Source organism: Neisseria viridiae (assembly GCF_962747995.1).
GTDB classification, from domain to species: domain Bacteria; phylum Pseudomonadota; class Gammaproteobacteria; order Burkholderiales; family Neisseriaceae; genus Neisseria; species Neisseria viridiae.
The window spans coordinates 57,672-103,005 of the sequence record NZ_CAUJAJ010000006.1; the positions used below are offsets into that span (position 1 = coordinate 57,672).

The following is a 45,334-nucleotide window of genomic DNA, read 5'->3' on the forward strand; positions in this document are numbered from 1 at the left end:
TCAACCTCGACATGACCTTTATGCCCGATCATGATGATTTCGCAGTCCAGGGCATCGAGGCGGGCAACTTCCTTATGCACTTTCGTAACCAGCGGGCAAGTCGCATCAAATACCCGGAAACCACGTTCCGCCGCTTCTTGCTGCACTGCCTTCGATACGCCGTGTGCCGAATAAATCAGCGTCGCGCCCTGAGGCACTTCCGCCAAATCGTCGACAAATACCGCACCTTTTTCGCGCAGGTTATCGACGACGAACTTGTTATGGACGACTTCATGACGCACATAAATCGGTGCGCCGAACTCTTCCAAAGCACGTTCGACAATACTGATTGCCCGATCCACACCGGCGCAGAAGCCGCGCGGATTGGCAAGGATGATGGTTTTCTCGTTCATAAGCCCAGTATTCCGTTTTCAGACGGCATTCACGTTTTTTTGCCATCTTTGCGATGGACGATATTGTCAAGCACAGCCAACACCGCACCGACGCAGATAAAGCTGTCGGCAATATTAAAGGCGGGATAAAACCAATTTTGCCAATAAAACAATAAGAAATCGACCACATGACCGTGTATCAGGCGGTCGATGACATTGCCCGACGCACCGCCGATAATCATTGCCGCCCCGATTTTGCCGAGGGCTGCAAACTCGTCGCGCAAGATGGCGCGTACCAAATACGCGCTCACCGCCACCGCCAGCACCAAAAAAAAGTATTTCTGCCAGCCGCCCTGATCGGCAAGGAAGCTGAATGCCGCGCCCGGGTTGTACACCAAGGTCAAATCGAAAAACGAAGGAATGACGTTGACGCGTTCCCGATACTGAAACGACGACAGCACCGCCCACTTCGACCACTGGTCCAGCACGATGGCGGCAAGTGCCAATACCCAATAGCGCGTTTTACTTGAAACAGATGAAGACATATTTTTCAACAACCGGATAAAAGAGTGCCATTTTACCCGAAAACCCCCTGCCTGTACCCGAAACGGCAAATGCCGTCTGAAACGCTTAATGCGCCCAAAAAATCGGGCAAAACCGCCAGTCGATTAAGAGACGGATTTTTACCGGCCGATACAAACCGGTCTTCGGACAATAAGTGATTGAGAATAACGAAATGAAAAATATGAAATTTATTGGAAATGACGAGATTTTAGACTGCGAGAACTCATCAACAAACAACCCCTCCGCCGTCATTCCCACGAAAGTGGAAATCTAGAAATAAAAAGCAGCAGGAATTTATCGGAAATAACTGAAACCGAGCGGACCGGATTCCCGCCTGCGCGGGAATGACAATTCATAAGTTTCCCGAAATTCCAACATAACCAAAACCTGACAGTAACCGTAGCAACTGAACCGTCATTCCCACAAAAGTGGGAATCTAGAAATAAAAAGCAGCAGAAATTTATCGGAAATAACTGAAACCGAACGGACCGGATTCCCGCCTGCGCGGGAATGACAATTCATAAGTTTCCCGAAATTCCAACATAACCGAAACCTGACAGTAACCACAGGGTGGGCTTCAGCCCGCCGTTTCCATCAATCCCACATTTCTACCGTTTTCATCGAATCCATCGAATCCTCACCTTTCGGCAATCCGACCCTATGCAACTGAACCGTCATTCCCGCGCAGGCGGGAATCCAGACCCTTTGGCACGGAAACTTATCGGATAAAATGGTTTCTTAGATTCCACGTTCTAGATTCCCGCCTGCGCGGGAATGACGGGGTTTCAGGTTGCTGTTTCAGGTTGCTGTTTCGGGTTTCTGTTTTTGGGTTTCTGTTTTTGGGTTTCTGTTTTTAAGTTGCTGTTTCGGGTTGCTATTTTATAGAAATGACGAAATTTTAGATTGCAAGAACTTATCCCCTCCGCCGTCATTCCCACGGAAGTGGGAATCTAGAAATAAAAAGCAGCAGGAATTTATCGGAAATAACTGAAACCGAACAGACTAGATTCCCGCCTGCGCGGGAATAACAATTCATAAGTTTCCCGAAATTCCAACATAACCGAAACCTGACAGTAACCACAGGGGGCTTCAGCCCGCCGTTTCCATCAATCCCACATTTCTACCGTTTTCATCGAATCCATCGAATCCTCCCCTTTCGGCAATCCGACCCTATGCAACTGAACCGTCATTCCCGCGCAGGCGGGAATCCAGACCCTTTGGCACGGAAACTTATCGGATAAAATGGTTTCTTAGATTCCACGTTCTAGATTCCCGCCTGCGCGGGAATGACGGGGTTTCAGGTTGCTGTTTCAGGTTGCTGTTTCGGGTTTCTGTTTTTGGGTTTCTGTTTTTAAGTTGCTGTTTCGGATTGCTATTTTATAGAAATGACGAAATTTTAGATTGCAAGAACTTATCCCCTCCGCCGTCATTCCCACGAAAGTGGGAATCTAGAAATAAAAAGCAGCAGAAATTTACCGGAAATAACTGAAACCGAACAGACCGGATTCCCGTCTGCACGGGAATGACGATTCATAAGTTTCCCGAAATTCCAACATAACCGAAACCTGACAGTAACCGCAGGGGGCTTCAGCCCGCCCTGCGGCTCGCTGTTTTACTGACAAGTTTCTGTGCCGAGAGGGATAGATTCCCGCAGCCGAACGCGCCAAACGCATAAAGCGCGCATCAGGCGCGGTCCTATGTGTTGAAACATCGCCCCAAACCCGATACAATCCGCCTTTGAACCATCAGTAAAAATCGTTCTCTTTTAATCAGTTAAACCGAATACGGAGCCGAAAATGAATCCAGCCCCCAAAAAAACCCTTCTCTTCTCTTCTCTTCTCTTCTCTTCTCTTCTCTTCTCTTCTCTTCTCTTCTCTTCCGCAGCGCAGGCGGCAGGTGAAGACAATGGCCGCGGCCCGTATGTGCAGGCAGATTTAACCTACGCCTACGAACACATTACCCACGATTACCCTAGCGACAACGCCAAAGTCTTCGACGACTACCGCAACATCAAAACCCATTCCACCCACCCCCGCCTTTCCGTCGGCTACGATTTCGGCAACTGGCGCATCGCCCTCGATTACGCCCGTTATAATACTTGGAGACATGGCAAAAGTATTCACGCAGAAAACAGCAAAAAAATCAACAACCTTGATGTAAAAACAGAAATAGACCACACCGACAAAGGCACGTTCAAAGCCGAATCCAACTACGGCATCTCCGCCATCTACGATTTCGATACCGGCACCCGCTTCAAACCCTATGTCGGTGCACGGGTTGGTTTAGGCAAAATCAAACACAGCATTGCTGTAGAAGACCAATTAACTCTTACCATCGCCAATATCAAAAAAGGACCGACCAATGCCCACGATCCCATCCACCAAAGCCACAGCATCCGCCGCGTGGGCTTCGGCGCGGTAGCAGGCGTAGGCATCGACATCACACCCAACCTGACCTTGGACACCGGATACCGCTACCACTACTGGGGACACTTGGAAAACACCCGCTTCAAAACCCACGAAGCCTCATTGGGCGTGCGCTACCGCTTCTGATTCCCCGATACCGATGCCGTCTGAACCTTCAAGACGGCATTTTTGATGCACTCGCCGTTTACAGGCGCGGGGCGGGCGTGGAAATACCCGAACCGTCATTCCCGATAACACCGTAATCTTGAAATCCGTCATTCCCGCGCAGGCGGGAATCCAGACCCCCGACGCGGCGGGAATCTATCGGAAATGACTGAAACCCCGAGATTCTAGATTCCCACTTTCGTGGGAATGACAGTTCAGTTGCATAGGGCTGGGTTGTCGAAAGGGGCGGATTCGGTGTATTCGGTGGAAATGTGGGATTGATGGAAATGGTGGGCTGAAGCCCACCCTACAGCCCGCTGATTCCCGACACCGATGCCGTCTGAACCTTCAGACGGCATTTTTAATCGCTTGCCGTTTACAGGCGCGGGGCGGGCGCAGGGAAATACCCGAACCGTCATTCCCGACAACACCGTAATCTTGAAACCCCTCCGCCATTATGAAGACAAATCGCGGCACAAAAAATGCCGTCTGAAATGCTGTTTGGCGGTTTCAGACGGCATTTGCTCAAACTTTATCAGGCGTAATGGCGCGTTTCGCCTTCTCCGCCGACATTCTCCGCACAGCGTTTGCAGACGGTTTCATGGCCTGCAACCGCGCCCACATCGTGGGTGTAGTGCCAGCAACGTTCGCATTTTTCGCCGTCGCTGGCTTTGGCGGCAACGGCAAGTTCGCTACCTACTTTCACTTCTGCTTTAGACACCAGCAAAGCAAAGCGCAATTCTTCGCCCAGGGCGTTCAGGTAGCCGGCCATTTCTTCCGGCGCGGTGATTTCAGCTTCCGCCTGCAAGGACGAACCGACGGTTTTGTCGGCGCGCAAAGGCTCGATGGCGGCGGTTACCGCTTCGCGGGCTTCGCGGATTGCCGTCCATTTTTTCACCAGTTCGGCTTCGGCTTTTTCGTTGATGGTCGGGAACTCGTGCCAAGTGTGGAAAAGCACGCTGTCTTCTTCGCCGCCGCCGATGATGTCCCATGCTTCTTCGCCGGTGAAGCACAAAATCGGTGCAATCAAGAGAACCAGGCTGCGTGTGATGTGGTACAGGGCGGTTTGCGCGCTGCGGCGGGCGTGGCTGTCGGCTTTGGTGGTATAGAGGCGGTCTTTCAAGATGTCGAGGTAGAACGCGCCCAAGTCTTCCGAGCAGAAAGAAACAATGTCTTTTACAGCAAAGTGGAAGGCGTAGCGCGGATAGTAATCGCCTGCCAGACGCTCTTGCAGCTGACGTGCCAACACCAAGGCATAGCGGTCGATTTCCACCATGTCTGCCTGTTGCACGGCATCTTCAATCGGATTGAAGTCGCTCAAGTTGGCAAACAGGAAGCTCAAGGTATTGCGGATACGGCGGTAGCTTTCGGTTACGCGTTTGAGGATTTCTTTGGAAATCGCCAATTCGCCGCTGTAATCGGTGGATGCCGCCCACAGGCGCAAAATGTCCGCGCCGAACTCGTTGTACACTTCTTGCGGCGCGACGACGTTGCCGATGGATTTCGACATTTTGCGGCCGTTTTGGTCAACCACGAAACCGTGGGTCAGAAGCTGTTTGTAAGGCGCGCGGCCCATGGATGAGGCGCAGCCGGTCAGCATGGAGGATTGGAACCAGCCGCGGTGTTGGTCGCTGCCTTCGAGGTAGAGGTCGGCGGGCCAGTCCAATTCTTTGCGCTGCTTCAAGACGGAATAATGGGTCGAACCGGAGTCGAACCATACGTCCATCGTGTCGGAAAGTTTGTCGTAGTTTTCGCAATCTTCCGCGCTCAACAATTCGCTTTTATCGAGGGAGAACCATGCTTCGATGCCTTTTTCTTCGATTTTCAGGGCGATTTTTTCCAAAAGCTCGGCGGAGTTCGGATGCAGTTCGCCCGTTTCTTTGTGGACGAAGAAGGTCATCGGTGTGCCCCAATAGCGTTGGCGTGAAACCACCCAGTCAGGACGGCCTTCAATCATGGCTTCCAAACGCGCACGACCCCATGATGGGAAGAATTCGGTGTCATCAACGGCTTTGATGGCTTTATCGCGCAAGGTTTTACCATCGGCACCTGCTTTGTCCATACCGACAAACCATTGGCCGGTCGCACGGTAAATCAACGGCGTTTTGTGGCGCCAGCAGTGTGCGTAGCTGTGTTCGATTTTGCTGCTTGCCAAAAGGTTGCCGGTTTCTTCCAACCATTGCAGGATGACGGGATTAGCTTCCCAAACGCTCATGCCTGCCACGCGCGGCGTTTCGCTGATGTATTTGCCTTCGGCGTTTACAGGGTTGTAAAGCTCGATGCCGTATTTATTGCAGACGGCGTAGTCTTCCAGACCATGAGCAGGCGCAGTATGAACCAAGCCGGTACCGGCATCGGTGGTAACGTGGTCGCCGTTGAGCATGGGAATATCGCGTTCGAGGAACGGATGATTCATGTGCAGGTTTTCCAGCTTGTCGCCGGTGGTTTCGGCAAGAATAGCAATGCCGTCTGAAAAACCGTAGCGTTTGAGCGCGTCTTCCGCCAAATCTTTCGCCAGCACCAATTTGCCTTTGGGCGTATCGATTAATTGATACACCACGTCCGCACCCGCAGACACGGCTTGGCTCGCAGGCAGCGTCCAAGGCGTGGTCGTCCAGATAACGGCAAACGCTTTGCCTTCGATACCTGCCAAACCGAATGCGGTGGCAAGCGCGGCGGTGTCTTTAAACGGATAGGCAACGTCAATCGCAGGTGATACTTTGTCTTTGTATTCCACTTCCGCTTCCGCCAGCGAAGAACCGCAGTCCAAGCAGAACTGAACTGGTTTCGCGCCGCGGTAGAGATAGCCCGATTTGTAGATTTCGCCGAGCATACGCACGGTATCCGCCTCGGTTTTGAAATCCATGGTCAGGTAGGGATTGTCCCAATCGCCCAACACGCCCAGACGGATGAAGTCTTTTTTCTGGCGGGCAACCTGTTCGGCGGCGTATTCGCGGCACAATTCGCGGAAACGCGCTTTGGGCATGTCTTTGCCGTGCAGCTTTTCCACCATCACTTCGATGGGCAGGCCGTGGCAGTCCCAGCCCGGCACATAAGGCGCGTCGAAACCGGCTTGGGTTTTGCTGCGGATAATGATGTCTTTGAGGATTTTGTTGACGGCATGACCGATGTGGATGTCGCCGTTGGCATACGGCGGGCCGTCGTGCAGGATGAATTTCGGACGGCCTTTGGCGATTTCGCGCAGTTTTTGATAGCGTTTGTGCTCGTACCAGCTTTTCAGCCACGCAGGCTCGCGCTTGGCAAGGTTGCCGCGCATCGGAAACGGGCTTTCGAGCAGGTTTACGGTTTTGCTGTAATCGGTCATTTTTTAATCTCTATTGTTACAATATTTCGGTTTCAGACGGCATTGCGCCTCAAACAGTATTTCACAACGGGAAACCCCTATGCCGTCTGAAAAGTTAAAAGATTGATTGTAGCCCAATCGGATGGTTTGTATAAGGTTTTTCTACCAACACTTTGCGGCTTCCATATCGGCTGCTATCTGCCTTTTCAGTTCTTCCATACCATCAAACTTTTCCTCGTCGCGCAGTTTGTGCAGGAAGCGGACGTTCAGCCGTTGTCCGTACAAGTCGCCTTGAAAGTCGAACAAGTGGACTTCAAGCTTTTGAGAACAGCCGCTATCAACGACGGTGGGATTGAAGCCGAAGCTCGCCACGCCGCGCCGCGTGCCGAATGCGCCGTCTGCTTCGACGACAAACACGCCGCCGAGGGCATAACGGTGGTCGGGCAGGCGGATATTGGCGGTCGGGGCGTTTAGGGTGCGTCCGAGTTTTCTGCCGTGTACCACCCTGCCCCCCAAAACGTAGTCGTGTCCCAAAAGTTTTTTCGCATAGGCAAGGTTGCCGTCTGAAAGGGCTTGTCGCACGGCGGTACTGCTGGTGCGGATGTCTTCGACGATGACGGAGGGCGTACGCTCGGTTTGCATATCGGGCTGTTGTGCCAAAAGTTCAAAACAGCCTTCCCGCCCCGCACCGAAACGGAAATCGTCGCCGACGAGCAAATAACGCGTATTCAAGGTTTGACGCAGCAGGCGGTCGATAAACCCTTGCGCGGATATTTCGGAAAAATTTTGATCGAAACGCAAAACCCAGACGGCATCGACACAGCCTGTGCCTTCCAATAATTCGAGCTTGGTGCGCAGGGGGCTGATCCGGCACGGCGGCATCCTGCCGGTGCGGAGTGCAAAAAATTCTTTAGGTTGGGGTTCGAAAACGACGGCCACGACGGGCAATCCGCGCGTATCGGCTTCGAGGCGGAGTTTTTGGAGGATGTGTTTGTGTCCAAGGTGTACGCCGTCGAAGTTACCTATGGTTACGGCGGCACCCTGTGGAAAGTCGGGCGCGTCATGCCGCCCCAGCCTGATTTTCATTGTTATGTTCGGGTATGTGGTGAGACAGGCGGTCATTGTAAACGGTATTGCGGTTTATAGACAGTAGGCGCGTTCAGACGGCATATGCCGCCGCTTCTGACTACCACCACCAGGGGCGGTAAAACGGATAGCCCCAATCGTCGTAATAGCGCGACAGGCGTACTTCTTTCAGCTGCTGTTGCGAGATGTGGTTCTGCCACGCCATTTTGTAACAGGCTTGGAACATGGGATCGGAAAGCTTTTCGGTATAGCGTGTTTTAAATATCTGTCTTTCGGCATCGGGCATAGGCGCATATCCTGAATCGAACTGACGGCGGATAAGCTGTGCGGTCTCGCGGTCGCATTGCGCTGCAAGGGCGACTTGCAGGTCCTGTTCGTAGCGTTGCTGTGCCTGACGGCGTGCCGCCTGCTGTTCGGGAGTGGCGCAGGCAGTCAGAGCGAGGAGTGCGGCAACTGCCGCGATGTGTGGACGCATGGTGTCTGCCCTCTGATTGGAAACAGGTTTAATGTACGCTTTTTTCAAGCACTTGTGAAGTTCGCCCCGTTGCCGTTTCCGCTATAAAATGCGGGTTTTGAATTTTCCGTCCGAGCCGCCCGTCCGTTATGAACGAATCCGACCGCCATGCCAAACACGCCCGCACTCCGCGCCGCAACCGCCTGCATCTGCCTCCGTTTTGGCAGGCAGACCGCCCGTACCTGCACGAACACCATATCTCCGATGCGCGTTTCCGCCGTTTGGGTTACATCATGTCGCTGCTGGCAGGCGCAATCAATGCCGGCGGTTTTTTTGCGTTTGCGCGCTATACCTCGCACGTTACCGGTTCGATGTCGCTGCTGGCGGATATGGTTTATCTGAAGCAGTGGGCGACGGCGGCGGCGGCTTTGGTCAGCGTGTTGTGTTTCATCGCGGGTGCGGCGCATTCGGGCTGGGTGATTTTATGGACGCAGCAGATGCGCTTTCGGGGCAGCTACGGGTTGTCGATGTGGCTGGAAGCGGTTTACCTGCTGGTTTTCGGCCTGTTCGGCATTACCGCGCTGCAATGGGACATCGGCGGCGGCGGGCCGGTTTTCCCTTCGCTCGCGCTGTTTCTGCTCTGTTTCATCATGGGCATGCACAACACGGTCATGACGCTTTTATCGGGCGGTGCCATCCGCTCGACCCATATGACCGGCACAGCAACCGACTTGGGCATCGAAATCTCTCGTGCGCTGTACTATTCCAAAACCCACCATCCGCGCCTGCCGCACGTGCGCGTCAACAAACCGAAAATGTGGCTGCTCGGCGGCATGATGCAGACCTTCCTGCTCGGCGGCATCATCGGCGCGTGGGGCTACCATAAAATCGGACACCACTTTGCCCTGCCCGTTTCGGCAACCCTGCTGATATTGGGCGCGGGTTCGGTCGGCTACGATGTGAAGGTACGTTTTTTGTGGATGTGGCGGCGGTTTCGGCGCAAATCACGATAAACCGGCGTTGTTTCGGGCAAAATCGGGTAATTTCAGGTTAATTCCACTTTTTCAGACGGCATGATTGTTTATAGTTGTACGGTTTGACATATACACGGAAGGAAACGCCATGACTTTCTTCAAACCCTTTACCGTCGTGCTGACCGCATCCGCACTCGCGCTTTCCGGCTGCGTTGCCGACCCTGTAACCGGACAGCAGTCCCCAAGCAAATCCGCCATGTACGGTTTGGGCGGCGCGGCAGTGTGCGGCATCGTCGGCGCACTGACCCACAGCGGCAAAGGCGCACGCAATTCCGCGCTTGCCTGCGGCGCAATCGGCGCGGGCGTGGGCGGCTATATGGACTACCAAGAGCAGAGTTTGCGCCGAAACCTCGCCGGCACGCAAATCGAAATCCAACGCCAAGGCAACCAAATCAAGCTGGTGATGCCCGAAAGCGTTACCTTCGCCACCGGCAGCGCGGCGTTGGGCGGCAACGCGCAATACGCCCTGAACACTGCCGCACAGACGCTGGTGCAGTATCCCGACACGACGCTGACCATCAACGGGCACACCGACAACACGGGTTCCGATGCCGTCAACAATCCGCTTTCGCAACACCGCGCCCAAGCGGTTGCCTACTATCTGCAGACGCGCGGCGTGGCGGCTTCGCGACTGGCGGTTTACGGCTACGGTTCGCATATGCCTGCCGCTTCCAACGCTACGGCTGAAGGCCGCGCGCAAAACCGCCGCGTCGAAATCCTCATCAACCCCGACCAACGCGCCGTCAACGCCGCACGGCACATGTAACGCGCCCTGCAACGCCAATGCCGTCTGAATGCTTTTCAGACGGCATTTCCGTATTTGCGCCCGCAGGCGTACAATCTTTCCCTTTTTTCTGACACGGTGATTCCATGTATACCGCCCTGCTCCTTGCCGGCAAAATCGCCGAACTGACGCTGATTGTTTTTATGGGCATCGGTTTGGTGAAATCGGGGCTGCTCAAATCGGAAAACAGCTATCCACTGTCGGTCATCGCCCTCTACCTCATCAGCCCGTCGGTGATGCTGCACGCCTTCCAAATCGGCTACACGCCCGAAGTGGCACAAGGCCTGCTGCTTTCAGTCAAACTCGCCGTCCTCTTCCACATCCTGCTGATTGCCATCGGCAAAATCCTGAAAAAGCTGCTCAGGCTCGACAGTCTGGAACACGCCGCGATGGTGTACAGCAATTCGGGCAACCTGATTATTCCGCTGGTCATGTCCGTTTTCGGTTCGGAGTGGGTCATCTACACCGGCGGCTTCATCATCGTGCAAACCGTCCTGTTTTGGACGCACCTGCGCCTGCTAGTCTCGGGCAACGTCAGACTTTCATGGAAAACCATGCTGACCAACATCAACATCCTCTGCATTTTTACCGGACTGCTGATGTTTGCCTTCCAAATCAAACTGCCCCGCCTGATAGACAACACCCTCGCCGCCGTCGGCAGCATGATCGGGCCGGTTGCCATGATTGTTGCCGGAATGCTGATTGCCTCTGTGCCGCCGCACGCGCTTTTGTGTTCGGCAAGGCTGTATGCCGTGGCATTCCTGCGGCTGATTCTGATTCCGCTGATACTGCTTGCCGTCGTCAAACTGTCGGGGCTGGCACACCTCAACGCCCTGTCCGAAACCGTCGTCCTCATCAGCTTTCTCGCCACCATCAGCCCGTCGGCGGCAACCATCACGCAAATGGCGGTCGTGTACGGCAACGACGCACACAAGGCAAGCGCGATTTACGGCATTACTACCCTGCTGTGCATCATTACCATGCCGCTGATGATTGCGCTTTACCGATACACGGTTTGAACCTTCAAACAAAGATGCCGTCTGAAACCCGAAAACGGTTTCAGACGGCATCTGCCTTTCATCCTACCAATCGAATTCCGCACACACCGGCGCGTGGTCGCTCGGACGCTCCAGCGCGCGCGTCTCCAAATCGATGCGGACATCCTTCAACGCTGCCGCCATCGCAGGCGACACCAAAATATGATCGATACGCAGGCCCAGTTTGCGCTGGAACATCGCGCCGCGATAGTCGAACCATGTGTAAAACGCACCTTCGGGATGGACTTGGCGCAGGCTGTCGGTCAGTCCCAAATCCAGCAGATTTTGAAACCACTGCCGTTCAACGGACGAACAGTGGATTTTTTCATACCATTTTTCAGGGTCGTAACAGTCCGCATCAGCAGGCGCGATATTGAAATCGCCCAGCAGCACCAGTTTGCCGTAGCGGGTCATTTCGTCGCGGACAAACTCCGTCAGTGCGGCAAACCACTGTTCCTTATATTTGAATTTGGGGCTGTCCAAAGCCTCGCCGTTGACGCAATAGACATTGATGACGCGCACGCCGCCGACGGTTGCCGCAATCACGCGCCGTTGCGGATCGTCCGGCAGCGCGGGCAGCCCGATATGCACGTCTTCCGGCGCGCTGCGGCTGACGATTGCCACGCCGTTGTAGGTTTTCTGCCCGCTCCAAACACAGTGCCAGCCCATCATCTGCAAGGCGGCGGCGGGAAACTTGTCCTGATCGAGCTTGAGTTCTTGTAAAACAAGGATATCCGGCGGATTGTCGGCAAGCAGGTTCTGAACCTGCGGCAGACGTACATTGAGCGAATTGACATTCCAAGTGGTAATTTTCATAAGGTTCCTGAAAATGCCGCCCGACACGGGGACGGAAAAAAGGAAAGGATTCTAACACTATGCCGCGCGTTTGTTTTCCAAATCGCGAACCGTGTGCAGAATCGCCGTCGCTTCTTCGGAAACCAGGCGGTATTCGATAATGCGGTGGTAACGCGTAAAATCAATCAAACCGTCAACCCTCAGACGGTTCAAATGACTGGAAACCACTGTTGCGGGCAGGGATAAAGATTCGGACATCTCCGCAATATTGCGGTCGCCGTCCAAAAGTTGGAGCAGTATCGCCATACGTTCGGGATGCGCCATAAGTTTGAGTATGGTGTGGAGCGGTATTGTGTTCATCGGTATTCCTAAAACCTTTTCCGCCCGCCAAGCGGATTGACGGGCGGCAGATATGGATGATTTTGATTATCTTTATAAATTGTATTATAAATCAATTGTTTATGGCTCATTGTACAGGATTGTATGTTCCTTTTACCACTATTTTTGCAAACAAGCGTAAAGGCAGGCTTTCAGACGGCATAAAACTGCCGCCTCTGTCCTTTCCCCTGTCCTGCCGCCGGCCGGAATCATCCGCATTGTTCAAAAGATGCCTTACAACCGCCGCACGCCTTGCCCTGCCGATGCCTCCGCGCCTTCGGGCAAACAAAATACCTACCCGAAACGCTGTTTTTTCTAAAGCATCACGACCTTCACGAAAAATGCCGTCTGAAGAATCTTTCAGACGGCATTTCCTCCCTGAGGCAATAACCGGATTACGGTTAAGCGGTTCCTTGCCTGACATATCAGACAGCCGCCTGCACCCTAAAACTCACGCCACGAAATCCAAGCCTATGTCCAACGAACGGCTGCTGTGGGTCAGATAGCCGAGGGCGATTCCGTCCACGCCGGTTTGTGCCACGCATTTCAGGCGGTCGAAGCCGATGCCGCCCGATGCTTCGCAATAGATGGTGTGGGGGTGGGCAGTTTGCGTGTGGCAGCGGTTTGCCGCTTCTTTCAGGGTTTCGTCGTCCATGTTGTCCAGCAAAATCCGTTCCGCGCCCGCTGCGATGGCTTCGTCCAGTTGTGCCAGCGTGTCCACTTCGATTTCCACGCAGGTCAACGATCCGACCGCCTGTTTTGCCTGCCGAACTGCTTGGGCGATGCTGCCGCAATAGGCGAGGTGGTTGTCTTTGATGAGCACGGCGTCGTCCAAGCCCATGCGGTGGTTCACACCTCCGCCTGCCCTGACGGCGTATTTTTGCAGGACGCGCAGCAGGGGGATGGTTTTGCGGCTGCACACGATGTCTGTACCGTATTTGGCGACTTCGGCAACGGCACGCGCGGTGGCGGTGGCGATGCCGCTTAAGTGCGTGAGGTAGTTGAGCGCGGTGCGTTCGGCGGCGAGCAGCGCGCGGGCGTTGCCTTCGACGGCGGCAAGCGTCTGACCTGCGCGGACGGCTTGTCCGTCGTGGATTTTGGTTTGGAAACGGACGGACGGATTCATCGTCTGAAAGGCAAGACGCGCCAAATCCATGCCTGCTATTACGCCGTCCTCACGACTAATCAGGAAGAGTTTGGCGGTTTTATCGGGCGCGATGACGGCGGCGGACGTAATGTCGCCGCGCCTGCCCAAATCTTCGCTCAAGGCTTGTTCCACCATGGGGCGCAACAGGGTGTCGGGCAGGGGGAAGAGGGTGTTTTCAGACGGCATGGGGTTTCCTTTGTTGAAAAAGATGGGTGTTGCACCGATGGGGCAAAACTTCATTTTATAGTGGATTAACAAAAACCAGTACGGCGTTGCCTCGCCTTAGCTCAAAGAGAACAATTCTCTCCGGCGTCATCTGATTATTTTGAAATTGCCATTTCAATGACTTGCTCAACATAGTTGTTTTCCAAATCAATTACGTCTCCTTTTTTTTGTTTTGATCTTTTTAATTCGTCATACGCGTAAAAAATAGCAATTTTTTTCCCTTCACAAAATAAATGTCTGTCGGATTTATTCATCATATACATACTTTCATTCCTTACGATGCCTTCACCATCTATAAAACTAAAACTATTCGGTATGTTTCTTCTTTCCATTCCTGCCTCATATATTGACGATATTACTCCGGAAACGCTTCTGGTGATAATCTGTCCGGAATCAATATTAGCCCACCATTCATCCGACGCAAACAATCCTTTGTCTTTTTTGATGCCAAAGATACTTTCGTCATTCAATGACAGTAATCTTGTATTTTCAATATATTCCTTCGTTCTTCTGTTTGTCATATCTTGCTTAAAATCATAAACCAAATACATATCATCATCTAAATTTAAATAGCTCATTTTATATCTCCAATTTTTTCAAAATGAATAATCTGTTTCTCAAAAGCTTCTTTGCCGCCAGATTTCCCCAGCCCTGTATTGACTACCCCTTTTCCTTTATTCACATGTGGTTTTCCTTGGCCTTCAAGCTTGAATTGCACTTGTGTTTTTTCAGTCCATCCCTTATTTGTGCGAGGTAAATCTGGAAAAAGTTTGCCTGTGGCTGAGTTGCCTGTGGTGCCAATCTTTTTTAAAACTTCCATAGTTCCTGGTAAGGTGTTCAAGCACCAAGTGAATCGGTTCCGTACTATCTGTACTGTCTGCGGCTTCGTCGCCTTGTCCTGATTTTTGTTAATCCACTATAGGTCGTCTGAAAACGGGCTAACGGCTGCCCAGCGGCAGTCCGATGTCCGAAATCAGCCTGTCGGGCAGGACGTCGTCGCGGAAGCGGTAAAGTTGCGCGGGACGGCCTTTGCTGCCCGATACGCCGGTATCCGACGGCTCGATGAGGTTTTGCTGCTGAATCTGGCGGCGGAAGTTTTGTTTGTGCAGCAATCTGCCGCTGATGGCTTCGACGCTGTTTTGCAGTTGCAGCAGCGTGAATTCGGGCGGCATCAGTTCGAAAATCACGGGGCGGTATTTGATTTTGGCGCGTAGGCGAGATAAGGCTGTTGCCAGTACACGGCGATGGTCGTGGCGCATGGGCTGCCCCGTGGGCGCGAAATCAAAGTTTGCCTGCGGCTCGGCAGCTTCCGCTATCAGGCCGCTTTCATACAGCATTTCATAGCGTTGCAAAACGTATTCTTCCGACCAGTTTTCCGGTTCGACCCCCCAACACAAATGAATGCGCTTGAGCCGCTTTTGGCGCACTTCCTCCGTGTCCGCAGAGTTTGCCCAAATGCGCAGGCGGCTGACGATGGTCTCATGTTGCCTACCGGTGCTACGTAAATCTTCCCACGGAAAATAGCAGTAGCAGTCCTGCCATTTCGCATCGGGATGCAGGATGTTGTCGGCCGCCTCGCGTACCAGTCCTAAATAGCTGACATACAGAACGGGCATGCCGTGTTCGTTGCGGCGGTGGGTATCGACAAAGGTGTAAAGCTGTTCCACATAGCCCATAGGCTGCGAAGTCTGCTTGGCGACCCACAGCTTTACGCCCGCCTGCAGGGAATTGCGCAGGGGGGAGAGCGGGCCGTTGGGCAGAAGCGTGCCTTGGGCGACGGTCAATACCCGCAGGCCGCCGTCGGTAACGGCAATCAATACGGGAACCAGCTCGACGATGCTTTGCGGCGGGGCTTCGGCTTCGGGGTAGGCATCCATGCTCGGCTTTCTGCGGGTAGGAAAGGCTTTATTGTATAGTGAATTAACAAAAATCAGGACAAGGCGACGAAGCCGCAGACAGTACAGATAGTACGGAACCGATTCACTTGGTGCTTGAGCACCTTAGAGAATCGTTCTCTTTGAGCTAAGGCGAGGCAACGCCGTACTGGTTTTTGTTAATCCACTATAAACCAAAGCGGCTTGTCGGAACAAGCAGGTCGGTTTTACGGTATCGCAAACCTGTTTTCAGACGACCTTGCTTATTATACTCAAGTTGAGCATAATATAAAACAGTTTGAAAAGCAGACGGCAAACCTTCATGCCGTCTGAAAAACAGCTACAAGGAAACATCATGCAAACCGCCGCCCGCCGCTCGTTCGATTACGATATGCCCCTCATCCAAACCCCGACTTCCGCCTGCCAAATCCGTCAGGCGTGGGCGAAGGTTGCCGACACGCCCGACCTCGAGACGGCAGGCCGTCTGAAAGATGAAATCAAGGCTTTGTTGAAGGAGAAAAACGCGGTCTTGGTGGCGCATTATTATGTTGATCCGCTGATTCAGGATTTGGCTTTGGAAACGGGCGGATGCGTGGGCGATTCGCTGGAAATGGCGCGCTTCGGTGCGGAACACGAAGCCGGTACGCTGGTGGTGGCGGGCGTGCGCTTCATGGGCGAGAGCGCGAAAATCCTCTGCCCTGAAAAAACAGTGCTGATGCCTGATTTGGAAGCGGAATGTTCTTTGGATTTGGGTTGCCCGGAAGAGGCGTTTTCGGCGTTTTGCGACCAACACCCCGACCGTACGGTGGTGGTGTACGCCAACACTTCCGCCGCCGTGAAAGTGCGTGCCGACTGGGTGGTAACGTCTTCGGTGGCGTTGGAAATCGTGTCGTATCTGAAATCGCGCGGCGAGAAGCTGATTTGGGGACCCGACCGCCACCTCGGCGACTACATCCGCCGCGAAACGGGCGCGGATATGCTGTTGTGGCAGGGTTCGTGCATCGTTCACAACGAATTCAAAGGGCAGGAGCTGGCGGCGTTGAAGGCGGAACACCCCGATGCGGTGGTGCTGGTTCATCCCGAATCGCCACAAAGCGTCATCGAACTGGGCGACGTGGTCGGCTCGACCGGCAAACTGCTCAAAGCCGCTGTATCGCGCCCTGAAAAAAAATTCATCGTGGCAACCGATTTGGGCATCCTGCACGAAATGCAAAAGCAGGCACCCGACAAAGAATTCATCGCCGCGCCGACGGCAGGCAACGGCGGAAGCTGCAAAAGCTGCGCGTTCTGCCCGTGGATGGCGATGAATTCGCTGGGCGGCATCAAATACGCCCTGACAAGCGGACGTAACGAAATCCTGTTGGACAGGAAGCTGGGCGAAGCCGCCAAACTGCCTTTGCAGCGTATGCTCGACTTCGCGGCATGGCTCAAACGCGGGGATGTGTTCAACGGCATGGGTCCCGCCTGATTTACCGTCCATATTGCCGTTTCAGACGACCTCTCAAACAAGGACAACACCATATGCAAACCGATTGCGACGTATTGATTGCCGGAAACGGGCTGGCGGCACTGACGCTCGCCCTGTCGCTGCCTGAATCGTTCCGCATCGTCATTTTGTGCAAAAACCGGCTGGACGACACCGCAAGCCGTCATGCGCAAGGCGGGATTGCGGCGGCGTGGTCGGGAGAGGACGACATCGAAAAACACGTTGCCGATACCTTGGAAGCGGGCGCGGGTTTGTGCGACGAAGCCGCCGTCCGCGCCATCCTGTCGCAGGGCAAACCGGCAATCGAATGGCTGTTGGTGCAGGGCGTGGCGTTCGACCGGAGTCATGACGGCCTGCACCTGACGCGCGAAGGCGGGCATACCTGCCGCCGAATCGCCCACGTCGCCGATTACACAGGCGAAGCCGTCATGCAGAGCCTGATTGCCCAAATACGCCGCCGCCCGAACATCCGCGTTTGCGAGCGGCAGATGGCGTTGGACGTTCAAACCGAATCAGGCGCGGCGTACGGGCTGACCGTCCTCGACTGCCGAACGCAAGCAACCTACCGCATCCGCGCCCGCCATACCGTACTCGCAGGCGGTGGCTTGGGACAGATTTACGCCGCCACCACCACGCCGCCCGAATGCACGGGCGACGCCATCGCCATGGCGATACGCGCAGGCTGCGCAGTCGAAAACCTCGAATTTATCCAATTCCACCCCACAGGCTTGGCAAGGCCGTCTGAAAACGGACGCACCTTCCTGATTTCCGAAGCCGTGCGCGGCGAAGGCGGCATCCTGACCAACCAAGCGGGCGAACAGTTTATGCCGCATTACGACCGCCGCGCCGAACTCGCGCCGCGCGACATAGTTGCCCGCACCATCGCCGCCGAAATCGCCAAACAAACGCAAGACTTCGTCTCGCTCGACATCAGCCGCCAGCCCGCAGAGTTCGTCCGCCGACATTTCCCGTCCATCCATCGGCACTGCCTGTCCCAATGCGGCCTGGACATCACGCGCCAAGCCATCCCCGTCCGCCCCGTGCAACACTACACCTGCGGCGGCATCCAAACCGACCCCTGCGGCAGAACTTCCCTGCCGCAGCTCTACGCCTTGGGCGAAACCGCCTGCACAGGATTGCACGGAGCCAACCGCCTTGCCAGCAACTCTCTGCTCGAATGCGTCGTTACCGCCAGACTTGCCGCCCAAACCATCGCGGACGGACAAGCATTCCAAGCCGTACTGTCCCAAAGATCGTCTGAACACCCCTCCGCCGAAACAGGCATCTTTTCAGACGGCATCCAAAGCGCATTCAGCCGCCCCGCCCTGCAAGCGTTCAACCAACGCTATCTGGGCATCCTCCGCAACGATACCGGCCTGAGCCGCGCCATCGCCCAACTGCGGCTTTGGAAGCAAAATCAAGCCGAACCGCACACCGCGTCCGAATACGAAAACCGCAACCTGCTCGAATGCAGCCTCGCCGTCGCCCAAGCCGCATACAGGCGGAGACAGAACATCGGCGCGCATTTTAATAGTGATTGTTAAGGTTGGCTGGTTAGAAAAAAAATCGTTCAAATAAATTTGAATAGCATGGTTAAGAGATTGGCATTCAGTTTTTAGGGTTGCGTAAGTTGGGTTATCAATCTGTTCTATAGTGGATTAACAAAAATCAGGACAAGGCAACGAAGCCGCAGACAGTACAAATAGTACGGAACCGATTCACTTGGTGCTTCAGCACCTTAGAGAATCGTTCTCTTTGAGCTAAGGCGAGGTAACGCCGTACTGGTTTTTGTTAATCCACTATAAAAGCAGAAAGGCCGTCTGAAACACTGTTCAGACGGCCTTTTACTTCCTTGACACTTTATCTGACGCGTTTTACCTACCCGACTGTTCCCACACGTTTTGCAGGTAGGCGTAGGTCAGCTCGGCGGTGCCGGACACCAGCGCGATGTCGCTGCCCAAGTCTTCGGCTTTGCCCACGCCGACAGGCAAGGCGCCGGCGGCTTTGATGGCGGCTACTCCTGCTGCTGCGTCTTCGATGCCGATGCAGCGGCGGATGTCCGCGCCCACGCCCTCGGCTGCGGCGAGGAAGATGTCGGGGGCGGGTTTGGAATGCGCGACGGCGGCAGGGTCGGCGACGGTGTCGAAGAAGTGGGTCAGCCCCATGCGTTCGAGCAGGAACGGGCCGTTTTTACTGGCGGATGCGAGGGCGATTTTTTTGCCGTTTGCTTTTAATGCTTCCAGCAGCGGCAAAATGCCGGGATACACGTCTTCGGGTTTGACTGCCTGAATCATCTCGACGTAGTTGTCGTTTTTGCGGCGGGTCAGTTCGGCGAACTCGGCTTCGCCGACGGTTTTGCCGCCGTGCGCGAGGATGCGTTTGAGCGAATCGTCGCGCGACACGCCTTTGAGCTGCTCGTTAAACTTGCGGTCTATGCCGATGCCCAGTTCTTCGGCGAGCTTTTTCCACGCGCGGTAGTGGTATTCGGCGGTATCAGTAATCACGCCGTCGAGATCAAAGAGGACTGCGGTAAACGTCATTTTGCGCCCTCCTTATTTTTCCAACGCGGCGGCGTGGCTGCCGTCGAGCGTGATGTCTTTGCCGTACACCTGCAATTCGAGCGGTTCGCCTTTAAGCAGGGTGAAGACGACGTTTTCTTTACCGACGGCGACTTTAATCAGACGGCCTCGGTAGTTGATGTGGAAGGCGTAGCCTGTCCACGCGCCCGGCAGGAACGGAGCGAAGCTGAGTTTGCCGCCCCAGGTTTTCATTTGGGCGAAACCTTGGACGATGGCGAGCCACGAGCCGGTCATAGAAGTAATGTGCAGGCCGTCTTCGGTGTCGTTGTTGTAGTTGTCCAAGTCTAGGCGGGCGGTGCGCTGGTACATTTCCACGGCTTTTTCTTCTTTGCCCAGTTCGGCGGCAAGGATGGAGTGGATACATGGAGACAACGAGCTTTCATGCACGGTAATCGGTTCGTAGAAGTCGAAATTGCGGCGTTTTTCGTCCATGCTGAAACAGTCGCCGAAGAAGTAGATGCCTTGCAATACGTCCGCCTGTTTGATGAATGGCGAACGCAGGATTTTGTCCCACGACCATTTCTGGTTGAGCGGCAAATCGTCCGGCGAAAGCGCGGACACGGGGCGGATGTCTTTGTCGAGGAAGCCGTCGTGTTGGACGAATACACCGAGTTCTTCATCATGAGGACGGTACATATTGGCGCTGATGTCCGCCCATTTTTCCAACTCGGCGGCGCTCACGTTCAAATCGGGGCGTGGGTATTTCGCCAAGGCTTCGCGGGTGTAGTCCAATACCCATGCGGCGAGGGTGTTGGTGTACCAGTTGTTGTTGATGTTGTTTTCGTATTCGTTCGGGCCGGTTACGCCGTGAATCATGTATTTGCCGTTGCGTTTGGAGAAGTGGACGCGGTCCGCCCAGAAGCGGGACACTTCGACCAAGACTTCCAAGCCTTCTTTGGCAAGATAGCTTTCATTGCCGGTGTAGTTGGTGTAGTTGTAGATGGCGTAGGGAATCGCGCCGTTGCGGTGGATTTCCTCGAAGGTGATTTCCCATTCGTTGTGGCACTCGATGCCCGTAAACGTTACCATCGGATAGAGTGCGCCCGCCAAGCCCTGTTCGCGCGCGTTGTGCTGCGCCTGCGGCAGTTGGTTGCGGCGGTATTGCAGCAGGTTGCGGGTCACTTCGGGTTCCGCCAGTGCGAGGTAGAGCGGCACTGCGTAGGCTTCGGTGTCCCAATAGGTCGCGCCGCCGTATTTTTCGCCGGTAAAGCCTTTCGGGCCGATGTTCAGACGCGCGTCTTCGCCGTAGTAGGTGGAGAACAGTTGGAACAGGTTGAAACGGATGCCTTGCTGCGCTTCGTCGCTGCCTTCGATGACCACGTCGGCGATTTCCCAACGGTGCAGCCAGCCTGCTTTGTGTGCGTCCAGCAAGGTTTCAAACGCAACGCCTGCGATTTTTTCCGATAAGGCGCGGCCGGCGGTTTTCACTGCTTCCAAGCCCTGATAATCGCGGCTGGTGGTAACAATCACGCGTTTTTCAAAGGTTTCGGGCGTGCCGCCGACTTCGGCTTCGAAAGAATTGGAGACCTGCCAGTCGGTTTGGCTGCCGCCGAGGGCTTTGAAACTGCCGGCGAAGGTTTGCTCGGCGTTGACGATGAATTGTTCCACGCCGAAGGGATTGGCGACGGTTTGGGTGGCAATGTATGAGAGGCCGTCTGAAACGCCTTTGTCCAATACCTGCCAGAATTTTTCTTCGTAGTTGGAGTCTTCGTTTTTCACGTCGGCGTCGATGATGGAATCGATGCGGACTTGGTGGGTTTTGCCGTCAACAGATACGGCTTCCCAGCGGATAACCGCCAGCTCTTTTTGCGCGACGGACAGGAATTTGCACACATCGAAACGCACGCCAAATACGGTGAACGAGCGGCGCAACACGCCGTGCTGCATATCGAGTTCGACGGAGAAGCCGGCAACGCCGTTTTTCGCCAAGTCCACTTCCTGCCCGTCGACAAAGATTTTGACTTTGCTGAAATTGAGCGCGTTGATGGCTTTGCCGAAATATTTGGGATAGCCGTTTTTCCACCAGCCGACGCGGGTTTTGTCGGGGAACCACACGCCGGCGATGTAGGTGCCCAAGTGGCTGTCGGCGGAGTAGGTTTCCTCAAAGCTGCCGCGCATACCCATATAGCCGTTGCCCAAGCTGGTCAGGCTCTCTTGCAGCCGTTTGTGTTCTTTTTCCAGCTTTGCCGAACGCAGCGTCCAAGGGCTGATTTCCATAATTCTTGTGTACATCGTAAAGCTCCTGTTTTGATGGTTTTATGGCAAACCGTTTGGAAATACGGTTTGCCTTATTGAATCGGATAAAGCGTCGGCAGAAGTTTCAGACGGCCTTTCTGCCGGCAAGTGAAGGAAATTATGCGCCGCCGTGCGTTTCTTTAATCAGGAACACGGAAAACGCGCCCAACAGCAAGACCGCGCCTGCAACCAAGAACATGGTTGCCTGATGGCTGCCCAGCATAGGGAAGAGGATAAAGCTCAACAGCGAAGCGACGATTTGGGGCATACAGATAGAACCGTTAAACAAGCCCAAGTAAGTGCCCATATGTTTGCCCGACAAGGCGTTGGTTACAATCGTCAGCGGATACGTGATGATGCCCGCCCACGCGATGCCGATTAAGGTATAAGACAGAATCAGTGCGTATTGATTGTGAATGAAGAAGATAGAGAAGAAACCGAGCGCGCCCAAAGCCAAACAGCCGAAATAACCCGCCTTATGGTATTTATTCGGCACTTTCGCCAATACAAACGAACAAATCACCGCCGCAACCGACTGCACCGCCGCCAAAACGCCGTACCAGTTGCCCGCCTCCTGATAACCTACGGAAGACGCATCAGTGGTGTGCCAGACGTTTTCCGCAATCGCGCCTGCCGAGTAAGTCCACATATATTGGAAGGCGAACCAGCAGAAAAACTGTACCAGAGTAACCGTCCAAAACGCTTTAGGTGCCGTTTTTAAGAGTTCGAACCAGTTGGCTTTTTCCTGATTCGCGGCGACATCGATGCCGTGGTAACGGGCGTAGGTTTCCGGATCGTATTCTTTGACTTTGAAGATTGTGAACGCACTGGTAATAATCAATAACGCCGCGCCCACATAGAATGCTACGACCACGGTTTGTGGCACAACGCCTTTCTCGGCGGTATTCGCCAAACCGATATACGCGAACACAAACGGCAGAATCGCCGCCACAACCGCGCCCGTATTCGCCAAAAAGCTCTGAATCCCGTAGGCGTAGCTTTTCTGCTCCTCGTTGACCATGTCGCCGACCATCATCTTAAACGGCTGCATCGCCATATTCGACGACACGTCCAACAGCGCAATCATCAGCGCGCCGAACGACAAGGCCGCCAACGACGCATAGCCGAAACCGAAGCTGCCCGAGTTCGGCATCAAAATCATCACGATAACCGCAATCAGCGTGCCGTAAAGCAGATACGGCAGGCGGCGGCCGCCCAAGCGCGGCTTCCAAGTGCGGTCTGAGTAGTAGCCCACTATCGGCTGCACCAGCATCCCCGCCAGCGGCGGCAGGATAAAGAACCAGCCCAAATTGTGCGGGTCTGCGCCTAGCGTTTGAAAAATGCGGCTCATCTGCGAGCTTTGCAGGGTAAAGGCCGTCTGAACGCCGAGATAGCCGAAGCTCAACATCCAAATCGTGCTTTTTGCCAGCGCGGGCAAACCTTGTTTTGCTGTTTGAGGCGTATATTCCGACATAAGGTAAATCCTTTTTTGATTTGAAAAGTATAGTGGATTAAATTTAAATCAGTACGGCGTTGTCTCGCCTTAGCTCAAAGAGAACGATTCTCTAAGGTGCTGAAGCACCAAGTGAATCGGTTCCGTACTATCTGTACTGTCTGCGGCTTCGTCGCCTTGTCCTGATTTTTGTTAATCCACTATATTTGCTTTGGAAAATCCGAAATGGTTGCCGGCGCGGCGATCCTCTTTCATTATTATTTTTTTTGTCTGTATAATTTCAAAGGGATAGGCGGATTTTATGAATCCTGCCCGATTTTGGCAATACCGGTTCGCGGATAAACTAGCTTAAATCAAATTATCGGTTAAAATGGCCGCCTGAAATTTGTTTGATGAAAACGAGAAAACTATGTCCCAACAATACGTCTATTCTATGCTGCGCGTGAGCAAGGTTGTGCCGCCGCAGAAAACCATCATTAAAGATATTTCCCTTTCTTTCTTCCCCGGCGCGAAAATCGGTTTGCTCGGTTTGAACGGCGCGGGCAAGTCCACCGTGCTGCGGATTATGGCGGGCGTGGATAAGGAATTTGAGGGCGAAGCCGTGCCGATGGGCGGCATTAAAATCGGCTACCTGCCGCAAGAGCCTGAGCTTGATCCTGAGAAAACCGTGCGCGAGGAAGTGGAAAGCGGTTTGGGCGAAGTGGCTGCCGCGCAGAAACGCTTGGAAGAAGTGTATGCCGAGTACGCCAATCCCGATGCGGATTTTGACGCATTGGCGGAAGAACAAGGTCGCTTGGAAGCGATTATTGCGGCTGGTTCGTCCACGGGCGGCGGTGCGGAACACGAATTGGAAATCGCTGCCGACGCGCTGCGCCTGCCTGATTGGGATGCCAAAATCGGCAATCTGTCCGGCGGTGAAAAACGCCGTGTGGCTTTGTGCAAACTTTTGTTGAGTAAGCCCGATATGCTGCTGCTGGACGAGCCGACCAACCACTTGGATGCGGAATCAGTGGAATGGCTGGAGCAATTCTTGGTGCGCTTCCCCGGCACAGTCGTTGCGGTAACACACGACCGCTACTTCCTCGACAACGCCGCCGAATGGATTTTGGAACTCGACCGCGGACACGGTATTCCGTGGAAAGGCAATTACTCGTCTTGGTTGGAGCAGAAAGAAAAACGCTTGGAAAACGAGGCGAAATCCGAAGCCGCGCGCGTGAAAGCGATGAAGCAGGAATTGGAATGGGTGCGCCAAAATGCCAAAGGCCGTCAAGCCAAGTCTAAAGCGCGTTTGGCGCGTTTTGAGGAAATGAGCAACTACGAATACCAAAAACGCAACGAAACGCAGGAAATCTTTATTCCCGTTGCCGAGCGTTTGGGTAACGAAGTAATTGAATTTGTGAATGTTTCCAAATCGTTCGGCGATAAAGTGCTGATTGACGATTTGAGCTTCAAAGTGCCTGCTGGCGCGATTGTCGGCATCATCGGCCCGAACGGCGCGGGTAAATCGACGCTGTTTAAAATGATTTCGGGCAAAGAGCAGCCTGATTCCGGAGAAGTGAAAATCGGTCAAACCGTGAAAATGAGCCTGATTGACCAAAGCCGCGAAGGTTTGCAAAACGACAAAACCGTATTCGACAACATCGCCGAAGGCCGCGATATTTTGCAGGTCGGACAGTTTGAAATCCCCGCCCGCCAATATTTGGGTCGTTTCAACTTTAAAGGCAGCGACCAAAGCAAAATCGCGGGGCAGCTTTCCGGCGGCGAACGCGGACGTTTGCACTTGGCAAAAACCTTGTTGAGCGGCGGCAACGTCTTGCTGTTGGACGAACCGTCCAACGACCTCGACGTGGAAACCCTGCGCGCGCTGGAAGACGCATTGCTGGAATTTGCCGGCAGCGTGATGGTGATTTCGCACGACCGTTGGTTCCTCGACCGCATCGCCACGCATATCTTGGCGTGTGAAGGCGACTCCAAATGGGTGTTCTTCGACGGCAACTATCAGGAATACGAAGCCGATAAGAAACGCCGTTTGGGCGAAGAAGGCGCGAAACCGAAACGGATTAAATACAAACCGGTAACGCGTTAACCTCCGAAACAATGCCGTCTGAAAGGCTTTCAGACGGCATTTTTACAAGGCAGCACCGTTTAAAACAGCATTGCAATCCTCAAGACAATCAAGGTCATCACCGCAGCCGCCATATCGTCCGCCATAATGCCCAAACCGCCGTGCAGATTCTTGTCAAACCAACCGACGGGGGGCGGTTTGAGCGCGTCAAACAGACGGAACAGAACAAATGCCGCCAGCCACCACGTCCACCTGAACGGCACAAACGCCAACACAAACAGCATGGCGACAATCTCGTCCCAAACAATCCCACCGTGGTCGCTGACACCCGTTTCACGTTCCGCATAAGCGCAAATACGTATACCCCATATAAACAGCACCATACATAAAAAAGCCAACAACAGGCCGTCCACACCCGTCAAAATCAATACGAATGCCAAAGGTAACGCCGCCAAAGTACCGAAGGTACCCGGCGCGAACGGAGCCAGCCCGCTGCCGAAACCGAAAGCCAAAAAACACAACGGCCGTTTCAACAGCCACGCAAAGTCAGGTTTAAAATCAGCCAAAATGATCAAATCCCGAAGAGTGAAGTTTCAATTCCCTGCCGTCACTATCCAAAATCTTCAGACGGCATTCCCCATTGATTTTACCGATACGCGTTACCGGCACGCCGCATCGTTCCGCTGCGGCAAGCACGCTTTCGCGGCAACTTTCCGATGCGGTAAATACCAGTTCGTAATCATCGCCGCCGGCCAAAGTATAAGACAGCCATTGCGCTCGGGGCAAAATATCTTTCAATATGGATAAAGACGGCAGCGAATCGGCCCAAATTTCCGCCCCCACGCCGGAAGCGGTCAGGATATGCCCCAAATCTTGCGCGAGGCCGTCTGAAACATCCTGCGCCGCCCTGGCAAACGGCAACAGCGCAAGCCCCAGCCCAACCCTTGGCTCGGGGCGGAGCAGCTTTTGTTCGCACACGGCAAACACTTCATCCGGCAACACACACCGTTTCAGACGGCAGTTCAAAGCCGCCGCCGCCATACCGACACGCCCCGACACCCAAATATCGTCGCCCGCAACCGCCGCATCACGCCGTAACGCCCTACCCTTCGGCAATTCGCCGATAATGGTTACATTGAACGCCATATCGCCCTTGGTCGTATCGCCGCCGATTAAGGTGATGCCAAACTTTTTTGCCAAACCGAAAAAGCTGCCGCAAAACCGTTCCAGCCATACTTCATCCAATTCGGGCAACGCCGCGCTCAGCAGCACCCAACGCGGTATCGCACCCATCGCCGCCATATCTGAAATATTGACGGCCAAAACCTTCCAAGCCAAGTCTTCAGGTTTGACATCTGCAAAAAAATGCCTGTCCCTCAGCAGCATATCCGCACTGAAACACAAATCGAAACCCTCACGTGGGCGGATAATTGCCGCATCGTCGCCTATGCCCAATACGACATCCTTATCCGTGCCTGTTTGCAAATACCGTTTGATGAAGTCAAATTCTTTCATGTCGCAAAATGTCCGAACGCACCGCTATGTTGATTTTTATTGATCTGCTGTATTTTACGCAGTACCGCACATAAAACGCAGCACCGCGTACAGCACTGATTTGAGAGAGTTTGTTCCCTCAAAAACAAATCCAAATTCTATCGCCTTCAAAACCGGAGTTTCAAGCACCAGGAAGATTTTGATGAAGCATAAACCCTACCCCATATTCTGACAATAACCGTTTCCGCAAGCATCCTAAAAACAAACCCCGCAAAAGCGGGGTTTGTTTTGTTTCATCAGAACCGATTAAAGTTTGATACGTAAACCTATTCTCTTATACAGAACAGGAATCCAACCCTACCCATCGGCAAGATGCTTTTAAAGCTTATTGCTGGGTGTGAACATGAGCCGGAGCAACCTGACGGGTTACGATGCTGCGGATTTTCACGTCAACACGGCGGTCAGGTTCGATACATGCAATCAGAGCCTCACGTTTTTTGGCTTTAGAGGCTTTTGCACCCAGTTTGGCAACTTCAGCTTCACAAACTTGAGTCATTTGCGCTTGAGATTCGCCCAAGCCGACAGCAGAAGTTTTGGAAGCAGGCACACCGTTGCTGACCAAGTAGTTTGCCACTACGTTGGCGCGACGCTCGGACAGGGCCTGGTTGTATTTTTCAGAACCCATGAAGTCGGTATGACCTTCAACACGTACGGATTGTACGTTGGTTTGACCCAGGCGTTGGGCCAATACTTTCAGGTTGTCTTGGGCTTCGGCACGCAGTACGTCTTTGTCGAAACCGAACAGGGTTTTGGCAGACAGAGAAACGGTTTCGTCAACATATTGCGGAGCCTGCTCTACAACAGCAACAGGAGCCGGTTCAACTGCATCGCCGCACTCTACGCGGCCTTGGGTTGCTTTGTCGAAGTAGGTATTTTTCCAGCATTCGCCGTAGTTGTTGCGTACGACTTCTTGCGATTGGCCGCTCACGGTATAACCGTGGATATGGGCTTCGCTCGCCATAGCAGTGCCGGAAGCGAGCAATGCAACGAATAATGCGCTTAATTTCAGCTGTTTGGTCATTTTATTCCCTCATTAAATTTGTACAGCAGATACAGGAGCAACTGCTGAATTGCCAACATACAGGCCGCTGTAGAAACATGGCGGCAAATCGGATATTTCAGTCTCCACTATAAAGAAGCAGGGGGCGGACTGTCAATACTCAACGCCTGAAAACAACCGTAAAACAGCCTGTTTCCTAATCGTCTATCATGCCGAAAAATCAATTCCGTGTCATTACTTTAGGGGGATTTTTTCCATATCGCACAATTGCCGTTGCACAAAAACAACAAACACAACGGCAAAGCCCCATACCGTACCGGCAAGAAAATATGATAAATTATAAACAATGTTCAGCCACCCGACACAGATCCACACCGACCCGCCATGAAATTACAACAATTGAAATACACCTTAGAAGTTTACCGGCACAACCTGAACGTTTCCGAAGCGGCCGAGGCCTTATTCACATCACAACCCGGCATCTCCAAACAAATCAAATTGCTGGAAGAAGAAATCGGCATTCAGATTTTTATCCGCAGCGGCAAGCGCGTGGTTTCGGTCTCGCAGCCGGGCAAGGTGGTTTTGGATATTGCGGAACGTATTTTGCGCGATGTTCAGAACATTAAAAATATCGGCAGCGAGTTTACCGGACAGGACAGCGGTTCACTGACGGTAGCCACAACACATACTCAGGCACGCTATGCCCTGCCCTTGATTGTTGCCGATTTTGTGAAACGCTATCCGAAAGTCAATCTGACCATCAAACAGGGAAGCCCTGCCGCCATCGCACGTATGGTTACCTCAGGTGAGGCGGATTTGGCGATTGTTACGGAACGGATAGACGACCACCCCGAATTGGGAAGACTTTCCTGCTACGACTGGACACACGCGGTGATTGTGCCGAACGACCATCCGCTGCTCGAATGCAGGAATCCCCTCCGCATTGAAGATTTGGCGAGGTTTCCGCTGATTACTTATGAATTTGCATTCAATGCGGGCAGCAGCATCGCGCGGGCATTCTCCAAAGCCCGTTTGGAACGGCCGGATGTCGCATTGGCGGCGGCGGATACGGATGTATTGAAGACTTATGTGCGCTTGGGTTTGGGCGTGGGACTGATGGCGAAAATGGCGTACAACCCGGATACGGACGGCGATTTGCAGCTTGTGGATGCGGCACACCTGTTCGAGCCGTCGCCGACGTGGATTGCTTTGCGCAACGATACTTATTTGCGCGGATATGCCTACGACTTTATCCAAGCGTTTGCGCCGCACCTGACACGCGAAAAGGTGGACAGGATTCTGTACACGCCCATCAGCGAGGATTTTTCGATTTAGGCGGCTGCCGGTTTTCAGACGGCACTTTGCGGCAGATAAAACAAACAGGGCAGATGTTTTCGTCTGCCCTGTGTTTATTGAGAATGCCGTCTGAAATGTTCGTACAGGTTAATCAAATAGCGTGCGAGCAGCCGGACACCATCTTCTTCAGCACTTGCAGATTGAGAATCTTGATGTGTTTGTGTTCGACGGAAATCAATCCTTCCTGATGGAACTTGGACAATGTGCGGCTGACGGTTTCGAGTTTCAGCCCGAGATAGCTGCCGATTTCTTCGCGGGACATTCTTAAGATGAAGTCGTTGGCGGCAAAACCGCGCGAGTAGAGCCTTTGGGAAAGGTTCAGCAGGAAGGCGGCAATCCGTTCTTCGGCGCGCATATTGCCCAACAGCAGCATAACACCTTGATCGCGCACGATTTCACGGCTCATCATACGGAAGAAGTGGGTACGCAGGCTGGGGATATTCTGACCAAGTTCTTCGATGTGGGTAAACGGCAGTTCGCACACTTCGCTGTCTTCCAAGGCGACCGCGTCGCAACTGTGCACATGGGCACAGATGCCGTCCATGCCGATGAGTTCGCCCGACATAAAAAAACCCGTTACCTGATCGCGACCGTCCTGACTGGCGACGGTTGTTTTGAAGAAGCCCGAACGGATGGCAAAGAGCGAGGTAAAGGCTTCGCCGGCACGGAAAAGGTATTCGCCTTTTTTCAGGCGGCGGCTTTGGCGGATGACGGCATCGAGTTGGCTGAACTCGTTGGGCAGCAATCCGACAGGCAGACAAAGTTCCCGCAAAGAACAGGAAGAACACAAGGTTTTCATCTGATGTGTAGTATTATGCGAAGCCATACCGTACCTTTTCGTGTGTTTTGCCCCATCCCAATTATGTGCTTGTTGACACATATCAAGACAGGTTTATCATACTGTGGCATTCTACCAAACTATCCAAAATTTGACTAACATCATAAAACCGCACACACACCATGAAAATTATTCAGATACAGAACAATCACAATGTAAACGATGACCGCCCCGAGTTTGACCGCGAACTGATTGCCAGCCTGCCCGCCAGCGGCCCGCGCTATACTTCCTACCCTACCGCCGACCGTTTCCACGACGGTTTCCGCGAAGGCGAATATATCAAAGCTTTACATTTGCGCGGTATGGGCGCGTTAAACAAACCGTTTTCCCTTTACATTCACATTCCGTTCTGCAACACCATCTGCTACTACTGCGGCTGCAACAAAATCATCACCAAAGACAAAAGCCGTGCCGATGCCTACATCGAATATCTTGAAAAAGAAATGGAACTGCTCGCCCCGCATCTGAACGGACGGCATCAGCTTGCCCAACTGCACTTCGGCGGCGGCACGCCGACCTTTTTGAGCGACGAACAGATCGAACGCGTCTTCCGTATGATACGCAAACATTTCGAACTGATACCGTCCGGCGAATACTCCATCGAAATCGACCCGCGCAAAGTCAGCCGCGACACCGTCCTCATGCTCGGCAGGCTCGGCTTCAACCGCATGAGCGTCGGCATTCAGGATTTCGACCCCAAAGTGCAGGCGGCGGTCAACCGCATCCAAAGCTACGACGAAACCAAAGAAGTCATCGATGCCGCCCGTGAGGCAGGGTTCAAATCCGTCAGCGTCGATTTGATTTACGGTCTGCCGCACCAGACTTTGGAAAGTATCAAAACCACCATAGACACGGTTTTGTCGCTCGACCCCGACCGCCTCGCCCTTTATCACTACGCCCACCTGCCACATGTTTTCAAACCGCAACGCCGCATCGATACCGCCGCCGTCCCCGGCAGCGAGGAAAAACTCGATATGCTGCAATACTGCGTCCAAACCCTGACCGAACGCGGCTACGTCTTCATCGGCATGGACCATTTCGCCAAGCCGGACGACGAACTCTCCATCGCCCTCAAAGAAGGCTTCCTCCAGCGCAACTTCCAAGGCTATTCGACCTACGCGGATTGCGATTTGGTCGCCATCGGTGTGTCGTCCATCGGTAAAATCGGCAACACCTACTCCCAAAACGAACGAGACATCGATGCCTACTATGCCGCCATCGACGAAGGCAGACTGCCCATCATGCGCGGCTACCAGCTCAATCAGGACGACATCCTGCGCCGCAGCATCATTCAGGATTTGATGTGCCGCTTCGCGCTCGACTACCGTGTTTACGAAGACATATTCGGTATCCCGTTCGACCGTTACTTCAAAGACGAACTGGCGGATTTGGAAAAACTCGCCGGTTTGGGATTGGTGCGCCTGAACAGCCACGGGCTGACCGTTACCCCGAAAGGACGCTTCCTCATCCGCAACATCGCCATGGTCTTCGACTACCACCTGCGCCATAAAGAAACCAGGGCGAAATACTCACAAACCGTATGATTGTATTTCAAATATACGGATGCCGTCTGAAAGGCTTTTTCAGACGGCATTTTGCTGCCGGCAGGATAAGTGTTTTCAAGAACAGGCGGCGGCATATCATAACGTTCCGCACCTTTGTGTCCGATCGTTCCGAAACCGAGATATAGCGGATTAACAAAAATCAGGACAAGGCGACGAAGCCGCAGACAGTACAAATAGTACGGAACCGATTCACTTGGTGCTTCAGCACCTTAGAGAATCGTTCTCTTTGAGCTAAGGCGAGGCAACGCCGTACTGGTTTAAATTTAATCCGCTATACCAAACGGCATATCCCGACAGAACAGATTGTGCATAAGGCACAAGCCCGCACATTCCATCAACAAAATGCCGTCTGAACACGGGTTCAGACGGCATCAGTATTTTACAATCAGAACACTGCCTGCAAAATCAAATAGCTGGCCACCGACAGGACGGCGGCGGCAGGCAGGGTAATGACCCACGCCAAACCGATGGGCTTCATCAGTTTCCAGTTGGCATTGCGGTTGACCAAACCGATACCAAGCACCGCACCGACCAAGATGTGCGTACTGGACACGGGCAGCCCCATTAGCGACGCGCCCATCACGACGGAGGCGGCGGACAGTTCGGCGGTAAATCCCGAGGCGGGATGCATTTCCGCCAAACTCGTACCGACGGTTTTAATCACCTCTTTACCGACAAACCACAAACCGACAATCAGCGCGATACCGAAAGTCAGCATCGCAATCGGAGGGACGGCGCTTTGCGCGGTAACGCTATTCGTCCGCAAAACATCCATAATCGCGGCAAACGGACCGATGGCGTTGGCAATATCGTTCGCACCGTGGCTGAATGCGAAGCCGCAGGCGGTAAAGACCTGCATCCATGAAAACATCTGAAAGGTCGATTTGCCCAAGTCTTTACGCTTGAGGCTTTTGGCAAACACAAACGTCCCCATCCACACCGCCGCGCCTATCATAAAGATGGTCAGGAAGCTGTTGACGTTGCTCATGCCCAGATGCAGGTTCTTCAGACCCTTGAAAATCAGCATAGCGGAAATCATCATCGCGCCGAACGAAGCGATAAAGGGAACCCAAGAGTGCAACGCCTTGTAAGAATCGACATTGTTTTTACGGTTATCGAACGCATAAAGACCGCGGTAATACTCCGATTGCAGCTCTTGCGGATCAAATTCGGGCTCATCGTAAATTTGCGCGTCGTGCGCCATTTTGGTGGCGTATTCGACTTTTTCGGCTTCGGACAAACCCTCGAAAAACAAGCGGTGCTGTTCTTTATACGCCTTTTTTTCCTGCTTGATGCCCTTGAGCGTGCCTTCCGCCCAAGCGTTGTAATCTAAGACGTTTTTCTTGACGCGCGAAAACAGGAAATAGGAAACCGCACCGCCCAACACGGGCGACAATACCCAAGATATCCCGATTTCGCCCAGCTTGCCCCACCGTATCAACGCCACCCCGTCCGCATTATGCGTAAACGCCATACACAACGCACTGCCGACGATGCCGCCGATAATCGCGTGCGTCGTCGAAACCGGCAGGCCTTTGCGGGACGCGAACAGCAGCCACAACGCCGCCGCCAAAAGTGCGGACATCATAATAAACACAAACTGTATGGGTTCGAGATCCATACCGTTCAGATTGACGATGCCTTTGCGTATGGTATCGGTTACCTCGCCGCCCGCGATGACCGCGCCGCTGACTTCAAACACCGCCGCAATCAGCAAAGCCTGCGGGATGGTCAGCGTGCCGGAACCGACGCTGGTGCCGAAAGAATTGGCAATATCGTTGCCGCCGACGTTGAACGCCATAAACACGCCGAACATCGTGGCGATGATGAAAAGCACGCTGTTATTGTAGTGGGTATAACCCAAACCCCAATAGATAAAATAGCCGACTATGCCTACCAGCATGGCGGCAAAGACGGCGTTAATCAGTTTCAAGTTCGCACTCATTTGAGTTTGAGCCATGGAAGATTCCTTAGTGAACACAGAAGGGTTTTCGCGGATATTGTAACCTTTTGCAATCCGTCTTGAAACATTTATTTACACTGCACCAGCAAATCGGTATACGAGCGTCAATACACGTTAAAATGGCGTTTTGCACCAGTTTGGGAGTGATGATGGAAACACAGCTTTACATCGGCATCATGTCGGGAACCAGTATGGACGGGGCGGATGCCGTGCTGGTACGGATGGACGGCGGCAAATGGCTGGGCGCGGAAGGGCACGCCTTTATCCCCTACCCTGACCGGTTGCGCCGAAAATTGCTGGATTTGCAGGACACGGGCGCGGACGAACTGCACCGCAGCAGGATTTTGTCGCAAGAACTCAGCCGCCTGTATGCGCAAACCGCCGCCGAACTGCTGTGCAGTCAAAACCTCGCGCCGTCCGACATTACCGCCCTCGGCTGCCACGGGCAAACCGTCCGACACGCGCCGGAACACGGTTACAGCGTACAGCTTGCCGATTTGCCGCTGCTGGCAGAACTGACTCAGATTTTTACCGTCGGCGACTTCCGCAGCCGCGACCTTGCTGCCGGCGGACAAGGTGCGCCGCTCGTCCCCGCCTTTCACGAAGCCCTGTTCCGCGACGACAGGGAAACACGCGTGGTACTGAACATCGGCGGGATTGCCAACATCAGCGTACTCCCCCCCGGCGCACCCACCTTCGGCTTCGACACGGGGCCCGGCAATATGCTGATGGACGCGTGGACGCAGGCACACTGGCAGCTTCCTTACGACAAAAACGGTGCAAAGGCGGCACAAGGCAACATATTGCCGGACCTGCTCGGCAGGCTGCTCGCCCACCCGTATTTCGCACAACCCCACCCCAAAAGCACGGGGCGCGAACTGTTTGCCCTAAATTGGCTTGAAACCTACCTTGGCAGCGGCGAAAACCAATACGACGTATTACGGACGCTTTCCCGTTTTACCGCGCAAACCGTTTGCGACGCCGTCTCACACGCAGCGGCAGATGCCCGTCAAATGTATATTTGCGGCGGCGGCATCCGCAATCCTGTTTTAATGGCAGATTTGGCAGAATGTTTCGGCACACGCGTTTCCCTGCACAGCACCGCCGACCTGAATCTCGATCCGCAATGGGTAGAAGCCGCCGCATTTGCATGGTTGGCGGCGTGTTGGGTCAACCGCATCCCCGGTAGTCCGCACAAAGCAACCGGCGCATCCAAACCGTGTATTCTGGGCGCGGGATATTATTATTGAGCGCAAATGCCGTCTGAAAGCCCGTTCCGCCGTTCAGACGGCATTTTTGATACAAAGCAGGTAACCAAAGGAGCGTTTGACGGAAAAGGAGAAACTAAAATAAAGGATTACACTTGGCATCATCAAGATACCGGATGTATCGGCTGGAAAGCGATGAACACAAGAAGATAATTATGTGGAAAATTTATAAAGAAAATAGCACTGACTTAAATTTTGCCCTAGGTAGTATATATTGCCAAGCAATCAATCTTACCGAATTTAAAATGTGGGTCGAAAAAATCATAAGGGAAATGGACTTAGATGAAATTCCAAATTATTTTTTTGATCTAACAGATCTTCAATCACTATTCCATCTAATTGATATTATAGGATTTGTTCCCGAAAATAACTTATCAAAAAATCAGGATAATGCATTAACAGGCATTGCCTTCTTAAGGGGGATAGATGTCTATGACCCTCCCGTTTCAAAAGAAAAAGCATTAAAAGCCTTAAAGAAACATCCTGAAATTTATCAGAGGTTTCAGCATTTCTTTCCGTTTGTAGAACTGCTCCCGCCTTAAACAGTCAAAATGCCGTCTGAAAGCCCTTTCCGCCGTTCAGACGGCATTTTCGCCCCTTTTCCTTACAAACGGAGACCTTTGCAAAATTCCCCAAAATCCCCTAAATGTCTTGGTGGGAATTTAGGGGATTTTGGGGAATTTTGCAAAGCTCTCAGGCTACTTGAAAAGTTTGGGAGATTTTCAGGTAGCCTTTGGTATTGGGCGCAACAGACGCAGGTACAGATTAGGCGGTGCGCCGTAATCGTACGAATGCCGATTCAACCCAAGCAGACATCAGTATTTGGGAAGTGGGTGTTCGATGGAGCAAAGGTTGTACGGAGGGTGGAAGGATTTGTTCGTGCGATTACGCCACTTGAGGTGGCTAATTGTACTTACCCGGGTTTCAGGTAACCTTTGGGTGTTTGGTATGGTCGCGCTTGAAAAAACGTGTTTTAAGGGACAAATGCCGTCTGAAAATTGGTTTTAAGACGGCATTTTCGGTTTGTGTGAAACAATGAGGTAAACTGCACTACGGAATACTTCCCTTGGAAATGGGAAAAGGCAGCATTTTTATGCTGCTTTTTATACGCAAGGGAATTAGAACGTTGCGGCTACGCGGAAGCCGCACTCGTTAAACTTTTCGCTGTCTGTTTTGGTTTTGGTAGTATTCGAGACAAATTCGGCAGACTTGCGGATTGCGCGGTGGCGGTAATATGGGTCAAACTCTACGCCGAGACTGCCGGTCAGTTGTTTGCCCACATTCAGACCGTTGCTGACGAACCGGCCTTTGGAGTTTAGGCTGGCATCTTGGGAAGCAATTGCTATTTTGTTTTTGTTGCGGAGATAGACAGCCACCCCGCTTATGGCTTCAGAAACCAGCCTTCGCCAAGGTTTTGACGGATTTTACCATCTGCTTGCAGGGGGAGGCGTTCGCTTTTGGACAGGCGTAGCCGCAGCACTTTTCTCCCAAATAACGTTTAACTTGGACGCGCTCCAAACCGCCACCGCCACGGAAACGTGTGGATTCGGCGACCGGTTGGGTGTAGGTATAACCGGCATACACGGCAGCCATTTTGCCTATTGCGCCGTTAGCGATGTGTGCATTCCCTCTTTTGTCGTCTGCATCGTTTTTGCTTCGGGCGTACTCTGCCTTAAAACGCATATCGTGGCGTTTGTTGAACGAAAGCCGATGGACGGTGTGCGTTATTTTTCTTTCAAATTGCCGGTAGTGGCTTTGCCTTTAACATAAGCGGCAAAGACTTTGTATTCGCTTTTGCCGTTAGACTCGGGAATATCGGCTACCGTAACGGCGGACACGGTTGCAAGTGAGAGTGCAAGCAGGGTTTTTTCATTTTTTTATAATGAGGATAAATAAATGGAGAAAGTGCGGGAAATACCCGCATTCCAATTAAATCTTTTTTCAAGCAATTAGTTCTTTTGTTTTCAACATTTTCCTTGCGTATGAAATTTTGCCGGATGTGCAGGCGGAATCGGCAGCGGGGTGTCCTGTACCGGATTGTCGTGGAAACGGGAAAACGGATGTTCCGTGCGGTTTTGCCCGAATGAATGGCGGATATTGTTTTTATCAATCTGTTTCTTTTTCTTTGAAATAAAATTTCTAAAATATTGAAAATATGAAATTTAAAATCTATGAAAAAAGATATATCAGTTATTTTGAAATAAAATAGCTTTGTAGTAATATGTTGCACTTGTTTGTGCAAGGTAAACGATGTAACCTAAGCCGCGTATAAAAACCCATCAGGAAAGATGCAAGATGACACACCATTACCCCACAGACGATATTAAGATTAAAGAAGTTAAAGAGTTGTTGCCGCCGATTGCCCATCTTTACGAGCTGCCGATTTCCAAAGAGGCTTCGGGCTTGGTTCACCGCACCCGTCAGGAAATTTCCGATTTGGTTCACGGCAGGGACAAGCGGCTGTTGGTCATTATCGGACCGTGTTCGATTCACGATCCGAAAGCGGCGTTGGAATATGCGGAGCGTTTGTTGAAACTCCGTAAGCAGTATGAAAACGAGCTTTTGATTGTGATGCGAGTTTATTTCGAGAAGCCGAGGACGACGGTGGGTTGGAAAGGTTTGATTAACGACCCGCATTTGGACGGTACGTTCGATATCAATTTCGGTTTGCGTCAGGCGCGCAGCCTGTTGTTGTCGTTGAACAATATGGGTATGCCTGCCTCTACCGAGTTTTTGGATATGATTACGCCGCAATATTATGCGGACTTGATTTCTTGGGGGGCAATCGGCGCGCGGACGACCGAAAGCCAAGTTCACCGCGAATTGGCAAGCGGGCTGTCCTGCCCCGTCGGCTTTAAAAACGGTACGGACGGCAATTTGAAGATTGCCATTGACGCAATCGGTGCGGCGAGCCATTCGCATCATTTCTTGTCTGTAACCAAGGCCGGACATTCCGCCATTGTCCATACCGGCGGCAATCCCGACTGTCATGTCATTTTGCGCGGCGGAAAAGAGCCGAATTATGATGCGGGACACGTCAGCGAGGCGGCGGAACAACTGCGTGCGGCAGGGGTAACCGACAAGCTGATGATCGATTGCAGCCACGCCAACAGCCGCAAGGATTACACCCGGCAGATGGAAGTGGCACAAGACATTGCCGCCCAATTGGAACAGGACGGCGGCAATATCATGGGCGTGATGGTGGAAAGCCATTTGGTCGAAGGCAGGCAGGACAAGCCGGAAGTGTACGGCAAAAGCATTACCGATGCGTGTATCGGTTGGGACGCGACTGAAGAACTGTTGGCATTGTTGGCAGGTGCGAATAAAAAACGTATGGCGCGCGCCGGTTGAGATTTTTGACGCAGAATGTCATAAAATGCCGTCTGAAGCGTTCAGACGGCATTTTTGTGGAGGAAATATGCTCAAAATAACCCTAATTGCGGCGTGTGCGGAAAACCTGTGCATCGGGGCGGGCAATGCTATGCCTTGGCACATCCCCGAAGATTTCGCATTTTTCAAAGCCTATACCTTGGGCAAACCCGTCATTATGGGGCGGAAAACGTGGGAATCCCTGCCCGTCAAACCCCTGCCCGGACGGAGGAACATCGTCATCAGCCGGCAGGCGGATTATTGCGCGGCAGGCGCGGAAACGGCGGCAAGTTTGGAGGCTGCATTGGCATTGTGCGCAGGCGCGGAAGAAGCCGTCATTATGGGCGGCGCGCAGATATACGCACAAGCGATGCCGTTGGCGACCGATTTGCGGATAACCGAAGTGGATTTGTCTGTGGAAGGAGATGCGTTTTTCCCTGAAATAGACCGGATGCATTGGAAAGAAGCAGAGCGGACGGAACGCCGTGTCAGCAGCAAAGGCGTTGCATATACATTCGTGCATTACCTCAAGGGATAACTGCAAGGCAGATGCCGTCTGAAGCCGTTTCAGACGGCATTTTTCCAGCTTGAGAACGGGTGTTTGCTCAAGTATGCATTGGTAAACATGCCGTCTGAAGTGATTTCCCGTCCCAGCCAGTCCGGACGGTCAAAATCGGCATTCTCGTCGGGCAACTCGATTTCCGCGACGACCAAAGGCGCATTATCGCCAAGAAAAACATCGATTTCAAACAGGCTGCCGCCCCATCTGACCGGATAACGCCGTTTTTCCATCTTAAACGGGCACATCGTTTCCATCATCTTTTCCGCATCGGCAAGCGGGATTTCGTATTCAAACTCGCTGCGGCTGATTTCCGAAATATAGCCTTTCAGCGTCAGCCACGCCCGTTTTCCGGCAATGCGGACGCGGACGGTGCGTTCTTTTTCGACAGACAGATAACCCTGCCTCAACAGCAGCGGCTCATCGGCGTATTGCCGCCAGTTGTCGTTTCCAATCAAAAAACGGCGTTCGATTTCTATCGGCATAAGATGCTCCGTCAAAACGGTTTGAACACGACCAGATACAGCGCGGCAACCATCAGCAGCACGGGGATTTCGTTGAACACGCGGTACCAGCGGTGTGAAAAAGCATTGCTGTAATCCTGAAAACGGCGCAGCAGCACGCCGCAATACAACTGGTAAGCCAAGAGCATCAAGCCCAAACACAGTTTGACGTGAACCCAGCCGCTGCCCCACCAGCCGGCGGCAAACGGTATCGCCGCGCCGAACACGACCGCGCCGAAGCCTAACGGCGACATAAAACGGTACAGCCGCACCGCCATACCCGACAGGCGCACATACTCGGGATTGCCGCGCGGCGCATCAATCATCGCCATATTGACGAAAATCCTCGGCAGGTAAAACAGCCCTGCAAACCACGAAATGACAAAAAATAAGTGAAACAGCTTGAACCAAGAAAACATCATCGCCCACACCCTGCCGAAAAGCGGTATTGTACAGGCAAACCGCTTGGGAAACGTGATAAAATCAGGCGGATAAACAAATCGAATAAATCCTTACCGCAAAACGGAGGCAAAATGCTCAAATCCATCGAACTCAATTCACACATCCGCAACCGCCTTGCAGCATATCTGAAAGGCAGGGGTATGGATTTTCAGACGGCGATGCAGGAAGAAGAAGGCAACAAAGAAATCGCCTCCATCGTCCACAGCGGTCTGCCCACTCTGGTACGCAAACTGTATTCCGAACAAAAAATGCAGAAGTTTTTTTGGGAAAAGCGGGATTTGATTGCCGACTACATCAGTAGCCGGATGCAAGGATAGGCGGCTGAAATCTGTTTTCAGGCAAGTGAAAAGACAATATAGCGGATTGAAATTACGCTTATCGTCATTCCCGCCCGCGCGGGAATCCGACTTGTCCAGTTTCGGTTCTTTTTCTCGTTTCGGGTGATTTCTAAACTGTCATTCCCGCGCAGGCGGGAATCCAGACCTTTAAACTCCGGCCATCTCCGATAAATTCTTGCGGCATTGAAATTCTAGATTCCCGCTTTCGCGGGAATGACGGCGGAGGGGTTTTTAGTTTTCCCGATAAATGCACATCATCCAAAATCCCGTTATTCCCACAAAAACAGAAAATCAAAAACAGCAACCTGAAATCCCGTCCTTCCCGCACAGGTGGAAATCCGACTTGTCCGGTTTCGGTGATTTTTCGTTTCGCAACTTTTGAGCCGTCATTCCCGCGCAGGCGGGAATCCAGACCTTTAAACCCCGACCATCCCCGATAAATTCTTGCGGCATTGAAATTCTAGATTCCCGCTTTCGCGGGAATGACGATGGAGGTTTTTTGTTTTTCCTGATTTTTCATTGTGGTGTAGTTTGATGTAGTATATAATCATTATAATTTTAACACTTGACAAAGGAAAATTTCTCATGACACTGAAAGCAAGCAAGCAAGCAAGCAAGCAAGCAAGCAAGCGGTCGGGTTAATCTATTAACATTATCTGTTTTATCGCTGTTTTGCACGCCATATGCTTGGGGTTCGGATGTGTACGATCCCGTCAAAGAAGCCGAGATTAAAAACAAATTTATTTTAGAAGCGGCGGAAGACAGAAATTCCCACGTTTGGCGCGGCCCGTGCAGCATATCTTTTGATTGCTTCGGTGCTTTCAGTTATCAGCCCGGTTCAAATACTCGTTCTACAAATATTGGCGATGCTGCCGATTTTTCATTTTCAGACAAGCCGGTAAACGGTGTTTCCCATTATTTTTCCAGCGGTAAAACCGATCAAAATTCATCCGAATACGGGTATGACGAAATCAATATCACGGGTAAAAACTACAATAGCGGCATCCTCGCCGTCGATAATATGCCCGTTGTTAAGAAATATGTTACAGAGAATTACGGAACTGATTTAAAGCAGGCGGTTAAGAAGCAATTAAAGGCTTTGTATGACACGAAACCCGAAGATTGGGAAAAAAATAAAAAAATAGTTGAGGAAGTGTATAGAAAACAGCTTGGAGGAACATTTGATATACTTAAACAGAAAAGACCCAATATAATTAATCAATTGATAGAAGACGCCGTACTCACTCCTTATCCATCATCTACCAATCTCGACAACATCTTCAATAAAACACTGCACGTCAAAATCGAAAACAAATCCCACGTCGCCGGACAGGTGTTGGAACTGACCAAGATGACGCTGAAAGATTCCCTTTGGGAACCGCGCCGCCATTCCGACATCCATACGCTGGAAACTTCCGATAATGCCCGCATCCGCCTGAACACGAAAGATGAAAAACTAACCGTCCATAAAGCGTATCAGGGCGGCGCGGATTTCCTGTTCGGCTACGACGTGCGGGAGTCGGACGAACCCGCCCTGACCTTTGAAGACAAAGTCAGCGGAAAATCCAATGTGGTTTTGGAACAAAATCCAAAAAATGTGAAAACGCTCGACGGGCGCAAACTGATTGCGGCGGAAAAGGCAGACCCTAATTCGTTTGCGTTTAAACAAAATTACCGGCAGGGACTGTACGAATTATTGCTCAAGCAATGCGACGGCGGATTTTGCTTGGGCGTGCAGCGTTTGGCTATCCCTGAGGCGGAAGCGGTTTTATATGCCCAACAGGCTTATGCGGCAAATACTTTGTTTGGGCTGCGTGCCGCCGACAGGGGCGGCGACGTGTATGCCGCCGATTCGTCCCGTCAAAAATTGTGGCTGCGCTTCATCGGCGGCCGGTCGCATCAAAATATACGGGGCGGCGCGGCTGCGGACGGCCGGCGCAAAGGCGTGCAAATCGGCGGCGAGGTGTTCGTGCGGCAAAATGAAGACAGCCGGCTGGCAATCGGCGTGATGGGCGGCAGGGCCGGCCAGCACGCATCAGCCAACGGCAAGGGCGGTGCGGCAGGCAGTTATTTGCATGGTTATGGCGGGGGTGTTTATGCTGTGTGGCATCAGTTGCGCGATAAACAAACGGGTGCGTATTTGGACGGCTGGTTACAATACCAACGTTTCAAACACCGCATCAATGATGAAAACCGTGCGGAACGCTACAAAACCAAAGGTTGGACGGCTTCTGTCGAAGGCGGCTACAACGCGCTTGTGGCGGAAGGCGTTGTCGGAAAAGGCAATAATGTGCGGTTTTACCTGCAACCGCAGGCGCAGTTTACTTATTTGGGCGTAAGCGGCGGCTTTACCGACAGCGAGGGGACGGCGGTCGGACTGCTCGGCAGCGGTCAGTGGCAAAGCCGCGCCGGCATTCGGGCAAAAACCCGTTTTGCTTTGCGTAACGGTGTCAATCTCCAGCCTTTCGCCGCTTTTAATGTTTTGCACAGGTCAAAATCTTTCGGCGTGGTAATGGACGGCGAAAAACAGACGCTGGCAGGCAAAACGGCACTCGAGGGGCAGTTCGGCATTGAAGCCGGTTGGAAGGATTATTTGTCTGCGCGCCTCGGATACGGCAAAAGATCAGACGGCAATAAAGAAGCCGCATTGTCGGTCAAATGGCTGTTTTGATGCGTCGGGAAATGTTTTGACGCACAGGCGGCACACCAATCTGAACCCTGCCGACCCGAAGGGTAGCGCATAATGATGAAACCGGCGGGAAACTGCCGGTTTTTTGCCGCCGTCTGAGACCCGGTTCGGGCTTCAGACGGCATTGTCGCGGCATCGGGCGGCAGGGTTTGGAACAGCGGCATAAAAAACTGATACAATCCGCTGGTTGATAATGGTTATTTTTTATTTTTATTTTTGTGGGAAGACATTTATGCCTGCACGAAACAGATGGATGCTGCTGCTTTTATTGGCAAGCGCGGCATATGCCGAAGAAACACCGCGCGAACCGGATTTGAGAAGCCGTCCCGAGTTCAGGCTTCATGAAGCGGAGGTCAAACCGATCGACAGGGAGAAGGTACCGGGGCAGGTGCGGGAAAAAGGAAAAGTTTTGCAGATTGACGGCGAAACGCTGCTGAAAAATCCCGAATTGCTGTCCCGCGCGATGTATTCCGCAGTAGTTTCAAACAATATTGCCGGTATCCGCGTTATTTTGCCGATTTACCTACAACAGGCGCAGCAGGACAAGATGCTGGCACTTTATGCACAAGGGATTTTGGCGCAGGCAGACGGCAGGGTGAAAGAAGCGGTTTCCCATTACCGGGAATTGATTGCCGCCCAACCCGACGCGCCCGCCGTCCGTATGCGTTTGGCGGCGGCATTGTTTGACAACAGGCAGAACGAGGCGGCGGCAGACCAGTTCGACCGCCTGAAGGCGGAAAACCTGCCGCCGCAGCTGATGGAGCAGGTCGAGCTGTACCGCAAGGCATTGCGCGAACGCGATGCGTGGAAGGTAAACGGCGGTTTCAGCGTTACCCGCGAACACAATATCAACCAAGCCCCGAAACAGCAGCAGTACGGCAAATGGACTTTCCCGAAACAGGTGGACGGCACGGCGGTCAATTACCGGCTCGGCGCGGAGAAAAAATGGTCGCTGAAAAACGGCTGGTACACGACGGCGGGCGGCGACGTGTCCGGCAGGGCTTATCCGGGGAATAAGAAATTCAACGATATGACGGCAGGTGTTTCCGGCGGCATCGGTTTTGCCGACCGGCGTAAAGATGTCGGGCTGGCGGTGTTCCACGAACGCCGCACCTACGGCAACGACGCTTATTCTTACGCCAACGGCGCACGCCTTTATTTCAACCGTTGGCAAACCCCGAAATGGCAAACGCTGTCTTCGGCGGAGTGGGGGCGTTTGAAGAATACGCGCCGGGCGCGTTCCGACAATACCCATTTGCAAATTTCCAATTCGCTGGTGTTTTACCGGAATGCGCGCCAATATTGGACGGGCGGTTTGGATTTTTACCGCGAGCGCAACCCTGCCGACCGTGGCGACAATTTCAACCGTTACGGCCTGCGCTTTGCCTGGGGGCAGGAATGGGGCGGCAGCGGCCTGTCTTCGCTGTTGCGCCTCGGCGCGGCAAAACGGCATTATGAAAAACCCGGCTTTTTCAGCGGTTTTATAGTGGATTAAATTTAAATCAGGACAAGGCGGCGAAGCCGCAGACAGTACAAATATAGTCAATTAAAAACAAAATAGTACAATACTCAACTTTGAAGGTCTAACTATGGCATACTCTGCGGACTTAAAAAACAAAGCTTTAAACTATTACGAACAATGCAAAAACATCAGCCAAACCGCAGCAACGTTTAACTTGTCAAGAAACACGCTTTACCTGTGGATTCGCCTTAAAAAACAAACAGGCAGCCTAAAACATCAAGTTACCGGTCTAAATGCCGTCAAATTGGATAGGCAAAAACTGGCTCAATATGTTGGGCAACATCCGGATGCCTATCTGCATGAAATCGCCAAACATTTTGATTGTACGGCAGCCACCGTTTGCTATGCATTCAAACAGATGGGGATAACGCGCAAAAAAAGACCACCACTTACAAAGAACAAGACTCGGCCAAAGTAACGCATTATTTGACACAGCTGGCCGAATTTTCCGACTACCAACGTGTTTATTTGGATGAAACAGGATTTGACCGCTACCTGTTCCGTCCCTATGCCCGCAGCCTGAAAGGGCAAATAGTGAAAGCGCAGATAAGTGGAAAAAGATACCAACGCTCATCTCTGGTGTCCGCACAAGTCGGCAACCGGCTGATTGCTCCGATGGTTTATCAAAATACGATGACCGGAGTCTTTTTTGAAGCGTGGTTTCAGCAATGCCTACTGCCCGCATTGACTCAAAAATCGGTGATTATTTTAGATAATGCGCGATTTCACCGTATGAGACCCTTTTTCAGACGTTCCGCTCCGATACCCCCAACAAAACGCCGCCCGAACGCATGTTCGGACGGCGTTTGATGCGAGTGCAGACTTCCTCCTATTTTATTTTTTAGCCGCAGGCGTTGCCGGTTTTGCGGGGGCTTTTGGCGCGGGCGCGCCGACCGAAGCCTGGTCC

General features: G+C 52.7%; 39 protein-coding genes and 3 pseudogenes (1 of these 42 running past the window's edge). 18 read left to right on the top strand and 24 right to left on the bottom strand.

Annotation, left to right across the window (positions count from 1 at the left end; genetic code table 11):
* Positions 1-392 carry the start of a 4-hydroxy-3-methylbut-2-enyl diphosphate reductase gene (gene ispH / locus Q9J79_RS05330; protein WP_301911716.1) on the bottom strand. Its footprint begins 577 nt before the window's first position, so 392 of the gene's 969 nt are visible here — the first part of the coding sequence; it begins with the start codon at positions 390-392; the stop codon falls past the left edge of the window.
* A gap of 29 nt (positions 393-421) precedes the next feature.
* Positions 422-916 carry a signal peptidase II gene (gene lspA, locus Q9J79_RS05335; protein WP_301911717.1) on the bottom strand — a complete coding sequence of 165 codons (495 nt, stop codon included), beginning with the start codon at positions 914-916 and terminating at the stop codon, positions 422-424.
* A gap of 1,815 nt (positions 917-2,731) precedes the next feature.
* Here lspA and Q9J79_RS05340 point away from each other — a divergent pair.
* On the top strand, positions 2,732-3,487 hold the full coding sequence (locus tag Q9J79_RS05340) for an opacity family porin (RefSeq protein WP_304711358.1): 756 nt from the start codon (positions 2,732-2,734) through the stop codon (positions 3,485-3,487).
* 233 nt (positions 3,488-3,720) lie between these two features.
* On the opposite strand, the gene Q9J79_RS05345 is transcribed toward Q9J79_RS05340, so the two are convergent.
* From Q9J79_RS05345 to Q9J79_RS05360, 4 genes are all read right to left on the bottom strand, one after another.
* Positions 3,721-3,864: a hypothetical protein gene (locus Q9J79_RS05345; protein WP_301911718.1), complete on the bottom strand. Its 144-nt coding sequence runs from the start codon at positions 3,862-3,864 to the stop codon at positions 3,721-3,723.
* A 176-nt stretch (positions 3,865-4,040) separates the two neighbouring features.
* Positions 4,041-6,830 (bottom strand): isoleucine--tRNA ligase, encoded by a 2,790-nt coding sequence (gene ileS, locus Q9J79_RS05350; protein ID WP_304685300.1) that lies wholly within the window; start codon positions 6,828-6,830, stop codon positions 4,041-4,043.
* Positions 6,831-6,971: 141 nt separating this feature from the next.
* Entirely contained in the window at positions 6,972-7,895 is a 924-nt protein-coding gene (ribF, locus tag Q9J79_RS05355; RefSeq protein ID WP_304680070.1) for a bifunctional riboflavin kinase/FAD synthetase, read from the bottom strand.
* Between the two features lie 100 nt (positions 7,896-7,995).
* Positions 7,996-8,370: a hypothetical protein gene (locus Q9J79_RS05360; RefSeq protein WP_304685299.1), complete on the bottom strand. Its 375-nt coding sequence runs from the start codon at positions 8,368-8,370 to the stop codon at positions 7,996-7,998.
* A 128-nt stretch (positions 8,371-8,498) separates the two neighbouring features.
* Between Q9J79_RS05360 and Q9J79_RS05365 the strand changes: the two genes are divergently transcribed.
* From Q9J79_RS05365 to Q9J79_RS05375, 3 genes are all read left to right on the top strand, one after another.
* Positions 8,499-9,362 carry a YoaK family protein gene (locus tag Q9J79_RS05365; RefSeq protein ID WP_301911721.1) on the top strand — a complete coding sequence of 288 codons (864 nt, stop codon included), beginning with the start codon at positions 8,499-8,501 and terminating at the stop codon, positions 9,360-9,362.
* 109 nt (positions 9,363-9,471) lie between these two features.
* Positions 9,472-10,149, top strand: a complete 678-nt coding sequence (locus tag Q9J79_RS05370; protein ID WP_301911722.1) for a YiaD family glycine zipper/OmpA-like lipoprotein — start codon at positions 9,472-9,474, stop codon at positions 10,147-10,149.
* A 104-nt stretch (positions 10,150-10,253) separates the two neighbouring features.
* Complete coding sequence (locus Q9J79_RS05375; protein ID WP_301911723.1) at positions 10,254-11,186, top strand: AEC family transporter; 933 nt, start codon at positions 10,254-10,256, stop codon at positions 11,184-11,186.
* Between the two features lie 63 nt (positions 11,187-11,249).
* Here Q9J79_RS05375 and xth read toward each other — a convergent pair whose 3' ends face one another.
* The 6 genes from xth to Q9J79_RS05405 form a co-directional block, all read right to left on the bottom strand.
* Positions 11,250-12,020, bottom strand: a complete 771-nt coding sequence (gene xth / locus Q9J79_RS05380) for an exodeoxyribonuclease III (protein ID WP_301911724.1) — start codon at positions 12,018-12,020, stop codon at positions 11,250-11,252.
* A gap of 57 nt (positions 12,021-12,077) precedes the next feature.
* Complete coding sequence (locus Q9J79_RS05385) at positions 12,078-12,359, bottom strand: ArsR/SmtB family transcription factor (protein ID WP_301911725.1); 282 nt, start codon at positions 12,357-12,359, stop codon at positions 12,078-12,080.
* A 469-nt stretch (positions 12,360-12,828) separates the two neighbouring features.
* Entirely contained in the window at positions 12,829-13,710 is an 882-nt protein-coding gene (gene nadC / locus Q9J79_RS05390) for a carboxylating nicotinate-nucleotide diphosphorylase (RefSeq protein WP_301911726.1), read from the bottom strand.
* Between the two features lie 134 nt (positions 13,711-13,844).
* The gene (locus Q9J79_RS05395; RefSeq protein WP_301911727.1) at positions 13,845-14,327 is read right to left on the bottom strand and encodes an immunity protein RhsI2 family protein; all 483 of its coding nucleotides are present in this window, start codon (positions 14,325-14,327) and stop codon (positions 13,845-13,847) included.
* Positions 14,324-14,590 carry a hypothetical protein gene (locus tag Q9J79_RS05400; protein WP_487250672.1) on the bottom strand — a complete coding sequence of 89 codons (267 nt, stop codon included), beginning with the start codon at positions 14,588-14,590 and terminating at the stop codon, positions 14,324-14,326. The genes Q9J79_RS05395 and Q9J79_RS05400 overlap by 4 nt, the downstream gene beginning before the upstream one ends.
* 97 nt (positions 14,591-14,687) lie before the next feature.
* Positions 14,688-15,626 (bottom strand): NUDIX hydrolase, encoded by a 939-nt coding sequence (locus Q9J79_RS05405; protein ID WP_301911728.1) that lies wholly within the window; start codon positions 15,624-15,626, stop codon positions 14,688-14,690.
* 352 nt (positions 15,627-15,978) lie between these two features.
* On the opposite strand from Q9J79_RS05405, the gene nadA reads away from it, so the two are divergent.
* Complete coding sequence (gene nadA, locus Q9J79_RS05410) at positions 15,979-17,091, top strand: quinolinate synthase NadA (protein WP_301911753.1); 1,113 nt, start codon at positions 15,979-15,981, stop codon at positions 17,089-17,091.
* A 53-nt stretch (positions 17,092-17,144) separates the two neighbouring features.
* Positions 17,145-18,653, top strand: coding sequence for an L-aspartate oxidase (gene nadB, locus Q9J79_RS05415; protein ID WP_301911729.1), 1,509 nt, complete (start codon positions 17,145-17,147; stop codon positions 18,651-18,653).
* 330 nt (positions 18,654-18,983) lie between these two features.
* Here nadB and pgmB read toward each other — a convergent pair whose 3' ends face one another.
* From pgmB to Q9J79_RS05430, 3 genes are all read right to left on the bottom strand, one after another.
* Entirely contained in the window at positions 18,984-19,649 is a 666-nt protein-coding gene (pgmB, locus tag Q9J79_RS05420; protein WP_025458026.1) for a beta-phosphoglucomutase, read from the bottom strand.
* Between the two features lie 12 nt (positions 19,650-19,661).
* The gene (locus Q9J79_RS05425; RefSeq protein ID WP_301911730.1) at positions 19,662-21,920 is read right to left on the bottom strand and encodes a glycoside hydrolase family 65 protein; all 2,259 of its coding nucleotides are present in this window, start codon (positions 21,918-21,920) and stop codon (positions 19,662-19,664) included.
* A gap of 121 nt (positions 21,921-22,041) precedes the next feature.
* Positions 22,042-23,397: an SLC45 family MFS transporter gene (locus Q9J79_RS05430; RefSeq protein ID WP_301911732.1), complete on the bottom strand. Its 1,356-nt coding sequence runs from the start codon at positions 23,395-23,397 to the stop codon at positions 22,042-22,044.
* A 388-nt stretch (positions 23,398-23,785) separates the two neighbouring features.
* Here Q9J79_RS05430 and ettA point away from each other — a divergent pair, with 388 nt between their 5' ends.
* Entirely contained in the window at positions 23,786-25,462 is a 1,677-nt protein-coding gene (ettA, locus tag Q9J79_RS05435; protein WP_025458263.1) for an energy-dependent translational throttle protein EttA, read from the top strand.
* 59 nt (positions 25,463-25,521) lie between these two features.
* On the opposite strand, the gene Q9J79_RS05440 is transcribed toward ettA, so the two are convergent.
* From Q9J79_RS05440 to Q9J79_RS05450, 3 genes are all read right to left on the bottom strand, one after another.
* The gene (locus Q9J79_RS05440; protein ID WP_301911734.1) at positions 25,522-26,007 is read right to left on the bottom strand and encodes a phosphatidylglycerophosphatase A family protein; all 486 of its coding nucleotides are present in this window, start codon (positions 26,005-26,007) and stop codon (positions 25,522-25,524) included.
* Positions 26,000-26,956 (bottom strand): thiamine-phosphate kinase, encoded by a 957-nt coding sequence (thiL, locus tag Q9J79_RS05445; protein ID WP_301911736.1) that lies wholly within the window; start codon positions 26,954-26,956, stop codon positions 26,000-26,002. Before thiL ends, Q9J79_RS05440 begins: the two co-directional genes overlap by 8 nt.
* Before the next feature lie 364 nt (positions 26,957-27,320).
* Complete coding sequence (locus Q9J79_RS05450) at positions 27,321-28,016, bottom strand: OmpA family protein (RefSeq protein WP_025458266.1); 696 nt, start codon at positions 28,014-28,016, stop codon at positions 27,321-27,323.
* A 363-nt stretch (positions 28,017-28,379) separates the two neighbouring features.
* Here Q9J79_RS05450 and Q9J79_RS05455 point away from each other — a divergent pair, with 363 nt between their 5' ends.
* Complete coding sequence (locus Q9J79_RS05455; RefSeq protein WP_301911738.1) at positions 28,380-29,330, top strand: CysB family HTH-type transcriptional regulator; 951 nt, start codon at positions 28,380-28,382, stop codon at positions 29,328-29,330.
* A 112-nt stretch (positions 29,331-29,442) separates the two neighbouring features.
* Here Q9J79_RS05455 and fnr read toward each other — a convergent pair whose 3' ends face one another.
* The gene (fnr, locus tag Q9J79_RS05460) at positions 29,443-30,177 is read right to left on the bottom strand and encodes a fumarate/nitrate reduction transcriptional regulator Fnr (protein WP_301911739.1); all 735 of its coding nucleotides are present in this window, start codon (positions 30,175-30,177) and stop codon (positions 29,443-29,445) included.
* Between the two features lie 134 nt (positions 30,178-30,311).
* Here fnr and hemN point away from each other — a divergent pair, with 134 nt between their 5' ends.
* Complete coding sequence (gene hemN, locus Q9J79_RS05465) at positions 30,312-31,733, top strand: oxygen-independent coproporphyrinogen III oxidase (RefSeq protein ID WP_301911740.1); 1,422 nt, start codon at positions 30,312-30,314, stop codon at positions 31,731-31,733.
* Between the two features lie 406 nt (positions 31,734-32,139).
* On the opposite strand, the gene Q9J79_RS05470 is transcribed toward hemN, so the two are convergent.
* Positions 32,140-33,714, bottom strand: coding sequence for an inorganic phosphate transporter (locus Q9J79_RS05470; RefSeq protein WP_301911741.1), 1,575 nt, complete (start codon positions 33,712-33,714; stop codon positions 32,140-32,142).
* Positions 33,715-33,866: 152 nt separating this feature from the next.
* On the opposite strand from Q9J79_RS05470, the gene Q9J79_RS05475 reads away from it, so the two are divergent.
* The 3 genes from Q9J79_RS05475 to Q9J79_RS05485 are packed head-to-tail and all read left to right on the top strand — an operon-like array spanning position 33,867 to position 35,527.
* Positions 33,867-34,967, top strand: coding sequence for an anhydro-N-acetylmuramic acid kinase (locus Q9J79_RS05475; RefSeq protein WP_301911754.1), 1,101 nt, complete (start codon positions 33,867-33,869; stop codon positions 34,965-34,967).
* A gap of 6 nt (positions 34,968-34,973) precedes the next feature.
* On the top strand, positions 34,974-35,138 hold the full coding sequence (locus Q9J79_RS05480) for a hypothetical protein (RefSeq protein ID WP_301911742.1): 165 nt from the start codon (positions 34,974-34,976) through the stop codon (positions 35,136-35,138).
* A gap of 2 nt (positions 35,139-35,140) precedes the next feature.
* The gene (locus Q9J79_RS05485) at positions 35,141-35,527 is read left to right on the top strand and encodes a hypothetical protein (RefSeq protein WP_301911744.1); all 387 of its coding nucleotides are present in this window, start codon (positions 35,141-35,143) and stop codon (positions 35,525-35,527) included.
* A 576-nt stretch (positions 35,528-36,103) separates the two neighbouring features.
* Here Q9J79_RS05485 and Q9J79_RS05490 read toward each other — a convergent pair.
* Complete coding sequence (locus tag Q9J79_RS05490; protein ID WP_301911745.1) at positions 36,104-36,361, bottom strand: hypothetical protein; 258 nt, start codon at positions 36,359-36,361, stop codon at positions 36,104-36,106.
* A gap of 13 nt (positions 36,362-36,374) precedes the next feature.
* The gene (locus tag Q9J79_RS05495; RefSeq protein WP_301911746.1) at positions 36,375-36,668 is read right to left on the bottom strand and encodes a hypothetical protein; all 294 of its coding nucleotides are present in this window, start codon (positions 36,666-36,668) and stop codon (positions 36,375-36,377) included.
* Between the two features lie 612 nt (positions 36,669-37,280).
* Here Q9J79_RS05495 and aroG point away from each other — a divergent pair.
* Both aroG and Q9J79_RS05505 read left to right on the top strand, forming a co-directional pair.
* Positions 37,281-38,336: a 3-deoxy-7-phosphoheptulonate synthase AroG gene (gene aroG, locus Q9J79_RS05500; protein ID WP_002212267.1), complete on the top strand. Its 1,056-nt coding sequence runs from the start codon at positions 37,281-37,283 to the stop codon at positions 38,334-38,336.
* A 67-nt stretch (positions 38,337-38,403) separates the two neighbouring features.
* Positions 38,404-38,892, top strand: coding sequence for a dihydrofolate reductase (locus Q9J79_RS05505; RefSeq protein ID WP_301911756.1), 489 nt, complete (start codon positions 38,404-38,406; stop codon positions 38,890-38,892).
* Positions 38,893-38,921: 29 nt separating this feature from the next.
* Here the strand turns inward: Q9J79_RS05505 and Q9J79_RS05510 are convergent, their stop codons facing one another.
* Entirely contained in the window at positions 38,922-39,398 is a 477-nt protein-coding gene (locus tag Q9J79_RS05510) for a CYTH domain-containing protein (RefSeq protein WP_301911748.1), read from the bottom strand.
* An 11-nt stretch (positions 39,399-39,409) separates the two neighbouring features.
* A complete protein-coding gene (locus tag Q9J79_RS05515) occupies positions 39,410-39,838 on the bottom strand; it encodes a CopD family protein (protein ID WP_096109134.1) in 429 nt (142 codons plus the stop codon).
* Positions 39,839-39,949: 111 nt separating this feature from the next.
* Here Q9J79_RS05515 and Q9J79_RS05520 point away from each other — a divergent pair, with 111 nt between their 5' ends.
* The 4 genes and pseudogenes from Q9J79_RS05520 to Q9J79_RS05535 all read left to right on the top strand — a co-directional run.
* A complete protein-coding gene (locus tag Q9J79_RS05520; protein WP_301911749.1) occupies positions 39,950-40,195 on the top strand; it encodes a hypothetical protein in 246 nt (81 codons plus the stop codon).
* Positions 40,196-40,811: 616 nt separating this feature from the next.
* Positions 40,812-42,887: pseudogene (locus Q9J79_RS05525) on the top strand (autotransporter outer membrane beta-barrel domain-containing protein); the annotation flags it as partial.
* 217 nt (positions 42,888-43,104) lie between these two features.
* Positions 43,105-44,388: pseudogene (locus Q9J79_RS05530) on the top strand (surface lipoprotein assembly modifier); the annotation flags it as partial.
* A gap of 106 nt (positions 44,389-44,494) precedes the next feature.
* A pseudogene (locus tag Q9J79_RS05535) lies at positions 44,495-45,162 on the top strand (IS630 family transposase); the annotation flags it as partial.
* Positions 45,163-45,334: the final 172 nt, after the last annotated feature.

Coding starts and splice junctions, on each gene's coding strand:
- lspA (WP_301911717.1), bottom strand. CDS start 916: ATGTCTTCATCTGTTTCAAGTAAAACGCGCTATTGGGTATTGGCACTT.
- Q9J79_RS05340 (WP_304711358.1), top strand. CDS start 2,732: ATGAATCCAGCCCCCAAAAAAACCCTTCTCTTCTCTTCTCTTCTCTTC.
- Q9J79_RS05345 (WP_301911718.1), bottom strand. CDS start 3,864: ATGCCGTCTGAAGGTTCAGACGGCATCGGTGTCGGGAATCAGCGGGCT.
- ileS (WP_304685300.1), bottom strand. CDS start 6,830: ATGACCGATTACAGCAAAACCGTAAACCTGCTCGAAAGCCCGTTTCCG.
- ribF (WP_304680070.1), bottom strand. CDS start 7,895: ATGAAAATCAGGCTGGGGCGGCATGACGCGCCCGACTTTCCACAGGGT.
- Q9J79_RS05360 (WP_304685299.1), bottom strand. CDS start 8,370: ATGCGTCCACACATCGCGGCAGTTGCCGCACTCCTCGCTCTGACTGCC.
- Q9J79_RS05365 (WP_301911721.1), top strand. CDS start 8,499: ATGAACGAATCCGACCGCCATGCCAAACACGCCCGCACTCCGCGCCGC.
- Q9J79_RS05370 (WP_301911722.1), top strand. CDS start 9,472: ATGACTTTCTTCAAACCCTTTACCGTCGTGCTGACCGCATCCGCACTC.
- Q9J79_RS05375 (WP_301911723.1), top strand. CDS start 10,254: ATGTATACCGCCCTGCTCCTTGCCGGCAAAATCGCCGAACTGACGCTG.
- xth (WP_301911724.1), bottom strand. CDS start 12,020: ATGAAAATTACCACTTGGAATGTCAATTCGCTCAATGTACGTCTGCCG.
- Q9J79_RS05385 (WP_301911725.1), bottom strand. CDS start 12,359: ATGAACACAATACCGCTCCACACCATACTCAAACTTATGGCGCATCCC.
- nadC (WP_301911726.1), bottom strand. CDS start 13,710: ATGCCGTCTGAAAACACCCTCTTCCCCCTGCCCGACACCCTGTTGCGC.
- Q9J79_RS05395 (WP_301911727.1), bottom strand. CDS start 14,327: ATGAGCTATTTAAATTTAGATGATGATATGTATTTGGTTTATGATTTT.
- Q9J79_RS05405 (WP_301911728.1), bottom strand. CDS start 15,626: ATGGATGCCTACCCCGAAGCCGAAGCCCCGCCGCAAAGCATCGTCGAG.
- nadA (WP_301911753.1), top strand. CDS start 15,979: ATGCAAACCGCCGCCCGCCGCTCGTTCGATTACGATATGCCCCTCATC.
- nadB (WP_301911729.1), top strand. CDS start 17,145: ATGCAAACCGATTGCGACGTATTGATTGCCGGAAACGGGCTGGCGGCA.
- pgmB (WP_025458026.1), bottom strand. CDS start 19,649: ATGACGTTTACCGCAGTCCTCTTTGATCTCGACGGCGTGATTACTGAT.
- Q9J79_RS05425 (WP_301911730.1), bottom strand. CDS start 21,920: ATGTACACAAGAATTATGGAAATCAGCCCTTGGACGCTGCGTTCGGCA.
- Q9J79_RS05430 (WP_301911732.1), bottom strand. CDS start 23,397: ATGTCGGAATATACGCCTCAAACAGCAAAACAAGGTTTGCCCGCGCTG.
- ettA (WP_025458263.1), top strand. CDS start 23,786: ATGTCCCAACAATACGTCTATTCTATGCTGCGCGTGAGCAAGGTTGTG.
- thiL (WP_301911736.1), bottom strand. CDS start 26,956: ATGAAAGAATTTGACTTCATCAAACGGTATTTGCAAACAGGCACGGAT.
- Q9J79_RS05450 (WP_025458266.1), bottom strand. CDS start 28,016: ATGACCAAACAGCTGAAATTAAGCGCATTATTCGTTGCATTGCTCGCT.
- Q9J79_RS05455 (WP_301911738.1), top strand. CDS start 28,380: ATGAAATTACAACAATTGAAATACACCTTAGAAGTTTACCGGCACAAC.
- fnr (WP_301911739.1), bottom strand. CDS start 30,177: ATGGCTTCGCATAATACTACACATCAGATGAAAACCTTGTGTTCTTCC.
- hemN (WP_301911740.1), top strand. CDS start 30,312: ATGAAAATTATTCAGATACAGAACAATCACAATGTAAACGATGACCGC.
- Q9J79_RS05470 (WP_301911741.1), bottom strand. CDS start 33,714: ATGGCTCAAACTCAAATGAGTGCGAACTTGAAACTGATTAACGCCGTC.
- Q9J79_RS05475 (WP_301911754.1), top strand. CDS start 33,867: ATGGAAACACAGCTTTACATCGGCATCATGTCGGGAACCAGTATGGAC.
- Q9J79_RS05480 (WP_301911742.1), top strand. CDS start 34,974: ATGCCGTCTGAAAGCCCGTTCCGCCGTTCAGACGGCATTTTTGATACA.
- Q9J79_RS05485 (WP_301911744.1), top strand. CDS start 35,141: ATGTGGAAAATTTATAAAGAAAATAGCACTGACTTAAATTTTGCCCTA.
- Q9J79_RS05495 (WP_301911746.1), bottom strand. CDS start 36,668: ATGCGTTTTAAGGCAGAGTACGCCCGAAGCAAAAACGATGCAGACGAC.
- aroG (WP_002212267.1), top strand. CDS start 37,281: ATGACACACCATTACCCCACAGACGATATTAAGATTAAAGAAGTTAAA.
- Q9J79_RS05505 (WP_301911756.1), top strand. CDS start 38,404: ATGCTCAAAATAACCCTAATTGCGGCGTGTGCGGAAAACCTGTGCATC.
- Q9J79_RS05510 (WP_301911748.1), bottom strand. CDS start 39,398: ATGCCGATAGAAATCGAACGCCGTTTTTTGATTGGAAACGACAACTGG.
- Q9J79_RS05515 (WP_096109134.1), bottom strand. CDS start 39,838: ATGATGTTTTCTTGGTTCAAGCTGTTTCACTTATTTTTTGTCATTTCG.
- Q9J79_RS05520 (WP_301911749.1), top strand. CDS start 39,950: ATGCTCAAATCCATCGAACTCAATTCACACATCCGCAACCGCCTTGCA.